This is a genomic window from Sorangium aterium (assembly GCF_028368935.1).
GTDB classification, from domain to species: Bacteria; Myxococcota_A; Polyangia; order Polyangiales; family Polyangiaceae; genus Sorangium; species Sorangium atrum.
Genome location: NZ_JAQNDK010000005.1, coordinates 1,094,925 through 1,152,595, shown reverse-complemented (window position 1 = coordinate 1,152,595; position 57,671 = coordinate 1,094,925). Strand labels below are relative to the sequence as shown.

The window sequence follows — 57,671 nt, the reverse complement described above, 5'->3', positions numbered from 1 at the left end:
TCAGCTCTGGCATCCTCGTGCTGACAGTCGGCAATCAGGTCTACAAGCAGTGGAAGAGCAAGACGAGCCAGGGCGTCTCCAGGTGGCTCTTCGTCGGCCAGCTGGCCGCGTCGATCGGGTTCGTCGTCTACAGCTGGATGCTCGAGAGCTGGGTCTTCGTGGCGACGAACTCGCTCATGGTCGCGAACGCGCTCGCCGGCGCGACGATCGTCTATCTCCAGCGGAGGCGCGGCGCGCCTCGATCGGCGGAAGACGAGGCCAGGGCCCGGCGGGCGTTCAAGCTTCCGCGCGCCGCCGGCCCGCGGGGGCGACATCTGAGAGGCGGTCGCCGCTCGCTGGCGTGCGGTGTCCTGTCTCGCACGAGTGGAATTCGAAGCAAACGAACACAACTCCATGCGACACGCGCGCTTCTCTCCGCACAGGCGCGCGGGAAGCCCGCCAATCGAGCCTGAACAGCTCAAGCATGCAAAAGTGAAGCAGGATCGGTCGATGTTGAGCATGCGTCGAATGCCCCATAGACTCGACGGATGCTTACCACTTGGACGCCTTCATGCGTCGTCGCGCTCGCCGCGGCGTTCATCGGTTCTGTGCTGTCGGGCTGCGTCGGTGAGGTGGGCGACGCGTCGATCGATGGCGAAGGCGGCGGGCCGTCGAGCGGCGCCGGCGTCGGGATCCACAACGGAGACTCCGGCAGCGGGCCGAGCACCAGCAGCGGCGGCTCGACCACGGCGGGCGCCGGTGGCTCGGCCACGGCAGGCGCCGGCGGCTCGGCCACGGCAGGCGCCGGCGGCGCCGGAAGTTCGTCTGCGCAAGGCACCGGGGGCTCGGCCACGGCAGGCGCCGGCGGCGCCGGAAGTTCGTCTGCGCAAGGCACCGGGGGCTCGGCCACGGCAGGCGCCGGAGGCTCGTCCGCCGAGGGTGCCGGCGGCTCCTCTGCGCAGGGCGCCGGGGGGTCGGCCACGGCCGGCACCGGAGGCTCGAGCGGCGAGGGCTCCGGGAGCGGCGCCGGCGGCTCGGGCGGCGCCACGGGCGCGGCGCAGCTGTGCGTCGATACGATCAACGAGCACCGCGCCACGCTCGGCTTGCCGCCCCTCGCGCGCTGGGTCGAGGCGGAGTCGTGCTCCGATGAAGAGGCCGAGTCCGATGGGAACACCGGCGAGTTTCACGGCGCGTTCGGCACGTGCGACGAGAACGCCCAGAACGAGTGCCCCGGATGGGGAGGCCCGCCGGACTCGATGATCGTCCCGTGTTTGCAGCTCATGTGGGACGAGGGGCCGGGCGAGGATTTCGAGAAGCACGGTCACTACATCAACATGAGCAGCACCCGCTACACGAAGGTGGCTTGCGGGTTCCACACCTTCCCTGACGGCAGCGTGTGGGCGGTGCAGAACTTCCGATGACGGGCCGGAAGCATCCCTCGAATTTTCCGGGGAATTGAACAGGGAGGCGAGTCCGTCGCGCTACTTCCGCGCGCTCGGGTCGATACCGTCCGCGCGCATCTTCTCTGCGGCGGCCGGTCCTGCGACCGTGCCGGCCGGGTGCGTGTACCAGCCGTTCGGGTCGGCCTTGCCCGGCTCCTCGCGGACCTTCAGGACCGTGAACATCCCGCCCATGTCGATGTACGAGAAGGGCCCGTCGCCGCCCTTCATCGGCAGGCTGTTCGGCGGTATCGGCATGGGCATCTCGCCCATGCCGCCCATGCCCGTCGTCCCCATGGTCATGTAGCCGGGCATCACGCGGCTCATACGTCGGTCGAGCGTGCGCGTATCGGCGCCGACCATGTTCGGCAGCCCGTGACCCATTTGCATCATCACATGGTGGGTCATGTGGCAATGCACAGCCCAGTCGCCCGGCTCCTCAGGGACGAACTCGATGACCCGCGTGCTGCCGACCGGCACCAGGACCGTGGTCTCCGGGTACTGCGCGGACGCGGGGACATACCCGCCGTCGGTCGCCGTGACCTGGAACGAGAGCCCGTGCAGGTGGATCGGGTGGTGGTCCATCGGCCCCAGGTTCCCGAGGCGGATGCGCGCGCGCTCGCCGCGGCCGACCACGAGCGGCGCCGTCGCCGGGAACGCCTTGCCGTTGAACGTGAGCACGTTGAAGTCGCTCATCGCGTTCGGATCCGGCCGGCGCGCCCCCGCGTTGATCTTCCACTCGTGCGTCATGAGCACGAAATCCCTGTCCACGCGCGGACCTCGAGGCTTCTTCGGATGCACGATGAACATCCCCACGCCGCCGAGCGCGATCTGGGTCATTTCGTCGAAATGGGAATGGTACATATACGTCCCCGGGTACCGGACCACGAACTCGTAGACGTACGTTTCCCCGGGCGGGATCGGACGCTGGTTGAGCCCCGACACTCCATCCATTCCGTTCGGGAGCACGAGCCCATGCCAGTGCACCGACGTCGGCTCCGGCAGTCGGTTCGTGACGTAGATCCGGAGCCGGTCCCCCTCGACGGCCTCGATCGTCGGCCCGGGCGTGCTCCCGTTGTAACCCCAGGCCTCGGTCTTCAGCCCGGGCGCGAACTCGTGCTGGATCGGCTCGGCGATGAGGTGCCCCACCTTCACCCCATCCACGACCCGCCACGGGAGCGTGCTGCCGTTGGGCGTCACGACCGCAGGCTGATTCCCCGCCCCCGCGATCCGGGCGCCGGCGGGCTGCCCCGCGGCGTGCTCGGGGCGCTCCTGCGCATGGGCCAGCCCTCGCGTGAGGAGGGCAGCGCCGGCGGCGAGGCCGCCCGCATGGATGAAAGAACGTCGGTCCATCTCAGTGTCCTCCTCCGCTCTCTGCGGCTCCGGACATCGGAGCAGGAGCGATCGTGCCCATCACCTCCACGCGACGCCCGGCCAGGATGGCGTCGAAGGCGGCGCGTGAGGTCCAGTAGTCGCGCAATGCGTCCACCTGCGCGAGCTCCGCGTCGAGCTGCTCCCGGCGGGCCTGGAGCAGCTCGAAGACGCCGACCTGCATCGCGTTGTACTGGAGCAGCGTCTGCTCCAGGACGCGCGTCCGGGCCGGGACGAGGACACGCTGGTGATGAAGAACGCGCGCATGCGCCGACGCCAGCCGGTTCTGCGCTGCACGGACGGCCGAACGCACGTCGATCGCGCGCCCATGGTACCGCTCGAGCAGGCTGTCGAACTCCGCCGCATGCGCCATCGTGGCGCCCTGCTTCCGATCGAAGAGCGGCAGCGTGAGCCGGAGCCCGGCGCCGACCTGCCATACCTCGTCCTCCCGCTCGCCGCGCACGCCGACGGACAGGTCCGGCAACCAGCCCGCCGTGCGCGCAAGGCCGGCGCGGCCGGCCGCGGCCTCGAGCCGGCTGCGCAGCTCAGCGAGCTCGAGGCTCGCGGAGAGAGCGCGCGCCTCAGGCCGCGGCGGCATGGCGAGCTTCTCGGGCGGCCGCGGGATCTCGTCCGCGATACGCCAGGAGGTCTCCGCCCCGGAGAGCCCGAGCAGCCGCTGGAGCTGCTCGCGCCGGTCGAGGAGCCCCAGCTCGATCCCGGCGACGGCGACGCGGGCAGCCTCATACCCCGCCTCCTGCGTCGCGACGTCGAGCTCGGGCACGTTGCCCGCCTCGAAGAGCGCCCGGGCGGCGTCGCGGGCAGCCGTGAACGCATCGAGGGCCCTGTTCGCGATGGCGAGGCGCTGCTGGGTCGCCTGCGCGGCATAGAACGCCGCCCGCACGGAGTAGCCGAGCTCGACCACCGCGCCCGCAGCGCGGTAGCGCGCGGCCTCGTGATCCGCCCGCGCCGCCCGCTCGCCGAGCGGTGCCAGGATGGCCGAGGTCAGATCGAACTCGACCCCGAGCTCGACGCGCGTGTGCTCGAGCGTCCCCTGCCGCGGCGTCACCTGGACCTCGAGCTCGGGGTTCGGCAAGACACCTGCTTGCACCAGGTGGCCCCGGGCCACACCGATCTCGCGAAGCGCGGCGCGGAGCTCTCGGTTGTTGAGCAGCGCGACGCGCACGGCGGCGTCCGCGGTGAGCGGCCGCGAGAGCAGCGGCCGCGCGTCGCTGGTGGCCGCCGGCTCGACCTCCTCCGCAGCGGTGCTCGACGGAAGGTCCAGATGAGACAGCTCGCGGATGCGGCCGAGATCGGAGGCCGCCGACGGGGCGGCGCAGCCGGCTGCTGCGGAGAGCGAGAGCCCCGCCGCGAGCAGGCGTGCGCGCCAGGGATCAATGCGCATGGCTCGGCTCCGAGGTGCTGGGCGGCGTATGGCCATGATGGTGGCTGTGATCGCCGCCGGTGGGCATCGCATCAGCGGCACCGGCGGGCTTGGAATCAGCGCCACCGCTCTCGATACTTGATGTGTTTGTCAGAGCGTTCCACCACGACATGGTCGTTCCTCCTGAAGAGCTCATCGCCGGGAGCTCGGTCACCCAGGTACACAGGTCGTCAGCGCGCGCCTGGTTCCAGGCGGACGGCCGTGAGCGCTCTGCTTCCGGGCTGCACCTCGCAGACGCGGGGAGCCCGGCGGCATTACACCGCCGGCTCGATCCGCCGGCCTGATATCAAGGCGCTCCGGCGCAGGCCCCATGCTCCCGGGCGACACTCCCGCATTCATCGGGCGCCGCACCGGCGAGGTCGGCCTGGGCGCCGCCCGCGCTGTCCCGGGCGCGCGCCAGACGCTCAGCGGAGCTGCGGCCGAACTTCAGGAACACCGCCGGCGTGACGACGATGTCGAGCAGCGTCGACGAGAGCAGGCCACCGAGGATCACCACCGCGACGGGCTGCAGGATCTCCTTGCCCGGCTGGCCCTTGGAGAGCGCGATGGGCACGAGCGCCAGGGCGGCGGTGAGCGCGGTCATCAGCACCGGAACGAGGCGTTCCAGGGAGCCGCGGACGATCATCGCCTCACCGAACGACTCGCCCTCTTCCTTCATGAGGTGGATGTAGTGCGAGATCATCATGATGCCGTTGCGCGAGGCGATGCCGCACAGCGTGATGAACCCGACGAGGGTCGCGACCGAAAGGACCCCGCCGGTGAGCACGACGGCGAGCACCGAGCCGACCAGAGCGAGCGGGATGTTCAGGAGGATCTGGAGGGCCACGGTCCACGAGCGGAACTGGGAGTAGAGGACCACGAGCATGCCGGCGAGGCTCGCGATCGAGAGCCATCCGATCAGTCGCGACGCCGAGCGCTGGCTCTCGAACTGCCCGCCGTACGTCGCGTAGTAGCCCGGCGGCTTCGGGATCGCGTCCACGGCGCGCTGGATATTGCTCACGACTTGCTCCAGATCGCGCCCCGCCACGTTGGCCGAGACCACGATGCGACGCTGCGTGTCGTCGCGGCTGATCTGGTTCGGCCCCATGCTCTCCGTCACGTCGGCGAGGTCGGCCAGCGGCACCTTCGCGCCGCTGGGCGTATCGACGAGCGTGCGCCGCAAGGCGTCGATGTCCTCGCGGAGCTCCGGCGGGTACCGGAGCACCACATCGATGGTCCGCTGCCCCTCCAGAAGCTGTGTGACGGTACCGCCCGCGAGGGCGAGCTCGAGCATCTCCGAGAGCTGACCCGCGTTGACCCCGAGCTGCGCCGCGCGCTCTCGGTTCACCTTGATGGCGATCTGCGGGATGAGCACCTGCTGCTCGATCTGCAGGTCCTTCACCCCGGCGACGCCCTGCATCGCGTCGCGCGCCGCCTTCCCGAGGCGCCGCAGCTCGCCGAGATCCTCGCCGAAGATCTTCACGGCCACCTGTGCACGGACGCCCGAGAGCAGGTGGTCGAGCCGGTGCGAGATCGGCTGGCCCACGTTGATCGCAACGCCGGGGATCTTGTCGAGCTGGTCGCGGATGTCGCCGAGGATCGCCTCCCGCTCACGCTCGGACGCCCTGAGGTCGACATCGATTTCGCTGTAGTGGACTCCCTCCGCGTGCTCGTCCAGCTCGGCTCGGCCGGTCCGCCGCCCGGTCGACATGACCTCGGGGACCTCGTGGATCAGCTGCTCGGCGAGCGAGCCGAGGCGACTCGACTCGGCGAGCGACGTGCCCGGCCTGGCGACGACGTTCACTGTGAGCGTCCCCTCGTTGAACGGCGGGAGGAACTCGCCGCCCAGGAACGGCACCGTCGCCGCGGCGGCGAGGACCAGCGCGCCTGCCGCCGCCGTCACGGCCCCGGGGTGCCGCAGCGACGCCGCGAGCACGCGCCGGTCCGCGGCCTTGAGCTTGCGCACCAGCCAGCCGTCCTCGTGGCTCATGCGCTTCATGGACGGCAAGAGATAGGAGCAGAGCGCGGGAGTGACCGTCAGGGATACAACCAGCGATGCAAGGATCGACACGATGTAGGCGATCCCGAGCGGAGCGAAGAGCCGCCCCTCGATGCCGCTCATGGCGAACAGGGGAACGAAGACCAGGACCACCAGGATCGTCGCGAAGACGATGGAGCTCCGGACCTCGCTCGACGCGTCGCGGATGACGTCCATCGCCGGCCGCGGCGAGGCGAGCGCCCTGTTCTCGCGCAGGCGCCGGAACACGTTCTCCACGTCCACGATGGCGTCGTCGACGAGCTCGCCGATCGCCACCGCGAGACCGCCCAGCGTCATCGTGTTGACCGACAGGCCGAAGGCCCGGAACACGAGCGCGCTCACGATGAACGAGAGCGGGATGGCGGTCAGCGTGATCGCGGTCGTCCGGAAGTTGAGCAGGAACAGGAAGAGGACGATCGTGACCAGGATCGCGCCGTCGCGCAGCGCCTCGACCACGTTGTGGACCGCGCCCTGGATGAAGGTTGCCTGCCGGAAGAGGTGCGGGTTGATGGTGACGCCCGCGGGCATCGACCTCTGCAGCTCGGCGACGGCCTTGTCGATGCTGCCGGTGAGCGCGACGGTGTCGGCTCCCGGCTGCTTCTGCACCGAGAGGATCACGGCGGGCTTGCCGTCGATCGACCCGTCGCCGCGCTTGATGCGCGCGGCCGCTTTCACCGTGGCGACCTGCGCCAGGGTCACCGGCGTCCCGTTCCGCAGGGCGATGACGGTCGCGGCGATGTCCGCTTCGGTCCGGGCGCGGCCCAGCGTCCGCACGAGGAACTCCAGCCCCCGCCGGTCGACGTAACCGCCGGTGGTGTTGGCGTTCGCGCCGGTCAGGGCGCGCGAGATCTCGTCGAGCGACACCGCCGCGGCCGCGAGCTTGGCCGGGTCGACGGTGACCTGGATCTGGCGGACCTCGCCGCCGATGGGGATCACCTGCGCGACCCCCGGGATCGTGAGCAGCCGCGGCCGGATCACCCAGTCGGCCTGGGTCCGGAGGGTCATGGGCGAGGCCCCATCGCCCTGCACCCCGATCAGCAGGATCTCCCCCATGATCGAGGCGACGGGCCCCATCTGCGGCGTGACGCCCTTCGGGAGCTGCTCCGTCACCGTGGCAAGGCGCTCGGCGACGAGCTGTCGGTCGCGGTAGATGTCCGTGGACCAGTCGAACTCGACGTACACGACGCTCAGGCCGACGCCCGAGGTAGAGCGCACGCGCTCGACCCCGGGCGCGCCGTTCATCACCCGCTCGAGGGGCACCGTGACCAGCGTCTCCACCTCCTCGGGCGCCAGCCCGGGAGCCTCGGTCATGAGGGTGACCGTCGGCCGATTCAGATCAGGAAAAACGTCGATCGGGAGCTTCAGGAGCGAGTACGTCCCGTAGACGAGCACCAGCGCCGCCGCGGCGATGACGAAGAGGCGGTTCCTGAGGGAGAAGCGGATGAGGTAGTCGAACATCGTTTCTGCTAGCCCCCGGCGGCGAGGAGGACGGCCATGGCGCCATCGACGACCACGCGCTCTCCCGCCGTCACGCCCGCGGTGATCCCGATCGCGCCGGCGGACTTCGGCCCGATGGCGACCGCGCGCAGCTCGAACGCCTCGGGGCCGGTCTTCACGACGACCGTGGGCGTTCCGCTGCGATCGAGCAGCGCCGATCCCGGGACCACGACGCTCTCGACGGGCGCGCTCCCCGCCATGCTGATGTTGACGAGCGCGCCGACGCGCGCGCGCCGGTCCTTGTTGTCGAACTCGAAGAGCGCCTGGACGGTGCGTGTCGCCGGGTCGACCAGCGACGCGACGGCGAGGCGTCTGGCCTCGAAGCGCGCTGCGGGATCCGTGACGAGCGTCACCTCCGCGCGATCGCCCGCGAGGCGCGCTGCGTCCGCCTCCGGGATGCGCACGTCGACCCAGAGCGTCGCGAGATCGACGACGCGCCAGAGCTCGGTGCCCTCCGCGATCTGCGCGCCCGGGCTCACGCGGCCGGAGACCACCGTGCCGTCGATGGTCGCGCTGAGCCTCTGCGCGCCCGCCCCGCCGGAGAGCACCCCGACGTCCGCCCGGGCGCGGGCGACCTCGGCCCTGGCGACTTCCACGTCAGCCTCGGCGGCCTGGATGTCCTTCTCGGCGACGATCCCCTTGAGCTCGCGGCGCCGCGCGAGCTCGCGTTCGGCCAGGCCGAGTCGCGCCTCGGCTGCGGCGACCCGGGACGCGGCGTCGCTGCGCGACAGCCCGAGCTGCGCGCTCTCCGCGCCGCCCAGGCTCGGCCGGAACGTCCCGAGCAGCTGGCCCTTCTTCACCTCGTCGCCGAGCCGCAGGAACCCGCCCTCGGGCGGGAAGAGCCGGCCGGAGGTCGGGGCCACGACGGCCAGCTCGCCCGCGGGGCGCGCGACCACCGTGCCGATCTGCCCGAGGCTCGTGGCCAGCGCGCCGCGCTTCGCGCGCTCGGTGCGCAGCCCGAGCAGGAACTGGGTCTCGATCGGCACCCGGGCCACGTTCGGGTCTGCCGCGGCGCTGGCTGACGGCTTTGCGGGCACGCCGTGGTCCTCGCCGCCGTGCGCGTCGGCGCGCTCCCCGAGGCCCGTGACCGCGAGGGCCGAGGCGACGGCGAGCGCGGCGGTGATGGTGCCGACGGTGAGCGGTCGGGCGCGGTTCACGAGGCCCCCTGCGGGAGCGCGGAGGGATCCTCGGGGCGACGGGTAGCGGCAGGCGGCTTCCGCCTCGAGCGGCGCCCGAGCGCATACCCGATCCCGCCGCTGAGCACGGCCAGCGCTCCCGCGGCCGCCGCCAGACCGCCGAGGGGCACCTCTCGTCCCGGCGTCATCCCGGTCGGCGCGGCGGCGGGCTCGATGGCGCCGAAGCGCAGATCCCCGACGAGCACGAGATCGAAAGCGTCCCCGGCCTCGACCGATACGACTCCGTTGGCCGTTGCTCCTTCCGGGGCCGCGGGGAGCACGACCTCATAAACGCCGACGGCTGCCGTCTTCCCCGCGTCCGCGGCGAACGCCAGCCCTCCCTTCAGCTCGAGGCGGACACGCGCGCCTTCGACCGGCGCGCTGGAGTCGGCCCGAGCGACGTAGAGGCGCGCGGGCGACGGTCCTTCTGCCTTCTTGGCCGGGTATTTGATGACGACCGAGAACACCGCCGTTTCCCCCGACACGACGTGCTCTGTCCCGGTGCTCGCGGCGGTAGGCGCGGCGGGCGCCGCATGATCCTCGCCGCCGTGCGCGGAGGCACGCGGGACCGACGCAACCATCGCGAGCGCCACGGCACAGGCGAGGTGCTTCTTGTACATCATGGTTCTTCTCCGAGCGCGCGGGACAGCTCCGCGCGGGCTTTCAGGTAGGCGGCGCGCGCCTCGAGGATCTGGACGCGCGCGCGGGCGACGCGCTCGGCGCGGGCGAGGGTGTCGAACAGATCGACCTGCCCTGCTGCGTAGCCCTTCTCGACCATCGCCTGCGCCTCGTCGAGCCGGCGAGCGATGGCCTGCCACCGCGCGAGGGCCGCCCAGCTCGCGTCGACCGCAGACTTCGCGCGTGTGACCGCTGCGCTGATCTGCCTGGCAGCGACCGCGCCCTGCTCGCTGGCGGAGCTCGCTTCGGCGAGCGCGCGGGCTCGCTCGGCCTGGTTCCGGTCGAAGAGCGGCAGCGGCACGGACAGCTTGATCTGAAGCTGCGTGCGCTCGTGCCGGACGCCGGTCGCCCCGTCCGGGCTGGCCGGGGCGGCATCGCGCCCTTCCCGACCCATCTCGACCCCGAGGCCCAGCGTGGGCTCCGGGAGCGCGGCACGTGCGGCGAACGCGCGCCGTGCCTCGGCCTCTCCCATCCGAGCCCGCCAGAGCCCAACCTCGGGCCGGCGGCGGAGCGCGGCGGCCACGAGCGCGTCGCGGCCACGGGCATCAGGCGGCCGGACCGGCGCCTCCGCGACGCGGAGGGACGAGGGCTCCGCAGCGGCGATGAGCACCCCGAGCCGCGCCTGCGCGCGCGCGAGCTCGGTCCGTGCGCCGGCGAGCTCGGTCGTCGCACCGGCGCTCTCGGCGCTGGCCAGGATCGCCTCGAGATCCGACCGCTCGCCGGCGCGGGACGCCGCCGCGGTGCCAGCGGCAATGCGCTCGAAAACCCGGTCGAGCTCGGTCCAGACGGCGAGCACGCGCTGCGCTCGCTCGAGCTCGATGAACGCCTCGGCTGCCTCGGCGAGCCCGTCGAGCTTCAGCGCCGCCCCTTCCAGCGCCGCGACGGCGATCTTCTGCTGGCCGGCGCGCGCTGCTGTAGCCGCGACCCCGAAGACGTCGAGCTCTTGCTCGATGCCGACCGAGAAGGTCCGCGCCTCCGGGTGTCCGAACGGTGCGCCGAGATCGACGCCCCCCGTGAGCACGGGGTTCGTGCGAGGCCAGCGCCCCGCGCCGGCGGCCTCCGCGCGTGCGGCGCGCGCGCCCTGCTTCGCCTCCACGGTCGCGGGGGACAGCGCGGCGGCGCGCGCCTTCACCTGGGCCCACGTCAGCGTCTCGCCGCGGGCGCCCGACGCGGGCACGAGCGTCAGCGTTGCAGCGAGGGCCGCGAACATCGCGCATCGGGTCCGGTGCGGCCGCCGGATCGTCATCTCAGTGCCCCTCGTGCCCGATATGGCCGTCGTGCCCCATATGGACGTCGTGCCCCGCCCCCGTGGGACCCTCTAGGTGGAACGCGAACCGGAGCGAGGTCGCGGTCCCTCCGGCCGGCGTGACGCTGAGCACCCCGTCCACGTGGTCCTGCTTGATCGGGTCGATCTTGCCCCGCAGCACATCGGCCTTCTCGTCGTAGGCGAGCTGGGTCTCCTTCGCTCCCGCGACAACGGGGCGGAGGCTCGCCGTGACGCCCTTCGCGGAGCGAGGCTTCTCGGCCGCGTCCAGCATCCAGACCGTGATGTCGCCGGTCTTCTCGAGCTTCACCTCGACATGACCCCCTGCCAGCGACTGGACGACGCCGCCATGCGGCGAGCCGTGGGCGTGGTCGCCGGCCGGATGGTCGGCGGGCGCGTCGGCGAAGGCCGCCGTCCCGCTGGCTGGCACCGTGAGCGTCATCTTCACCGGCGCGCCGCGGACCTTCAGGTCCCAGGTGTAATCCCCGTTGTCCGGCGCCGGGCCCTTGGCCGAGAGCGAGCCCTTCGTCTCGTCCGGCGCGAGCGTCAGGGTCTGCTTCTCGCCCTTGCCCTTGGGCTCGATCGTGATGGTGCCGGACACGTCCTGCGGCGGGATCGGCGTCCGGACGGCGTCGCTGACGTAGAGGTCAATGGCGCCGTCGGCCCCGACCACGACCTCGACGTGGTTGTCGCCCTCCATGGTGACCAGACCTCCGTGACGAGCGTTGTGATCCGCGTGGGGGCGCGTGCTCGCGGCGCGGTCCTCGGGCGCCTTCGTGGGGGGCGGCGCCGCGGCGGGAGCTTGTGTCGAGGCGGCCCTTTCGTGGTCGTGGCCAGGTGTCTCCTTCGTGGAGCAGGCCACAAGCGGGATCGAGACGAGCAGAGAGAGAAGGATTTGGCGCATCGTGCTTTCCTGGAGCCGAGGTTCTTTCCCTGGCGAGCAGGGGTGTGAGCAATGAGCGCGCCAGGCGGTCGCGCGCCGGGATCCCGGGCTTCTGCGCGGCGTCTGGTCCTCGCGGTGACCTCGACGGTCACGATCTTGTGACCGCATCGGTCACAAACCGTCCCCCGTCGGGGCGGGGACCGTGTTGGCCGGGCCTGATCGGCGGCTCAGCGCTCTGTCAGCGCTCTGTCAGCGCTCGATTGCGGCCCCGGTACGCAGCTTGCGAGGATGCGCCCGTCCATGGCTCCGCCTCCCACTCCACAGCGCCCTTACCGACTCCGCCGCCGGCTGCTCCTGGTCATCAGCCTCCTCGTCGCCTTGGTCGCCGTGAGCGGCGTCGCCACCGTGCTCACGGGCCTCGCGTCCCGTCGCGCGATCCTGGAGGCCCACGACCTCGAGGTGGCCTCCCGCCGGGCTGCGCTCCTCAGCGTCACCGCGCGCGAGCAGTACATCCACGAGGCCCACACGATCATCCTGCGCGACCGGTCCCACGTCGCGCACCACGACGCCTGGGTGAGCGAGCTCGGCGCGACGCTCGCCGAGCTACGCCCCGGCCTCGACGCCGAGACGGCCACGAAGCTCGACGATATCGGGAAGACGAGCCGCGAGCTCAGCCAGCTCTTCTCCACGGCCATCCTCCCCGCCATCGATCGGCAGGACTGGCACGAGGTTCACCACGCGCACGACCGCGCGAACGCGCTCGTCGATCGGATGACGGAGCATGCGGACAGCCTGGCGCTTCACTTCGACGAGCGCGCCATGGCCGCGGAGCGCCGGGCCGAGCAGTTCATCCGGTTCGCTTTGATCCTCGCGACGGCCGTCTGCGCGCTCGCCGCGGCGCTCGCCTTGATCGCCGGGCGCAAGCTCTGGCGCTCTTTCTCCACCCCGCTCTCCTCGCTCGAGCGCGTCGCCGTGCGCGTCACCGCTGGAGATCGCAGCGCCCGCGTCGCGCCTGTGGCGGCCGCGGAGCTCGCGGCGGTCGCCGACGCGTTCAACCGGATGCTGGACGCGCTGTCGCGCACCGAAGCCGAGCTGGTCGCCTCGGAGCGGCTCGCGGCGATCGGCCGCGTCGCCGCGGGCGTCGCGCACGAGATCAACAACCCCATCGCCGTGATCCGCGGTTACGTGAAGACGATGGCGAAGGAGGCGGAGAAGCCCGAGCTCCGCGAGGAGCTCTCGATCCTCGACGAGGAAGCGGCGGCCTGCCAGCGGATCGCGGAGGAGCTGCTCATGTACGCGCGCTCTCCGATCCTCTCGCCGCGCCCCGTGCAGGCCGAGGAGCTCCTCAGGGACGCGGCCTCGCACTGCGACGGCGGGCCGGGGCGGCGCGACCAGGTCCCGCTCGTGGACGCCGAGCCGTCCTTCATCAACGTGGATCCGCTCCGCATCCGGCAGGTGATCGTCAACCTCGTGACCAACGCGCGCGAGGCGACCTCCGGAACCTCGGAAGGTGACGAGATCGTCGTGCGCGGAAGGCAGCAGGACGATGGCTACCGGATCGAGGTCCTGGACCGGGGAGCCGGTATTCGCGAGGAGGCGCGCGAGCGGCTCTTCGAGCCGTTCTTCACGACCCGCCGCGACGGCACCGGCCTCGGCCTCGCGGTCTGCTATGGTCTGGTGACCGCACACGGTGGGAGCATCCGGGCGGAGCCCAGATCAGGCGGCGGATCCCGGTTCGTGATCGACTTGCCGGGCGTCCTCATTGAAGAAGCAAGGGAGAGCCAAGAGCGCGCATGAAGCCGACAGTGCTCGTCGTCGACGACAAGGCGAACATGCTGGCGCTCCTCTCGAAGGTGCTCGGCAAGAGCGCCAAGGTCCTGACGGCGCGGGGCGTGCGAACGGCGCTCCAGATCCTTGAAACCGAGCCGGTCACAACCGTCGTCTGCGATCTGCGCATGAACGACGGGGACGGCCTCGAGGTGCTCCGGGCGGTGCGCGCGCGCTGGCCCGGAGTGCCCTTCATCCTGATGACCGCGTATGCGTCGGTCCCGACCGCGGTTCAGGCCATGCGCGAGGGCGCCTACGACTACGTGACGAAGCCGTTCGACCCGGACGAGCTGCGCGCGTTGGTCGAGCGGGCCATGGCGCAAGCCGTGGTGCTGAAGGGCGCGCAGGACGCGCAGGACGCACAGGGCTTTGCGGGCATGACGGGGCGTTCACCCGCCATGCGGGCGCTCTACCAGCTCATCGAGCGCGTGGCGCCGACGGACGCGACCGTGCTCATCCTGGGCGAGACGGGCACCGGGAAGGAGCTCGTGGCGCGCGCCATCCATGAGCACTCGTCCCGCGCGTCGCACCGCCCCATTGCCGTCAACTGCGCGGCCATCCCCCGATCGCTCATCGAGAGCGAGCTGTTCGGCCACGCGCGCGGCTCGTTCACGGGCGCCGCCACGGATCGGGCGGGGCTCTTCGAGGAGGCGCACGGGAGCACGCTGTTTCTTGATGAGCTCGGTGAGCTCAGGCCGACCGTGCAAGCGAAATTGACGCGCGTGCTCGAGGAGCGCGCGGTCCGGCGCATCGGAGAGGCGCGCGAACGCAAGATCGACGTCCGGCTGATCGCCGCGACGCACCGGGACCTCCGGGCGATGGTGAAGACGGGCGCCTTCCGCGAGGATCTCTGGTTCCGCCTGAACGTCTGCGTCATCGAGCTGCCCCCGCTACGGGAGCGCGCGGACGACATCCCGCTCCTCGCACAGCGCTTCCTCGCGGAGCGCGCCCCGCAGTCGCGCTCCAATGCGACGCGCTTCTCCGCGGCGGCGATGAGCGCGCTCCAGACCTACCGCTGGCCGGGCAACGCGCGCGAGCTCAAGAGCGCGGTGGAGCGCGCGGTGGTGATCGAGACGTCGGGCGAGATCCGCCTGGAGTCGCTCCCGCCCGAGGTACAGGGGGCGAGCCCGCTCAAGCTGACGAGCGCGAGCGACGTCGATCTCGCGCAGCTCTCGTACCGTGAAGCGGTCGACGCCTCCCGCGAGGAGACCAACCGGCGCTACCTCGAGGCCGTCATGCGCCGGTTCCAGGGTGACGTCACACAGGCCGCCGCGCACGCGGGCGTGGAGCGGGAGAGCTTCTATCGGCTGCTGCGGCGCTGTGGGCTCTCCGCGGATGACTTCCGGGAGGAGCGCCGGGGCACGGCGGACGGTACGAAGAACTGAGCTCAGCAGCGTCCAGCAGCGCTGGCTCACCCCGCCAGGACGAGCGCCCGAAGCACTGACCACGGCACCACAGGGCATAGGCGGGTCACGCGGAGCGCTGCATGCCAGCACGCACAGGCCAGACGCCGCCTACGAGTTCAGCGGCTGGCGACATAAAGAAGCCTTGGGATCAAGCGACCGGACGTCGGCTGTATGGCGCTCCGGCAGTGGGACGAGGCATGGTCGTTCCGACGGTGTGACCAGGACGATTACTCTGGAGCTCTTGTACATGTGACCGGATCGGATACCTTCAGCGGTTCCGATCGAAATCACGGTCACAGCAAGGAGACTCAACCATGGCGCGCTCTACGTTCGCTTATCTCGCTGCGCTCGGTATTGCTGCTGCTCTCGCCGCCTGTGGTGACTCGAGCACGGAGGATGCTTCCAGTACCACGACCGCGGGGGCGGGTGGGATGGGTGGAATGGGCGGGATGGATGGTGCGGGCGGCAGCACGAGCGCCACCGGCGGCGGTGGGGGAGAGACCGCGGCCCCGGAGGCGCCGGTCCTCGAGATGGTGATGCCGATGGACGGCGTGCTCCACGTCGAGTGGTCGACGCCCGCTCCCTGCGACGAGATCGAGGGCGAGCGCAAGGACCCCATGCATGAGTACGAGGTTGCCTTCACGGTCGCCGGTACGAAGACGAGCCGCATGGACGCAGGTGCCTTCGAGGATCTCGAGTACACCTACCGGCTCCGCTGCAAGGTCGGCGAAGTCTACTCCGACTACTCGAACGAGATGTCCGGGAACCCCACCGAGGAGTAGCCACCCGATGAGGTTCCCCCTTCTTGTTTGGCTGAGCTCCGCGCTGCTGATCGTGGCGGCCAGCTGTGGTGGATCTGACGAAAAGGGCCCGGGCTCTCAGGGGGACATCCCTCCCGCTGATGCCTGGGTCGAACCTGCGCCCGTGACGGACACGAACCCCGATCCGACGATCGTGGAAGTCGATCTCGAGGCAGGAGAGGCAGAGAAGAGCTTCCTCGAGGGTAAGACGACCGCGGTCCTGGCCTACAACGGCACGGTCCCCGGACCGCTGATCGAGGCGAACGTGGGCGACACGCTGATCGTCCACTTCAAGAACAGCCTGTCGGAGGAGACGACGATCCACTGGCACGGCATCCGGCTGCCAAACGACATGGACGGCGCGCCGGCGGTGCAGCGACCGATCGCGGCCGGGGACGCCTTCACCTATCAATTCAAGCTGAAGGACGCGGGTTTCTTCTGGTTCCACCCACACGTGATGGAGGAGGAGCAGATCCGGAAGGGCCTGTTCGGCGTGATCCGGGTGCGCGGCCAGGACGAGCCGCAGGCCGACGACGAGAAGATCGTCGTGCTGGGCGACGCGCTCCTCAAGGAGGACGGGAGCTTCGACGACGAAGTCGACGACGACATGATCATGCTCGGCCGCGAGGGCAACGTGCTGCTCGTCAACGGCAGGACGATGCCCACGCTCGAGCTCGAGCCGGGCGCGCTGACGCGGCTCCGGATCGTCAACGTCGCGAACGGCCGCTTCTTCAACCTCGCGCTTCCCGGTCACGCGTTCCGCGTGATCGGCACCGACGGCGGGCTGATCCCGAAGCCCTACGACGCCGAGCGGCTGCTGGTCGCGCCGGGCGAGCGCTACGACGTGCTCCTGATCGGTCAGGGGGAGCCGGGGGCGGAGATCGTCCTGACCAACGAGGCCTATGCGCGCGGGCACGACACCGGGGAGGCGGCGCCGATGCCGCTCGCCACGGTGCGCATCGGCGAGGGACCTGCGCTCTCCGGTCGCACGCTGCCGGACTCGGGCCCCGCCATCGAGCGGCTGCCCGGGGGGGCGGCGGACACGACGATCACGTTCGACGAGAGGTATATCCAGGGAGTGCTCAAGTTCCTCGTCGATGGCAACACCTACCCTGATGTGCCGCCGATCGAGGTGGAGCGCGGCTCGACGCACGTCTTCGATCTGAAGAACGACGCAGAGATGGACCACCCGTTCCATCTGCACGGCTTCTTCTTCCAGGTCCTGGCCAGGGACGGCGTCCCCGTGGCCGACGACGCGCTCGCCAACAAGGACACGCTGATCCTGCCTCAGCTGTCGACGACCACGGTCGTGGCCCGCTTCGACGAGCCCGGTGACTGGATGTACCACTGCCACATCCTCGAGCACGCCGAGCGCGGGATGATGGGCGAGCTCGTCGTCAGCCCCTGAGGCCGACGAGGGTACCCGGGAGCGTCCGGTGTAAGCCGGGATGTAAGAAGTCCGAGCCTCGAGCGTCGGCGGGCAGGGAGTCCAAACCATGAACCACGATCATCACCACGAGCATGGTCACCCTCGTGCCGCCGGCCTTGAGCGGACGAAGACCGGACCGGGAACGTGTCCCTCGTGCAGGATGGCTCTCGAGCCGATCGAGCCGGTCCAGGCGGCGACGCGCGTCGAGTACGTCTGCCCGATGCACCCCGAGGTCGTCCGCACGGAGCCGGGCTCCTGCCCGATCTGCGGGATGGCCCTTGAGCCGCGCACGGTGACGCTCGAGGACGCGCCGAACCCCGAGCTCGTGGACATGTCCAAGCGCTTCTGGGCGAGCGTCCCGCTGAGCCTCGTCGTCCTCGTGCTGGGGATGTCCGAGATGATCCCGGGCCAGCCGGTGCAATACCTCCTCGGCCACTGGCTCGTCTGGATCGAGTTTGCCCTTGCCACGCCGGTGGTGCTCTGGTGCGGCGCCCCGTTCTTCGAGCGCGGCTGGGCCTCGTTCAAGAGCTGGCACCTCAACATGTTCACCCTGATCGCCATCGGCACGGGGGCCGCCTATGTGTACAGCGCCGTGGCCACGCTGGCGCCCGGCGTCTTCCCCCACGCGCTGCGCCACGGCGGAGCGGTCCCGGTCTACTTCGAGGCAGCCAGCGTCATCGTCTCGCTCGTGCTGCTCGGGCAGGTCCTCGAGCTGCGCGCCCGCAGCCAGACGAGCAGCGCGCTCAAGGCGCTCCTCGGCCTCGCCCCGAAGACCGCCAGGCGTGTCGGCGCGGACGGTCGGGAAGAGGACGTCTCTCTCGAGCTCGTGCAGCCCGGCGACCGGCTGCGCGTGCGGCCGGGGGAGAAGGTGCCTGTCGACGGCGAGGTCCTCGAGGGGACCAGCGCGGTCGACGAGTCGATGGTCACGGGCGAGCCCATCCCGGTCGAGAAGACGCCCGGCGCCGGCGTGGTCGGCGGCACCGTCAACGGCACAGGCGGCTTCGTGATGCGGGCCGATCGCGTCGGGCGCGACACCCTGCTCGCCCGGATCGTCCAGATGGTGGGCGAGGCCCAGCGCAGCCGCGCCCCCATCCAGCGCCTCGCGGACGCCGTCGCCGCGTGCTTCGTGCCCGCCGTGATCGCGATTGCGGCGCTGACCTTCGTGGTCTGGCTGCTCGTCGGGCCGGAGCCCAGGCTCTCCCACGCGCTCGTCAACGCGGTGGCTGTGCTCATCATCGCCTGCCCGTGCGCGCTCGGCCTCGCCACACCGATATCGATCATGGTCGGGACGGGGCGCGGCGCGACGGCCGGTATCCTGATCAAGAACGCAGAGGCGCTCGAGACCTTCGAGAAGGTCGACACCCTCGTCGTCGACAAGACCGGCACGCTCACCGAGGGCAAGCCGAAGCTCGCCTCCATGGCGACGCTGGGCGACCTCCCGCCGAACGAGATCCTCAGGCTCGCGGCGAGCCTGGAGCGCGGCAGCGAGCACCCGCTCGCGACCGCGATCGTGGCGGGGGCCCTCGAGCAGGAGCTCGAGCTCGTGCCGGCAGAAGGGTTCCGGTCGATCACGGGCAAGGGCGTGGTGGGCACGGTGGCCGGGCGCTCGGTCGCGCTCGGCAACCTCAAGCTCTTCGAGGAGCTCGGTATCCCGCCGGACGATCTCCCGCGCCGCGCCGAGGAGCGCCGGCAAGAGGGCCAGACGGCGATGCTCGTGGCGGTGGACGGCAAGGCGGCGGGCATCGTCGGCGTGGCCGACCCGGTGCGTGCGTCGACCAGCGAGGCCGTCCGTCTCCTCCGCGAGGAGGGCATTCGCCTCATCATGCTCACCGGCGACAGCCGCACGACGGCGGAGGCGGTCGCCAGGAAGCTCGGCATCGAGCACGTCGAGGCCGAGGTGCTGCCCGACCAGAAGGCGGCGGTCGTGAAGCGCCTGCAGGCCGAAGGCCACGTCGTGGCGATGACCGGCGACGGCATCAACGACGCGCCCGCGCTCGCGCAGGCGCACGTCGGCGTCGCCATGGGCACCGGGACCGACGTCGCCATCGAGAGCGCCGGGATCACGCTCGTGCGCGGCGACCTCCGCGGCCTCCTGCGCGCGCGGAAGCTCAGCCGGGCGACGATGCGCAACATCCGACAGAACCTGTTCTTTGCGTTCGTCTACAACGCGCTCGGCGTGCCGGTCGCGGCGGGCGTGCTCTATCCCGTCCTCGGGCTGCTCCTTAGCCCCATGATCGCCAGCGCCGCGATGAGCCTGAGCTCGGTGTCGGTCATCGGCAATGCCCTCCGGCTGCGCCGGGTCGAGCTCTGACCGAACCGCCGGCGTCAGCGCTCCGACACCTCACAGAACCCGGCGCCGGCCGAGCCCTCTCGACCTGTCATCTGGCGCCGGGCCCCTCGATCCACCCGCCCGTCCGGATCGCTGCGTTCATCAAGCGCGCCCAGGAACTCGGCTTCACCCCCGGGAAGCCAGAGAGCTGCTGAATCTGCGCGGCGCCGGGCCTCTCGGCGCCCTGTAATGCCGCTGACCGGCAACGTCTCCATCTACGAAATGCCCGCCGCGATTCGCCCCCCCGAGAGAGGCGGCGACTGCACGGTGGGAGGGTACGCCTGCAATAAAGAGCCACGAACTTGGTTGCCCCAGGGGATGCTCGCCGTGAGCTCGCAACCTCCATGGGTACACCTACACAACCGAATCGACGAAGGAGTGATGACCATGTGCAGCGGTGCATGCAATTGCAATCATGGAACGGAGATGAACGCGCAGAGCGCCGGCGGACGAGCTCAGGCGCTCATCGCCGCGGTCGAGGGGCAAGCCGGGGCGCAACCCGACGCCTCGCCGGTCAAGGCGGAGTCGCCTGCGGACTGGCACCTCAGAGGCGAGTGGTTTGACATCTGCAGCTGCTCGTTGCCCTGCCCATGCACGTTCGCGCAGACCCCCACGCACGGGGATTGCCTCTTCACGCTCGTCTGGCAGATCCACGAGGGCCACTACGCAGGCGTCGACCTCTCGGGGCTCGGGGTCGTCAGCATCGGCGAGTTCGCGGGGAACATGTGGGTCGGCGACCCGAACGCCATGATGAAGCTGATGTTCTACATCGACGCCAAGGCCGACTCCGACCAGCGGCGTGCGTTGGAACGCATCTTCATTGGCAAGGAAGGGGGCTGGCCCGGGAAGTTCGGCTCCCTGATCAGCGAGGTGCGCAGCATCGAGTACGCACCCATCAGGTTCGAAGCCCCCGCCGACCTGGCGCACTGGAGGGCCGAGATCCCGGGGCGGGTCAAGGTGGGGGCGCGAGCGCTCACCGGACCGACCGCGGACCCGAACCGCCGGGTGCAGCTGATCAACGCCCCCGGCGCCGAAGTCGGCCCCGGCCAGGTGGCCACCTGGGGCGTGGTCGAGGACGATCTCGCCACCGGCTTCGACTTCTCCCACGCCTACAAGGGCGGTTCCAGCAAGCACTTCCCGTTCGACTGGCGTCCGTAGTGACGCCTGTGAGCGTCGCGTGAAGCGGCGCTCCACTGGATGCGGCGCCGTCGTCGTGGGTGGCCTGCCACGCGGGGAGGCGGCTGCCGCATGACGCCGAGGGACCAGGGCGCGCCACCCTGGCTCGCTCGGGGGGGCTCGCTGGCGCGAAGAGGTCAGCGTCGGAACGGCAGGGCCAGCACCTGCCAGAACTGCTGCGACGGTGGATAGCCCGCAGAGCGGTCGACGCCCAGGCGGCGCGGGGCCGCGTCCGGCCGGTACACGAACGTCCCGAAGACCAGATCCCACAGCGGAAGTACGGTCCCGAAGTTCCGGGCCTCGTCGATGTCGGCGCTGTGATGATAGCGGTGCAGCTCGGTGCCGATGAACACGTAATTCAGGAATCCGGCGCGGATGTCGACGTTGAAGTGCGAACCCATCGTCTGGAGATCGATGAGCAACACCGCCGCGAAGACGGCCTGCGGAGACAGCCCCAAGATCAGCAGGGTCGACTGGATCAGCACCGCCGAGATGAGCGCGTTGAGGGGGTGAAACACGCCGTGCATCACCACGTAGACGCGATCCGGAAGGTGATGCGCCAGGTGGACCTTCCACAAGAAGCGCCCCAGGGCTCCGGTGCCTTCGTGGCTGAGGCGATGGAACCAGTACTGCAGCAGCTCGAAGACCACAAGGAAGACCCCCACGCTGAGGAGCACGGAGGCGCTGGCGAGCGGGCCCTGATGCCGCTCGCTGAGCCACAGGGCCAGGGTACCGAAGCCGGTCCGCACCATCGCGATGGTGACGCCCGACGCCAGCAGGTACTTGAGGTCGCGCCAGAAGCTCTGGCGGGTCATGCCCCAGTCCGGCGACAGCGGCAGCAGGCGCTCGACGGTGATGAGCAAGACGATCAGGCCGAAGAGGTAACCCCACAGGGCGCGCCTCAGGTCCCAGCCCTGCGTCACGGCGGCGTAGATGATGTACAAGGTCACCGCCAGCAGCAGCGGGTACAGCAGGCGGCTCGTCATCCAGATCAGCGTTCCTCGCATGCGATGGATGCTGAGGTCGGGCGCCTCTTCCACCTAGCGACACGGACTGCGGATTGAACGTTAATGAACAAGAACGCGAAAAAGTCCGGAAACGAGGACAGGGACGGGGGCGACGACAGGGGGCGGGCCGCCGGCAAGATCGCGGATCGGCGCGTGCAGAAGACCCGGAAGCTGCTCTCGGACGCCCTGGTCTCGCTGATCCTGGAGAAGGGCTATGACGAGGTGTCCATCCAGGACATCATCGATCGAGCCAACGTCGGGCGGTCCACGTTCTACTCGCACTACGAGAACAAGGAGCAGCTGCTGCTGTTCGGACACGAGCACCTGCGGGCGCTGTTCCCGCGGGACGCGGGACGTCCGCTCGACTTCCTGCCGTTTTACCGCCACCTCGCCGAGATGCACGAGCTGGTGCGCAAGCTCCTGTCCGCGGAGAAGAGCGAGCGGGTGCTGACGCGCTCCCTGGAGGACATCCTTCAGGGCAGCATCTGCCGCCTGTACGCTCCGCGGCTGGCGCCGGAGGAGGGGGCCCTGTTCATGCTCCGCTCCGAGGCGGCGGCGGCGGCGCTGGTGCGGTTGATGACGAGCTGGATCCACAAGGGAATGCCGTGCTCACCGGAGCGGATGGCGGAGGAGAGCACGGCGCTGCTGCAGCGGGTCCTCGCGGACGAGCGGGCCGCGGCGAGCGGACGGACGCGGAAGGAGTGAGGCGCAACCGCGCCAGCACCGTCCAGGCATCGCGGGAGGGGGGTGGGTCGCGTAGGCTGTTCTATGTCAACTCGTGGGTTGGCACCATCACGTTTCGGTTGTCCTCTGCCGCTACGCGCTCGGCGTCGCCGAACGTGTGCAGCATTTTCCCCCTCGCAAGGACGGCGGACTGCAGGCCACGCGGTCGACGTCGCGGCCTGAGCGCCACTTCGCCGACTCATTCGTGGAGACCGGCCGCCGGCGGTCGCCCGTCGCGGAGGAGCGCATCAAGGCTCGCCATACAGCTCCGCCGCTCCTGCCTCGTCGAGCGAGGTCAGCACGTAGTCGCCCCCGTTGGTGCCCTCGCAGCGGCTCTCCGCGTTGTAGTGCATCACCGACCCCGGATCATAAGGCGTGAGCGCCCGCCAACCGGGACGCTCTGTGCAGGCGCCGTTGCCCTCCGGCCGTGCGTGCTCGTGCCGGAAGCCGAGGACGTGCCCGAGCTCGTGCCGGAGGACCCCGGTCAGGGTCTTCGAGGCGGAGCGAGCGATGTTCTCCAGATCGATGAAGACCTGGCGATACCCCCGCGCGACCATGCTCGGAAGGAAAGCTCGCCCGTTGTACGTGGTGCCGCTGGCAGGGACGACCTCGAACAGCGCGGAATGCTCGTCGTACCCGCAGGCCTCGTCCAGGTCGGGCTCGTAGACGAAGCGCACGGCGGCGGCGCTCGCCCAGGCGGACCCGGCCGACTGCGTCGCGGCGACCACCGCGTCGTAATCGTCGCCGAAGCGCGGAGAGACGCAATACGTCAGGTTCATCTTCTGCTCGTCGCTCCAGCGGTCATCGCTCCCGTCGTCGCGCGTGTTGACGATGAGCGCCCCCGCCTGCTGGTGCTCGGCGGCGAGCTCCTTCAGGGTCACGTCGTCGTGAACGCCGATGTCGCCGTCGACGAGATAAGCGCCGTCGTTCGGATCGCGCGGGAGGCTGGCCTTCCATTCATCGAAGCTCTGGTAAGTGTCACCGACGGGCTCGCCCGCATCGGACGGCGGGTCGGCGACGCAGCCCGCCGCGAGGACGGAGGAGGTTGACAAAAGGAGGAGAGAACCGTGAATAGATGGAGGGATGAACATGTGAGCTCCTTGCTCGGGCCGATCCGGGCCAATACCCCATGACTGCGCAAACTCCATGCCAGGGCTTCAAGGCCGCCGGGAGGACGAAAGTCCCCGTGCCAGGTTCGATCGCCCCGGTCGAGGAGCGAAGCGGCCGCCTCGTTGTGCCTCCCACGGTCACAGACGATCGTCATGCGGCATCAGTTTTCGTCGTTCGAAGCGCCGATCGGTGCTCCTGAGCTGTGACCTTTGGGGCCACAGTGCGGTGACCGTGGGGGGGTCACCGGGACGGCCGCAGCGCGCACCCCGGCGAATGCCGAGGCTGGCCGAGGTCCTCGCGCGCCCCCTCGGGTGCCGGCTGAACACGAGCGCTGCGGATCAGCAGGACGAGCCCTGCCGTGAACAGCGCGATCGCACCGTACTGGCCGGGCGTCAGGCCGGCGTAGCGCACATCGACGATACGGAGGAAATCGAGCAGAGTCCGCACGGGCGCGTACAGCACGGCCAGGAGCCCCGCAAAGAGGCCCGGCGGCCGCGATCTCCGCCCCAGCGCGGCGATCACCACCGTGACGGGGATCATGTGTAGCGCCTCCTCGAGGTCGAGGTTTGCCCGTGGCGCCGCCTGCTGCGGCTCCAGCGCTGGCCGCGGCGGAGGAAGCCGCGCAGGGCTGACGTTCCGTTCAGCGCCGCCCCGCGCGGCGCCCTGGCCGGTCTCAGGGCACGCTCTGGTGTCCCGCGCCGGCTGCCCCGCCCGGCCGCATCTGCGCGACCTGCCTGCACGCGGCGGCGCAGCGGCGGCACTCGTCGGCGCAGGCCTTCATCTGCGCGTCACCCGTGAACTGGTCACAGCTCTGAGCGCAGAGCTCGCAGATGCTCGCGCACGCGGCCGTGACCTGGTTGTGTTGCGGCGAGCCGCGCATCAGGAACGTCGCCGTCGTCTCGCAGATCTTGGCGCAATCCTGCATGAGCTGCATGTGGGATGGCTCCGCGTGCGAGCCTCCCATATGGAGGCAGTACTGGATCGTCTGGACGCAGATCGACTCGCAGCTCTGGGCGTGGCTGGCCGTGTTCACGAAAGCCGTGCTCAGAGTGAATGCCTTGTGAGCCATGTGTCCCCCCTAATTTCAATGATGCTTCTCGATGCCTCGCGAGCTCATCTCGCGCGCGCACAGGATGAGCCCGACTGGCAGGCGAGAGATTTGTCGAATTCACCAGGTTCGTCATGTCAGAGCGCTCCGCATTCGCGGCTCGGATGGAGGCTGAACCAGCGCCGACGCCGCGCATGCGTCGTGCCATTCTGCTGGCCCATGCGTCTGGGCTGCTCACAGGGCGATGCTTGGAACAGATTTGGGTGGATGGGATTCGAGCGGGGCGATGGGATTGATGTGACCTGTGCGGTCACTTTCATCTATCCGACCGACCAGGCTGTCGCTCTCCGCAGCCGATGCGCTGGCGCGAGCACGCGCTTGCGCCAGCTGGAGGGCTCGCTCACCGTCAGCCAGGGACCGCTTCCGTCCGCTGCTCACTTCCTCGGGGCGACAGCGATGGTGCCCTTGATCATCCCCATGCCGCACTCGAATTTCAGCTCACCTGCCTTCAGCTCCGGGAGGTCGATGGTCACTGGCTGTCCGGTCGGCAGCTCCTTGCGGATGCCGAGGCTCGGGAAGATGACCTCCTTGGTGCAGCCGCCGCTGTCGTGACGACGAGCCTGAGCTCCAGCCGCTCTCCCTCGACAGCGGCGATCTTGTCGGGCACGAAGGCGCCGTGGACCATGATCTCGACCACCCGCGGGGCCTTCTGTGGCTCGGCGCTCGCGGGCTGCGAGCCGCCGAGCACGGAGGCGACCGAGGTGATGCCGAGCGCTATCGAGAAGATTGCGTGCGTGATCTTCATGAGAGAATCTCCTTTGAGGTTCTGGGTGGAAGACGCGCAGGCCTCCGCCGCATTACGATCGGGCGCGGATTTCAGCTCGCGTGCCGGAACCGGCGCAGCCGGAGGGAGCTGAGGAGCACCGAGACGCTCGACAGGCTCATGGCCGCGCTCGCCAGGACCGGCGACAGGAGCGAGCCGGTCAGCGGGTAGAGCGCGCCGGCGGCGATCGGGATGCCGACCACGTTGTAGATGAACGCCCAGAAGAGGTTCTGGCGGATGGTCCGCAGCGTCGCGCGCGAGAGCCCGAGCGCCGTGGGCAGGGCGGCGATGCCGCCACGGAGCAGCGCCACGTCGGCCGCAGCGACCGCGATGTCAGTGCCGCTCGCGACCGCGATCCCCACGTGGGCGCCGGCGAGGGCTGGCGCGTCGTTGATGCCGTCGCCGACCATGGCGACGATGCGCCCGCGCTCCCGCTCCTCGCGCACGATGCGCGCCTTGTCCTCGGGGCGGACCTCGGCGAAGACCTCGTGAATCCCCAGCTGTTGCGCCACCGCGCGCGCTGTCGCCTCGCGGTCCCCTGTCACCATGGCGACGCGCACGCCGAGCTCGTGCAGCGCGGCGACGGCCTGCTTGGCTTCTGGGGTCGGCAGGTCGGCGACCGCGACCAGACCGGCGAGGCGGCCCTCGACGGCGACGAACGACGGGGTGTTTCCGTGCCGGGCGAGGCCCTGGGCGAGCTCCTCGAGCGGCGTGGCGTCGATCCCGAGCTCGGCGAGGTACCGGGCCGTGCCGATGCGCACTTCCCGCCCGTCGAGGCGGGCGACCACGCCGCGCCCGGCATCGGCGCGGAAGTCCTCGGGCGCCGAGAGCGCGAGGTTGCGTGCGCGCGCACCCTCGACCAGCGCCTTCGCGACGGGATGCTCGCTGCCGAGCTCTGCTGACCCGACGAGGCGCAGGAGCTCGTCCTCCGAGACCTCGGCCAGCGCCTTCACGGCCGCGAGCTGCGGCCGCCCCGCCGTGAGCGTGCCCGTCTTGTCGACGAGGACGGTGTCGACGCGGCTCGCGGCCTCGAGCGCCGTGCCGCCCTTCACGAGCACGCCGAGCTCGGCGCCGCGGCCGGTGCCCACAGCCACGGCGGCGGGCGTTGCAAGGCCCAGGGCGCAGGGGCAGGCGATCACGAGGACGGCGACGAACCGCTCTACCGCGGCAGCGAACCCCGCCGCGCTCGGATCCATCGCGACCCAGACGACGAACGCGAGCGTGGCGATACCGAGGACCACTGGGACGAAGATGGCGCTTACGGTATCGGCGAGGCGCGCGATCGGCGCCTTCGAGCCCTGCGCCTGCTCGACCGCCTCGACGATGTGGGCGAGCGCGGTGTCGGCACCGGTCTTCGTGATCCGCACCGTGAGCTGCCCGCTCTGGTTCAGCGTGCCGCCGAACACAGGCGCTCCGGTGCTCTTGTCGATGGGGAGGCTCTCGCCCGTGAGCATCGACTCATCGATGGCTGAGGTGCCGGACACGACCTCGCCGTCGCTCGGCATCCGCTGTCCCGGCCGAACGCGGACGATGTCGCCGGGCCAGAGATCCGCGGCCGGGATCTCCTCCTCCACATCGCCGCGGAGGCGCCGCGCCGTCCTGGGCTGGAGCGCGACGAGCCCACGCACCGCGTCGGTGAGGCGCTTGCAGGCGCGTGTTTCGAGGAGCTTACCGAGCAGGACAAAGCTGATGATGGCCCCGACGGCCTCGAAGTAGACATGCGGCCGCATCCCGTGCTCGGCGTGGGGGAAGAGCTGCGGGGCGACGACGGCGATCGCGGAGTAGACCCACGCGGCGCCGGTCCCGAGGGCAACGAGTGTGTTCATGTCGGCCGCCCGGTGCCGGAGCGCGACCCAGGCGAGCCGGAAGAACCTGCGGCCGGGACCTACGACCACGGCGGTCGCGAGGGCGAGCTGGACGAACCGACCGATCGTGCCGTCCGCTCCCGGGATGCGGCCGTGCGACATCCCGAGGACGAGCAGCGGGACGGACAGGACAAGCGAGATCACGAAGTCCCGCGAGAGGACGCGCCGCTCGCCGTCGAGGCTCTCCTCGGCGGCGGCTGCTCGATCGGCAGGAGCAACGGTGGGGCGGCCCGGCGCGGCGCTGCTCTCCGGGAGGCTGTAGCCCGCGCTCTCGATGGCGGCGACGAGGGTCTTGGTGGACGCGGCGGACGGGTCGAACGTGACCGTGGCCGTGCGGGTCACAAGGTTGACCTTCGCATCGCTGACGCCGGGGACCGCGAGCAAGGCCCGCTCGATGCGCCGGACGCAGGCGGCGCACGTCATGCCCTCGACAGGCAGATCGATGCGGCAGATGGCGCCCTCGCCGGTGTCCTGGGGGGCGGGAATGGAGACGGATGCGGTCGACATGATCACCTCTTTGTCGACCAGCGCAGACGCAGGGTCACTCCGCGGATTACGGCAAGAGCGCTGGAGCTCACCGCGCAAGTGGCTGCACGGCCGGCATGTCCGGGGCACTGGGGGGGCTTCGCCCAGCTCCCCCGACGAACGCGACGGCTCCTGCGCCGTGTAATGAATCCCGATGGCTGCGTCTTCGGGGGTGAGCGGCCCGTGGGGCGCCGAAAGGAAGACGTCATGAAAGAGACCATGCTTCAGGTGGACGGGATGAGCTGCCCGTCCTGTGTCCGCCACATCGACAGCGCGCTTCGCGAGCTCGGCGGCGGCGTGGCCAAGGTCGACGTGCGCCTGCGCGAGGGCACCGTCGTGGTGCAGCACGATCCGACGAGCGCGCCCGTGGACGCCCTTGTCGAGGCCGTGCGCGGGGCCGGTTACGACGTGCGCCCCCGCGCTGCCTGAACGCCCGCAGCGCCCGGGGCTCGTGGCCTGATGAAGGTCAGGTCACGAGCTCCGGCGCGCCCACCCTCCGAGGAAGTCACCATGATCGTTCTCATTGGAGGCGGACTCGCTTCCGCGCGTGCCGCCGAGACGCTACGGGCCGAGGGCTATCGCGGATCGCCGTCAGCCTCGGGACGACTCAGCGCGTGGGGCGCAACCCCGCCAGCGTGACCGCGACAAGCCGGCGGACGGCAGCCTTGGACGGCAGACTGCCGGCTGCGGTCAGGGCGTGGAGGCAGTACTGCGCGAGCTCGTCCGGCGCGACATCATCCCGGAAGGCACCGGCCTTCGCGCCCTCCGCGACCAGGTCGCGGATGAAGTCGCGGAGGTGCTGCTGCGCGCGCGCGACGTGTTCACCGCGATGCAAGAGCGCCGAGAGCTCGGTGGTGGGGTGCTCGTGGGCGATGAGCGCGAAGGCCTCGAGCACGGCCTCGAGCCGCGCGCCCGCGTCACCCGCCTGGTCCCGGACGGCGGCGAGGTGCTTGAGGTGGCCGGCGATGTGCCGTTCGTGCCAGGCGACCAGGATCGCCTCGACGTCGGCGAAGTACTTGTACAGCGTCGCGCGCCCGATGCCGGTCGCCTCGGCGATCTGCGACATCGTCACCGACGCCAGTCCGTGCTCGGCGACCAGCGCCGCGGTGGTGTCCAGGATCGCATCGTGCACCGCGCGGCGGTGCGCCCCGATCGTCTCGTTCCACAGCTTTGGCACCCTCGGAGTATACACGACGGCATGGTCGCATACACAGTGATTTGACATATACAAAGTGTATTGATAAAGTTGAGGTCGACCCTGACATCCACGCTCAACCGAGGAGATGCACATGGCTGACCCGTCCCGTTATCCCGACGCCGGCCTGAGGCTGGACGGCGGGTCTACCCCTCCCACGCCGCGCTGGGTGAAGGCGTTCGGGGCCATCGTTGTCGTCGTAGTCGTGCTGTTTATCGTCCTGCACCTCACCGGCATGAGCCTTGGTGGTCCAGGTAGCCACACGCCGGCCGGTCACCGCGGCCCCGCGCCTCTGGAAGGCGGCCACGGATGATGACGATGACACCCCCGCTCCGGAAGCTCGCGCTCACCGCGCATGTCACGTCCTCGGTCGGCTGGCTCGGCTCCGTCGCGGCCTTCCTCGCGCTCGCGATTGCCGGTTTGACCTGCCAGGAGGCGCCGACGGTGCGCGCCGCCTACCTCGCGATGGATCTGATCACGTGGCTCGTCATCGTCCCGTTGAGCCTCGCCTCGCTGCTCACCGGGGTCGTCCAGTCGCTGGGCACGCCGTGGGGCTTGCTCCGGCACTACTGGGTCGTGTTCAAGCTCCTGCTGACCGTCGTCGCCACGGGCGTCTTGCTGCTGCACACGAGGCCGATCCACTACGTGGCGAGCGTCGCGGCCGAGACGGCGCTGTCCGGTGGAGATCTTCGCCAGGTGCGCATCCAGCTCGTGGCCGATGCTGCTGCCGCCCTGGTGACGTTGCTCGTGGCCACGGCGCTCTCGGTGTACAAGCCGCGGGGCGTGACGCGCTACGGGCGGCGTGAGCAGCGCGCGGCGCTCGTGCTGTAGCTGCCAGGACTGCTGCTCGGCCCCCGCAACGGGCCGAGCCCAACGCGTCGCTCTCCTTCCATCGACCATCGACGCGTCGAAGCGCTGGAAACGCGGCTCAATCAGGATGGTCTCAAGGACGACGAAGATGGGGAATATATCTTCGGTGAACGGCTTGCAGAGCGAGCGGCGACGGCTATTGCTCAGCTCAAGCCGAACGGCGGTGTTCTGGTGAACCGCTACCAGCCGAGTGAAAGGCACCCCTGATGTCGCTGCAATTGGCTCAATCGAAGCTGATCGTCGCCCTCTCGGCCCTCGCCGCCGGTGCCCTCTTCGCCCCTCTCGTGGGGCGCGCTGTGCGCCCCCTGGCGCTCCTCGCCGTCAAGGGCGGCATTGTCGCGCAACGGGAGCTCGTGGGCATCGTGGAAGGGCTCCGCGAGGAGCTGCAGGACATCGTCGCCGAGGCAAAGGCTCAGCTTGGCGATCTGTCCGAGCCGGCCTCGGGCGACGACGGGCATGCTCATGACCATGCCCACGCACACCCGCGGGCCGGCGCGTGAGCCTTGCGGGAGCGAGATCAGACGCTCCCAACACGAAGCGGGACGCTCGCTTGCGTCTGCGCTCCGTGGTCGGGGGGCGGATGCGGTGGGAGGCGCGGGGCCTGAAGAACAATCCCCGCTACGCCGCCGCCGTCGAGTCCGCGCTTCAGAACGAGGCGGGCATCGAGGAGGTCCAGGCCAATCCCGTGACGGGGCGCCTGCTTCTGCGCTGCGATCCCGGGCTCACCCCGACTGCTATCCAGGCGAAGCTCCGCGCCGCCCTCTCGTCTCCCCCGCTGGAGGACGACGCCTACCGGCAGTGGCGGGAGCAGCGGGCGGCCACACGCGAGGCGCGCCAGGGAGGCGGACATCACCAGCACGAGGACCACGAGCACGGGGATCTCGACGCGCAGGTGCGTAACCTCGTCCTCGGCGGCTCGGTCCTCCTCGGCCTCGGCATCAAGAGGCTCGCGTTCGGCGCCGGCGCGCTGGCGTCGAGCCCGATCGTCGGCGGCATCAACATCGCCGCCACGCTGATCTCGGGGTATCCCTTCCTGAAGGGGTGGTGGCGCTCGATCTCCGGCCAGACCGGGATGAACACGGATACGCTCGTCGGGTCGGCGACGATCGCCAGCCTCCTGTTGCGCGAGAACGTCACCGCGCTGACCGTGCTGTGGCTCCTCAACCTGGGCGAGTACTTGCAGGCGCTGACGTTGAGGCGCACGGAGCGAGCGATCCGCGATCTTCTCGAGATGCCGGACGAGGAGATCTGGCAAGTCCTCGGCGAGCAGGAGGTGCGCCGCCCCGTAGCAGAGCTCCAGCCAGGAGACCTGATCGCGGTCTACGCGGGCAAGCGCATCCCCGTCGACGGCGTCATCGTGGAGGGCCAGGGCACGATCAACGAGGCTCCCATCACCGGCGAGAGCGTGCCCGTGATGAAGGTGCGCGGAGATACCGTCTACGCTGGCACCGTGCTCCTCTCCGGCGGCCTGCGCGCGCGTGTGGAGCGGGTCGGCAGCGATACGGCCGTCGGGCGCCTCATCCAGCGCGTGGAGCAGGCGCGCGAGCTGCAAGCCCCTATCCACACCGTGGGGGAGCGGTTCTCCAGGCGGTTCGTTCCTGCCTCGTTCGCCTTGTCGATCGCGGTCCTCGCCTTGACGGGCGACGCGACCAGGGCGCTGACCATGCTGCTGATCGCATGCCCGTGCGCGGCGGGCCTCGCGACGCCCACCGCGGTGAGCGCGGCCATCGGGAACGGCGCGCGTCGCGGTGTGCTCATCAAGGGCGGCACCCACCTCGAGGCCGCGGCGAAGCTGGATGTGATCGTCTTCGATAAAACGGGGACCCTGACGCAGGGAGTTCCCTCCGTGCAGCGGGTGATCTCGCTCGTGGACGACTACGCCGCCGAGCAGGTCCTCTCGCTCGCGGCGACCGGCGAGCTGCACTCCCAGCACCCGCTGGCGCTGGCGGTGGTGGGCCACGCGGCGGAGCGTGAGATCACGGTCCAGCCCCACGACGCATGCGAGATCCTCGTCGGGCGGGGGATGCGCGCGGACTGGCAGAACAACATCGTGCTGGTGGGCAACCGCCGGCTCATGCAGCAGTTCGACATCGCGGTGTCTGCCGAGGCCGAGGCCCTTTACGCGGAGCACGCGGCCGAGGGCGAGACCGAGATGTACGTGGCCCACCAGGGTCGCCTCGTCGGGCTGATCGGCGTGCGCGACAAGCTCCGTCCGGACGTGGCGTCGTCGCTGGCGCAGCTCCGCCGGGAGGGCGTGCAGCGGATCGCCATGTTGACTGGTGATATCGAGGAGTCAGCCCGCGCGGTCGCCGGCGCGGTGGGGCTCACGGAGTGGCGTGCCCAGCTGCTGCCCGAGCAGAAGTACGAGTGGATCCGCGACCTGAAGGCGGCGGGGTTCCACGTCGCGATGGTGGGCGATGGCATCAATGACGCGCCGGCGCTCGCGCTGGCCGACGTCGGGATCGCCATGGGCACGGCCGGCTCCGATGTCGCGATCGAAGCGGCGGACATCGCGCTGGCGGCCGACAACATCGCCGGCGTCGTCACGACGCTGCGGCTCAGCCGCCAGGCGCTCAACGTCATCCGCCAGAACTACGGCATCGCGCTGGGCGTCAACGCAGGGGGCCTGGTGGTCGGGGCGATGGGAGCGCTCAACCCGTTCATCGCGGCGGTGCTCCACAACCTGAGCACGCTCCTCGTCGTCTTCAACTCGGCGCGCCTCGTCGGCTACGAGCCGACGCTCCCCGCCGGCGCGAGCGCGGCCACCGCGCGACCGAGGCGCGCGTCGCGGAGGAGCGCGAGGCCCGCGCCTGGTCGGCAGGACACCGAGCGCGGCGTCCCGTGCGGGCCTCGCGGCGCGCCGGCCACCACGGGGTCCTGAGCGCCGGTCGCGTGGCTGCAGCTCGCGTCCTGGGGGCGTGCTGCTCAGGCCCGCACCGCGGCGACTGGCACCGGGGCGGATCGGCCACTGCCCGGTGGTCCTGCCGGCTCGATGTCCTCTGTCTCGCCGCGCATCTCCCGATCCGCACGGTTTTGGTCTTCCTGTGTGGGCCTTTTGCGGCAACACATGCACACAGGCCTACGGCACACGCTTCGCTCTCGATGCAGGGCTGGATCGCGCTGGGGACCAAGACCACTCCAGGGCGACAGAGGAGAAGTCGATGAGCAAGTGGATCATGGGAGCTGCAACGATGATGGCCGCCCTGGCGACGGGGTGCGCCGTCGAAGCCGGGGATGCGGACGATGGTGACGCCGACCAGGCCGGTCTCGAAGCGTCGGGACCGACGTCGGAGCAGCATGGTGGAGAGAGCGACGGAAGCGGGTTGACCGCGACGAGCGGGGCGCGCAGCTGGGGGCGTCCAGGCGGAGGCTGTAGGCCTGGCTACCCCGGTCGCCGGCCCTGGGGAAGCGGCTACAACGACCCTTGGGGCTGGGGCGGCGGTTACTACGGTGGCGGTGGCCGTCCGCCCTTCGGTGGTTACTATGGCAGCCGCCCGCCGTACGGGTGTCAAGGCGGGAATCCGTGGCGATGGTGACAGCGTGATTTCCACGCGGGCATCGCCGGCTCAACGCTCCTGAGACATGGCCGTTTCTGGCCCCAATCCCTCCAGCGCCGCGGTCATGTCGTGAATGGTCCACCCGGCCGCAAGGGTCGAGGTCAGAGGCGAGGCTGCACGGCGCGCCGGGGGCCGTAGCTGCGCAGCAGCACGAGCGCCGCCACGAGGACCAGCCCAGCGCCACTGAAGCCGGACGGCAAACTTCGCACCCACGCCTCGTCGTCGATGCCTAGCACCCCGAGCGCCAGGCCGAGCAGCCCTCCTGCGGCCTCGCCGGCGCGGCTCGCGGGCGTCACCGCGCGGCTCGCGAGCGCCTCATGCGACACCGCGTGGACGAGGAGCCCTGCGATCGTGGCGAGCACCCAGGGTTCGGCGCTCTCGAAGCGATCCTGACCGATGAGCCGCGGCGTCAGGGAACCCAGGATGGTGGCGAGCGCTACGCCTGTGAGCGCAGCGCACGTGACGTGGAAGCCATCGGCCCCCGCTCTGGCCTCGCGCGTCAGCAGGGAGACCACCATGGCGAGCGGCACCGTGTGCGCTGCGAGAGCCAGCACGACCGGCGTGGACAGCAGCCCGGCCCGAGCGAGCGACGCGACGGCCGCGCCGTCGCCAAACTGGTGCACGAGCACCGCCGCGTATCCCAGCGCGAGCGCCATCCTCGGTGCATGATGGACAGAGTCCTCCCCGGCCACGAGGCGCTCCATCACCGTCGGCGCCAGCAATCCGGCCGCAGCCGGCAGCAGCGCACGCCAGCCCAGCTCGCCGAGCGCCTCGGGCAGAAGGTGGAGAAACGCGATCGACGCCGCGGCGACGACCGCGAATGTGCGTATCGCTGGCATGAGGCCGCTGTCCCAGCCGCGAAGCACCGCCAGGAACCCGCCCAGCGCGATCGCGAGCACGAGGAGAAAAATGCCGAGTGTGAGCGACATGGATGCCCCCCAGCGCCGATCCATTGTGCATCGCAGCTGGGATGGGAAGCGCGGGACGAGCGCTGAGGGTGCGGCGTCAGGAGAGCGCCGTTCCAGGCGTAGGCGAGTCGCCCTCGATCGCGGTTGAGCCGGCCTGGTGCCGGTCGGGGCGGATGAGTATCGGCGCTTGTTCTGGACGGGCCATGAGCAACGAGTCAGTGGTCGTGGCCGTCGCCCTCCTTGTGGTCGTGGCCGTCGCCTTCCTTGTGATCGTGCCCTTTGGCATCCTTCGACTCACCACCGGCCCCCCCGGTGCCCTCCTGCCGGCCTCCCTCGCCCTCCTCGCATTCATGGCCCTCATGGCAGTTGTCGCCGCCGCAGCCGACGGCGCTCGCGGCGGATGCCATGGCGACGATGACCGCCAGCACGAGGGGATACCGATGTTGCTCAAGCAGGAGGATCTCCTCTCTCGATGATGCGTTCGGCCAGGGGAGGCGCCGGAGCGGCAGTCGCCTCCCTCGCATGAAACAAGCGGTAGAGGGTCGGCAGGATCAGAAGCGTGAGGGCCGTCGACGAGAGGATGCCCCCGATCACGACCGTCGCGAGCGGCCGCTGCACCTCGGAGCCGGTGCCGGTCGCGAGCGCCATCGGGACGAAGCCGAGGGCCGCGACGAGCGCCGTCATGAGCACGGGGCGGAGCCGCGCGATCGAGCCATGGAAGACAGCATCGTCGAGCGACTCGCCCTGCTGGCGCATATTCTCGATGAAGGTCACCATCACCAGCCCGTTGAGCACGGCGACGCCCGAGAGGGCGATGAACCCGATCGCCGCGGAGATCGAGACGGGCAGCCCGCGGATCCAGAGCGCGAAGATGCCTCCGGTCAGCGCGAGCGGGACACCGGTGAAGATCAACAAGGCGTTCTTCAGCGTCCCGAAGGACAGGAAGAGCAACCCGAAGATGAGCCCGAGCGCGACCGGCACGACCAGGGCGAGCCGCTGGCGTGCAGCGATGAGGTTCTCGAACTGCCCGCCCCACGCGGTCCAGTAGCCGGCCGGGAGCTTCACCTCCGCGTCGATCCGCTGCTGCGCGTCGGCCACGAAGCTCCCGAGATCCCGCCCGCGCACGTTCGCCTGCACCACGACCCGGCGTTTGCCGTTCTCCCGGCTCACCTGGTTGGGCCCCTCCTCGACGGCGATCTTCGCCACCGAGCCGAGCGGAACGAACGCCGCGTGCTGCTCCGGCCGGTCCGTCGCCGAGACGGTCCGCGTGGCGGCTTCCGGGCGGTCCGCCTCCGGGAGCGGAACGGGCAGGTTCTGGAGCGCGCGGATGTCACCGCGGATCGCGTCGGGGAGGCGGATGACGAGGTCGAAGCGCTTGTCTCCCTCGAACACCTCGCCTGCGCTGATGCCCCCGACCGCTGCCTCGATCACCGCGTGCACGTCGGCGATGTTGAGCCCGTAGCGGGCGGCGGCGTCCCGGTCGACGTCGATCGTGAGCACCGGCAGGCCGGTGACCTGCTCGACCTTGACGTCGGCGGCGCCCGGCGTCTTTCCGAGGATGCCGCCGATCTTCTGCGCCTGCTTGAGCATGACGTCGAGATCATCGCCGAAGACCTTGACGGCGACGTCGCTCCGCACGCCCGAGATGAGCTCGTTGAACCGGAGCTCGATGGGCTGACTGAACTCGTAGTTCTGCCCGGGCAGGTCCTTGATCACCTCCTCGATCGCCTCCGCGAGCTCCTCCTGCGTCTTCGCTTTCTTCCACCCGCTCCGCGGCTTCAGCATCAGGTAGGTGTCGGAGACGTTCGGGCCCATCGGATCGGTCGCGACCTCGGCCGTCCCGGTCCGGGCGAAGATGTGCTCAATCTCGTCGGGGAACCGCTCCTTGAGCACGCGCTCGAGCTGCATCTGCATCTCGACGCTCGTGGTGATCCCGATGGACGGGATCCTCGCCGGCTGGAGCGCGAGGGCGCCCTCGCTCAGCTTGGGCGCGAACTCGCTGCCGAGCCGCGTCGCGACGAGCCCCGAGACCGCGAGCAGGGCGGTCGCGCCAATCACCACCGCGCTGCGGTGGGCGAGGGCCCAGCCGATGATCTGCTCGTAGCCGCGCTTCGCGTGCCGGAAGAGGAAGTTCTCCTTCTCGGACACTTTGCCGGTCAGGAGGAGCGCCACGAGCGCGGGGATGAACGTCATCGACAGGATCGTCGCGCCGGCGAGCGCGAGGACCACCGTCTCCGCCATCGGCCGGAACATCTTCCCCTCGATGCCCGTGAGCGTCAGGATCGGCAGATAGACGATGGCGATGATGATCTCGCCGAAGATCGTCGCCTTCCGGACCTCCTGCGACGCCTCGTACGCCAGCTCGATGCGCTCATCCCTGGTAAGCACCCGCCCGAGCCGGTGCTGCTCCTCGGCGAAGCGCCGGACGCAGTTCTCGACGATGATCACCGAGCCATCGACGATGAGGCCGAAGTCGATCGCCCCGAGGCTCATCAGGTTGCCGCTGATCTTGGCCTCGACCATGCCGGTGATGGCGATGAGCATCGAGAAGGGAATGGCGAGCGCGGCGATCAGCGCGGCGCGGACGTTGCCGAGCAAGAGGAACAGGACGACGACGACCAGCGCCGCGCCCTCGAGCAGGCTCCGCTGCACGGTGCTCAAGGTCGCCTCGACCAGGTAGGTGCGGTCATAGACGGTCTTGGCCGTGACCCCTTCAGGGAGCGACTTGTTGACCGACTGCATCCGCTCGCTCACGCGCTGCGAGACGGACCGGCTGTTCTCGCCGACGAGCATGATGGCCGTGCCGATGACGACCTCGCGCCCGTCCTCGGTCGCCGCGCCGGTCCGGAGCTCACGGCCCACGCCCACCTCGGCGACGTCCCCGACGCGGATCGGGACCCCGTCGTGATGGCCGACGAGGATGCGACGGATGTCGTCCTCGCCTTGAACGAGCCCTGTCGCGCGGATCAGGTACTGCTCGCCCTTGTGCTCGATGTAGCCGCCGCCTGCGTTGGCGTTGTTGCGCGCGACGGCCTCCAGCACGTCGCGGAACGACAGGCCGTAGCCGACGAGCTTCGCCGGATCGGGGGAGACCTGATAGAGCTGTTCATACCCACCGATCGAGTTGATCTCCGTGACGCCCGGCACCGTGCGGAGCTGCGGGCGCACGATCCAGTCCTGGATGGTGCGCAGATCGGTGAGCTCGTAAGGTTTGCCGTCGGGCCGCCGGGCCTCGGGCGAGGCCTCGAGCGTCCACATGTAGATCTCGCCGAGCCCGGTCGCGATCGGGCCCATCTGCGGCTCGCCGAGGCCCGGTGGCAGGCTCTCCTTGGCCGCCGCGAGGCGCTCGCCCACGAGCTGGCGCGCCCAGAAGATGTCGGTGCCGTCCTTGAAGATGACGGTCACCTGCGACAGGCCGTAACGCGAGAGCGACCGGACCTGTTCGACGCTGGGGATGCCGCCCATCGCCCACTCGATGGGGAAGGTGACGCGCCGCTCGACCTCGACGGGCGACAGCGCCTTGACCGAGGTGTTGATCTGCACCTGGACGTTGGTGATGTCGGGCACCGCGTCGATCGGCAGACGGTTGAAGTTGTAGACGCCGAGCGCCCCGACCGCGAGCGTGAGGACCACCACGAGCCAGCGATGGCGGACGGAGAACGCGAGGATCTTCGCGAGGAGGGTGAGCATCGTTTCCTCCTCAGTGCGCGTGGTCGTGGCCTGCCTCGGATTTCCCGAGCTCGGCCTTGAGGATGAAGCTGTTCTTGCCGACGTAGCGCTCCCCCGCGGCGATGCCGTCCAGCACCTCCACGAGCTCGGCGCCCGGAGCGCCTGGAGCCTTCCCCTGGCGACCAGGCTTGATGGCGCGGGCCTCGAACGCGTCGCCCTCCTGGACGAACACGACGTCTTTCCCCTCGACCCTTTGCACCCCCTCGTACGAGACGGCGACCGGCGCGTCGACCTGATCGACGGCCACGTCGGCGGTCACGAACAAGCCGGGCCGCCATGCGGCGCCAGGGTTCTTCAGCACGACGCGCGCCGTCGCCGAGCGCGTCTTCTCGCCCACGACCGGGCCGACATACGTGATCTCGCCGTCCGCGGGCTCCTCGATGCCCTCCGCCCGCACGCGGGCGGTCTGGCCGGCGCGGACGCGGGCGAGATCCTTCGCGTACACAGTGACGTTGACCCAGATCGTCGAGAGATCGGCGACGACGAACGTCTGCGTGTCGTCCTTGAGCACCTCGCCGACGTTGATGTGCTTCTCGATGATCGTGCCGTCCATCGGCGCGATGAGCGCGTACGCGCCCCCCTTCGCCCCGGAGCCCGCGCCGGACGACGCCTGGAGCTTCTGGGCGGCGCTGCGATGCTCGATCTTCGCCTCGGCGAGCGCCTGCTTCGCGGCGAGGAACTCCTTCTCGGCGGCGATCTTCTCCTTCCAGAGCGCCTCTTCGCGGTTGAAGTTGGCTTCCGCGAGCTCGAGCCGCTCCTTCGCGGTCAGGAGCTCCCGCTGGAGCTCCGCGAACTCACGGCTATCGAGGATCGCGAGCACGTCGCCCTTCTTCACGGTGTCGCCGAGCTGCTTCCTCACCTCGCGCGCCGTGCCGGAGACGCGAGGCGTGACGTGGGCGAGGGCTTCGGCGTTGAGCGCCACTTCTCCCGGTAGCGACACGGTCTCCGCGACCTGGCCCGGGCCGGCCGCCAGGATCTCGAGCCGCGCGTTGTCGAGCGCCTCGGACGACAGCTTGATCTTGCCCTCCTCGTGCTCGCCCTCTTCGTGCTCTCCGTGGCCGTGCTCGCCGTGGTCGTGTTCGCCGTGGCCATGGGCCGCCTCTGCCGGCTCGCCGTGGTCGTGTCCCTCGTGCTCGTCGGCGCCGTGGTCGTGAACCGCGTGGTCGATGAGCAGCGCCCCCTTCACCGCTGCGGCGAGGAGCAGCAGAAATCCCCCGGCCAGCCCCGCGATCTTCGCGCGCGTGAGCTCGATCTTCACCTTCGCGGCGCTCATTGCGGGGACCTCCCCGCCGCGACCAGGAGCTCGATCTTGGCGTTCGCGTGGGCGTGTTCTGCGTCGAGGAGCGCCGCCTGGGCATCGAGCGCCTCGCGGCGAACGAGCAGGGCGCTGGCGAGGTCGTTCTCCCCGAGCTCGTACCCCCTCGTCGACAGCGCCACGGCCTGCGTCGAGAGACCCGCAGCGGGCGCGAGGTGGGCGAGCGCGCTCCTCGTCGCCTCGTAGCGCGCGTAGAGCCCCTGGATCTCCCCCGCCGCGCTGGCCCGGCTCGCTGCGAGGCGGGCGGTCGCGGCGTCGACCTCGGCCGCGGCCGTCGCTACCCCTGCCCGGTTCGCGTTCAGGATCGGCACCGGCAAGGCGAGGCCGATCATCCCGATGTTCGCCTGGTCGTCCCGCTCGTACTGGGCGAGCACGTTGACGGTCGGCCATCGTCCGGCCAGCTCTCGACCCGATTTGGCCCTGGCCGCCTCCACCGTCGCCAGGGCGGCGCGCACGTCGGCCCGCTGATCGGCCTCGCGAAGCAGCGTCGCGAGCGGCGGCGGGGCCTCCTCGGGCACCAGCGCGCCCGTGACCGCGCCGTCCTTCGACGCCTGACCCAGCATCGACCGGAGCCCCAGCAGGTCGGCCTCGCGCGTTCCCCGGGCGGTCGCCTCGGCGGCGGCGTCGCGCCCCTCCTGGAGGCGCGCGAGCGCCACGTCGATCTCCGGCACCTCCCCCGCCCTCTTGCGCTTCTCCGACGCGGCGACGAGCCGCTGGGCGAGCGCGCGGCGCTCGGCCGCGAGGGCGACCTGCGCCTCGTCGCGCAGCACGAGCGCGTGCTGGAGGAGCGCGGCCAGCAGGAGGCGCCGCTGCGCCTCGCCGGCAGTGGCCAGCGCGGCGCGCTGCTCCGCCTTCGCGGCCTCGACGCGCGTGCCGCGCCGGCCGCCCAGCTCCAGCGGCCACGACAGCGAGGCCACGGCGGCGGCCGGCCTGCCCCCATCGGGGTTGAATCGGATCCCTCCCATCCCGGACAGGACCGGATTTTCGAGCGAGATGACCCCGGCGGCGGTGACGGCGGCGCCGGCGACCGCAGCCTCGGAAGAGGCGGCGCGCGCGGCCGGCGCAGCGCGCACGAGCTCGGCGATCCGAGCGCGCGTGAGCGGGGCCTCGGCGGCGGCGGCCGCCTTCGGCATCAAGAGGTGGAGAGCAGTCGAGGAAATGACCAGCAGACGACGTAAATGCGTACGGAACATGGACGGCAGCCCTCGAGCGCATCGAGCGCTCGCGCGAAGAACCGGGGTTCTGCCCGGTCAGGATCGCGTGAGGGGGCCGAGCCACGCCCGCGCGGCGCAGAGGCGCTCACGCGCTCCTGTGCTGCGGCCGTGCTCGTAAATGCGAACCTGACGCGGGCGCCTCAAGCGCGCGGGCGTCGGGGTGGCCGTTCGAGGCGGTGGGTGAGCGATCGCCCTGGCATCTCCGGCGGCGTCGATGCGACGATCTCGAAGGCTTCGAGGAGGACGTAGGGCAGCACCTCGGCCAGGGGCAGGGTCATCGGGATGCGGCCGCAAGCGCAGTCGTGGCAGCTCGGCGGACACTCGCGGTGCGGGCGGTCCGGCGCCTCGTCGTGACTCTCTTCCGCGGAGGACGACGCGAGCATCGGGTGCTCGCAGGCGATCGCAATGCCGAGCGCCTGGAGGGTGTGGCCCTGAGCGATGAGGCCGACGACGAGGAACACCGGAAGCACGGCGCAGATCCAGCGAAGGATCGCGCTGCGTGGACGGTGGGGTCGCCGGGCGCGGGACATCTGCTGCGAGATTGGAGGAAAGCGGGGCAACCGTCAAGGAAGCCCTTGCTTCGCCAGGGAGATGCGAGGCGGCGCGGTTCAACGGTTTACCCACGTTGCCACCGGCCTGGAGAGATCTCAGGGGAAATAGCTCCAGGGCATCTGCGCCTGTCCGAGGGGCGCGGTCGACCTGGAAGGGAGCCGGAACATGCGCAGCACCTCCGAGACGAACGCCCGTGGATCCTGCGTGATGTAGAAGTGATCGCCAGCCAGCGCGCGCAGCTCGACCCGACCTTCCAGCCAGTGCTTCCACGCGTCCACCTCGTCCTCACGAGCTTCGTCATCGGCGGATCCGTGGAGCAAGAGAGTCGGCGTCCGGAGACGCTTGGTACAGCGATCCAGCGCGAGGCGGTAGCTCTCCGAGGCAAGGAAGTCGCCGCGCAGCATCGGCATGAACACCTCTCGGAGCTGCGGGTCGGTGCGGAACTCCGCGGGACATCCTCCCAGGCGGATCAGCTCCTCGACGAACCCTTCGTCATCGAGCGGGCTGAGCATGCGGCGTGGGATCAGATGGGGAGCGTGGCAAGCGGACAGCACGAGCCCGGCGGGCGCCCGACCCCACTGCTCGAGCAAGCGGCATGCTTCGAACGCGATCTGCGCCCCCACGCTGTGGCCTATCAGAAGCCACTGGCCGCTCGGAGGCTCAGCGCACAGCTCGTGCGCCAGCTCGGACGCGCTGTGCTGAACGCTCTTCATGCCGGGCTCGTGCAGACGATGGTCGCGCCCCGGGTAGGTCACGAGGGACGCCGAGACGTCCACATGCGACAGCGCCTTCCAGCTGCGGAAGGCCGTTTGGCTCGCACCACCAAAGGGACACAGGATCAGGTGCGGGCTGGACTGCGCAGACGCGCTCAAGATGCGGCGCAAACTTCGGGTAGATCTGTTCATGGTCACTCGGGTCGGTGTTGATGTCTCGAGGAACGATCGGCATCTGAACCGAGGCAACGCCGTTCACTAGGTGGACATGGCGGGCGAGGCGCCACAGACCTGACTCGCCAGGGCCCGCTTGTTGACCTTGCCCACGCTCGTCTGCGGAAAGCTCTCCAGGACCTTCAAACGATCGGGCAGCTTGAACGCGGCCACCCCCAGACGGCTGAGATAGGCGTTCACCTCGGCGAGCGTGGGCGCCTCGCCGCGCGCGATGATGCAGGCGCAGGTGCGCTCCCCCATGGTGGCGTCCGGGACGCCGACGATGGCGACGTCACGGATCGCCGGGTGAGCCATGAGATAGTTCTCGAGCTCCTCGACCGGGACCTTCTCCCCTCCCCGGTTGATCACGTCCTTGCTCCGGCCTTCCACCACCAGATGTCCGCTGGCGAGCCGCCGCACCAGATCCCCGCTCCGATAGAAGCCGTCGGCGGTGAACGCCCGACGATTGTACTCCTCCGCGCGATAATATCCTCGGATTGTATAGGGCCCTCGGACCTGCAGCTCACCGACCTCGCCGTCCGCCACCTCGACATCCGAGGCGTCGACGATCCTCACCTCGTCGTCCTCGGCGACCGGCCGGCCTTGCGTGTTGATCACGGCGGACTCGCCGTCGTCGAGCCGCGTGAAGTTGAGCAGCCCTTCGGCCATGCCGTAGACCTGCTGCAGCCCGCAGCCGAGGACGGGTCGTACGCGCGCCGCCGTCTCGGCCTTGAGGCGAGCGCCCCCCGCCTGGATCCACCTCAAGCTGCTCAGATCGGCCTGCACCCACTCCGCCGCCTCGAGCCACAGCAGGACGAGCGGCGGGATGAGGGCGGTCACCGTGATCTTCTCCTGCTCGATCAGTCGAAACGCCGCCTCGGGGCTCGGGTCCTTGCAGAACACCACCGTACCGCCGGCGTACAGGGTGCCGAGGGCGCCTGGACACCCCAGGGCGAAGTTGTGCGCGATGGGGAGGCTCACCAGGTACCGGGTCCTCGCGTCGAGGGCTGTCACATCGGCGCTGAGACGGACATTGCAGACATAGTCGTCGTGGGTGCGCGGGATCAGCTTGGGAGCGCCGGTCGTGCCTCCCGACAGCAAGAGCAGGGCCACGTCGCGCGCGTCCGGCCCGGCCATGATCTCCGCCGGCGCATCCACCTCGGAGAGCGGCACGAACTCCTCTGCATCGCCCACCACGAGGACATGCCGGAGGCTCGCCACCCGCTTGCATACCGAACGGGCGAGCGCCCGGTAATCGAAGCCGACATGCACGTCGGCGATCACGTACGCGACCGCCTGGGAGAGCTCTGCCAGATGCACGATCTCCGTCTCTCGATGCGCCGGCAGCGCCAGCACCGGGATGGCCCCGATCCGGAACAGCGCAAAGCACAGAGGCAGAAACTCGGCGATGTTGGGCAGCTGAACCAGGACGCGCTGCTCCGCCGCGATGCCGAGCCGGCGCAGCCCCGCGGCCATGCGATCCGCGCGCTCGTCGAGCTCGTGGTACGTCCAGCGACGCGCTCCGTCGACGACGGCCACGCGCGCCGGCGTCGCTCGGGCCCGCGTGCGCAGCATCTCTCCGAGGCGCTCGCCTCGCCAGTACCCCGCTGCCCGATAACGATCCACGAATTCAGCGGGCCAATCGACACATCCACTCAACATAGGAGCTCCCTCGCTTCCACCGACGTTCGTCGGCGCTCACTGTCCTGCGCTTCGGTGCGCGCGGCTCGGGTCGGCGTTCGGGCGGGCGGGCAGCACGGCCGCGCCGTGCAGGAGGGTCGGGTCGAGCTCGGCGGTCAAGCCGGCGATCTCGATGGCGCGGACCCCCGTCACCTCGGCGGGCTCGAGCGCGAACGTCGGGTCGTCACCGACGATCCGGCGCACGGCCTCTCGATGCTCGGCGCGGACACCCATGCGCACCCGGCTGAGCCTTCTGGCCCCGTTCGGATGGCGGTTCTCCCTTGGATGTTGAGGCGGGTCGTACGGGGTCACGATGAACGGGAGACGATCGTTCGCCGGATAGGCAAACTTGAAGCGGATCTCCTGGCCATCGGGCTTCGTCCGTCGCCACCCGATGGCTCTGCCGACGGGGACCCCTGCCTCCCGCAGCGCGGCGAGCTCACGGTCGAGAGCGTGTGTGTCCGTCACGACCGCCACGTCGCAGAAGCCCTCACCGCCCTCGGACCAGCGGATCATCCGCCGGCCCGAGCCGCGCCCCGCCATCAGCTCGATCGGCCATTTGAACCACCTCGCGCTGCGCGGCGTCGTGAGCAGCTCGACGATGGGGCCTTCCGTGAACCAGATGTGCGCGTGCTGGGCCTTCCTCTCGGGCGTCGCGTAATCGACCTTGAACCCGAGCTCTCTGTAGTCGCGCACGGCTTGATGAATGTCGCGCACCCATACCAATACGTGGCTGCAAGAAGTCGCCATGTTCAGTTCTCCCGAGCGCCAGGCGCTCGTTCAATGCGCGCCGCTCCCGCCCGCATCGAATGCGGCAGCGCGCGCCGCCGCGCGCAGCTCGTCGACAGGGAGCGGCTCCGGGGTCTCTGGACGGATGAGCTCGGGCATCCCGATCCGCTCCGTCAGATCACGCCACGCGAGCGTCACGCCCAGGGCCCACTGGCCGCTGCGGACACGGCGGGCCGGATCGGCGATGTCGCCGCACAGGTCGCGCAAGGCGACGACGACCGCGTCGGGCCACGTCCGCGCGAACACGTCGTGATAGCTGCGCGTGCGCTGGTCGCCCAGGATCAACGTGCTCTCCACGGCGAGGCGGTCGGTGCCGGGGCCGCTCATGATCAGGCGCCCGGTCGGGTCGCGCGGCGAGTGCATGCGCGGATTCCAGAGGACGGGGCCGTGGGTGTCGGCCAGGGTCAGCACGCCGGCGTCGCATCCGAGCGAGATCCGGTGCATGAGCAGGGAGTGATTGTCTGGATCCTCGGGGTGGACCTGGTTCTGCACGCGGAGCGTCACGGGCACGCCGCCGATGGTCGCGCTCAGGCTCTGGAACGGTTGACCCGCGGCCGGCGAGGGCCGGTCGCCTCGCGGCCCGCATTCCGAGAACGACCATGGGCGCAAATCGCCTGCAGCGCGGCCGATCACGTCGAGCAACGGATAGGCGACCTGGCTGTTGCAAGCGGCGTCGATGAACTGGATGCGCTGGCGCTTCCTGATGTACTCGGCCGCCGCAAGGAACTGCCGGATCGGACGCACGTTCGGGTACAGCGTGTTGACCGCGTACGCCGCGCCTCCCCGCTTCGCGGCCTTCAGGCACGCGGTGATCTCCGCGGCGTGCACGGGGTGCTCCTGCAGCACGTGGATCCCGCGCTCGAGCAGCGCCTTGGCCAGATCGGAGCCTGGGCCGCCGGTCGCCCCCGAGCGCACCACGACGCAGACGATGTCGACGTCGCCGGGGATGTCCTCCACCCTGGTGTAGAGCGGCGCGCCGTAGCGCTCGGCGCACTTCCTGGAGAACTCGCTGCCGCGCCCGAGCACGCCGGCGAGCGTGAACGAGTCCTGCGCCGACGCGACAGCATCGAGGTAGATGCGCCCGAAGGCGGTGCCGGCGACGACGACGCGCTTCTTCTTGCCGCCGCCGGCGCTCACCAGATCACCTGCATCGTGAGCGGCCCGCGGAAGAACGTCGCGGTCTTCCACTGGACGTCGGCGTGGAGGCGCAGATCCGGCAAGCGGGTCACGAGCGCTCTCAGCGCTTCCTGGAGCTCGACCCGGGCCAGCGACGCGCCGATGCAATAATGCATTCCACAGCCAAACGCGAAGTGCGCCCGCGCGTCTCGATCGAAGTCGAGCCGGTGTGGATCGGAGAACTTGCGAGGGTCGTGGTTGGCCGCGCCGACCGACGCAAACACGGGCTCCCCCGCGCGCACCAGCGTATCGCCCACCTGGACGTCCTCGGTGGCGTAGTGCGGAAACATCGCGGCGGACGCGACCGGCACGAAGCGGAGCAGCTCCTCGACCGCCGGCGCCACGAGGCCAGGATCCGACTTGAGGCGCGCGAACTGCTCCTGATGGGTCAGGAGCGTGTAGATGAAGTTCGGGATCTGCGAGGAGGTGGCCTCGTACCCCGCGATCAGGATGGCGATGCAGAGCTGGACCAGCTCGCGCTCGTTCAGACGGTCGTCCACATCGTGGGCCTCGATGAGCGCGCTCATCAGGTCGTCGCCCGGCTCGGCCCGGCGCAGGCGGACCAGCCCCATGATGTACTGGGACAGCTCGCCGAGGTTCCGCTGCGTCTGCTCGGCGGTCTGCGTGTTGGTCGAGAGCAGGGAGTCGTTCCACTCCTTGAACTTGGACTGATCCGCCACCGGAACGCCCAGGAGCTCGCAGATCACGGACATCGGGATCGGCAGCGCGTAGTCCCGCACGAGATCGGCAGGGGGACCTTTGGCGACCATCCTGTCGATCAGCTCGTTGGCGAGATCGCGGACATGCGGGCGCAGCTGCTCCACGCGCCGGTTGGTGAACGCCTGGGTGACCAGGTTGCGGATGCGGGTCAGCTCGGGCGGGTCCATCATGACGATCCCGCCGGCGATGCGCGGGAGCGCCCTCGGGGCGTCCGCGCGCTTCGTGGCCTCCTCGCGGCTGAACCTCCGGTCGGACAGCACGAAGCGGACGTCCTCGTAGCGGGTCGCGAGCCACGCCGGCTCGCCATAAGGCAGCTTGACCTTGAGCAGCCCCGGCGTTTGCTGAGCGCGGGAGTACGCGGAGGCGAGCGCGATGCCGTCGAAGAGGTTGAACGGATACTGGATGGGGGGATTCGTCGCGGTAGTCATTGCGTTCGTCCTTGTGATGCCGCCGCGGGAAGCGGGCGGGAATCGAAGCGCCGGCGGCGCGCGGCCCAGTCCCGCAGCCGCTCGCGGTCGAGGGCGCCGCCTGCGGCGAGCGGCAGTTCATCCACGATCTCGATCCTGGCGGCGGCTCCCAGGCTCTCGCCGAGATGCTCGGAGAGGCGCTCCGAGGTCAGCAGCGTCCGATCCATCTTGGTCCGGGCTGCGAACACCCGATGGCCGAGCCGCTCCAGCGGGTGGCCGTCCCGGGGCAGCCCGAGGACGCGCCGCAGGCCCGCGCCGTCCAGCGCTGCGTTCCACTGAGGCAGCGAGAGGAAGGTCGACTCCGTCTCGGCCCTGCCGTCGCTGGCGTCGTCCAGCATGAAGGCCTGGGACGCCATCACCCAGAACTCTTCGACCGTGGGCTCGGTCAGGACGAGCCAGCCGCCGGGGCCGAGCAGCTCGTTGAGCCAGCGGAGGGAGGCGTCCGTGTTCCGCGCGGCGTTGAGCACGCCCCCGCCGATGATCACATCGAACGAGTTCGGGACGAAGCCCTGGTCTCTCGGCGCGACGTTGATGTCGTAGAGGCCGAAGCGCACGCACCGGTGTCCGGCGAGCCGCGGGGCAGCCTGATCAAGGAAGTACCTGGAGACGTCGGTGTAGAGGTAGTCGACCTCGGCGCCCGAGAGCTCCGGCAAGAGCGACTCGGAGGTCGCCCCCGTGCCGGCGCCGACCTCGAGCAGCCGGACCGGCCGCTGCCCGGGCCATTCCTTGGCAATCCTGCTCACCAGGAGGCTGACGGCGCGGTGTTGGTACCGGGCCGCAACGCTCTCGCGATACAAGGCCCTGGCGAGGTCGGTGCGCCCTTCCGGGAACAAGAGGTGGACGGCCCGCACCGCGCCGGAGATCAGGTCAGGCAAACGGTCCGAATTGCGGACCGCGTAGTCGATCGTGCCGGTCGCGCCGACCGTGGCCAGCCACTCGCCCTTCAGCTCGTCCCATGCGCGCGCCAGCGCGGCGTCCGAGTGGTCGCCGATCGGGCCCACGGCGCTCAGCAGGTCTCCGTCCCGGCGCAGCAGCTTCTGCTCCGTGAGCACCCTGAGCCAGCGGCGGAGGAGCGGCCGATGCGCGGCGGCGACCCGCGCCCGCGCGAGCACCTCGTCCACGGTGTGCGCGGCGGCCGTGTCGGTGAAAAGGCCGCTGCGGCCCAGCGCGTTGAGCATCGACAGCAGCGCTGTTCGTCCCAGCCGCTCGACGGCCGCGATCGCCCGGTTCACGTCGGTCCCGGCGAGCTCGGCGTCGAGCGCGGCGGTTACGCTGGCGATCAGGCGCTGTCCGCTCGCGTCGCCGTCGGCGTCGTCGCCGGCACGCTTCGCGGGGACGGCGAAGATCGCCCAGCCGTCGCCGTCGGAGGGGATCGCCGCCGCCGCCGCCACGCTCGGCTGGCTCATCACGAGCTCCGCGATGCGCGCCGCTTCTTGCTCGGCTCTGCGCAGCTCGCGCTCCACCGGTACGAGCCCGGCTTCACCGGCGATCCTGTCCACGAGCTCTGCGCCGAAGACGCGCCGCACGGCCGCAGACGACTCGGCGGACAGCGCTCCACCGGCGCCTGCGCCGGCGTCGTACACGATGCGCCGCAGCGCCCCGAGATCGGCGAGCGCGGCCGCCGGATGAGCCAGGAGGCTGCGCAGCAGCGCCGCTGACACGATCGCGCAGTCCGGGGCCGCTCGCTCGAGGAACGAAAGGGCCCTGGCCGGGCTCGCGGCGCTCGCGTCCACCACGTGAGGGTGGACGGCGGCGCCGGCGCTCCAGCTCGCGAACACCGCATCCCCGCCGAACCCGGCCAGCGGCGAGAGCACCGCCGTGCGCGCAGGCGAAGGGCCGAGCGCGTCGCGCAGGGCAGCCACCGACTCGCAGAACACGGCCCTCGACCACACGAACGATCCGCGAACCACGGAGAACGGCGCGTCGTCCGCCAGGCGGGGCTCGCAGGCGCTCGCCCCGTCGAGCGCGGGCAGGTCGGCGTCGGTGATCCTCAGGACATCGCCGCCGTCGCTCGCTGGCTGCTCGGCGGAGAACCGCGCGCCGAGCAGCATCGCGGCCAGCCGGACGGGCAGGGCCTGCGGTGCGTCTCCGGCGCTCCAGCTCAGCGAGCGGCCCGCGACGGCTCCGCGCTGGCGCAGCGCCGTGACGGCGCGGTACGTGCGGTCGAGGACCTCTGCTCCGGTCCACGCTCGCCCGCTCGACACCAGCGCCGCTCGGCTCCCGAGGCGCTCCAGCCCATCGATGATCTGTCTCACTGTCATGGCACCTCGTCCGGTGGTCGTCAGCCGGCGGTAGCGAAGAACAGGTGCTGGCCTGCCACGGCCAGCGGTGATTCGAGCGAAGGAAGGACGAACCGCGGCACGAAGGCTGCGGCCAGGAGCTCCTCATTCCAGCCAGGCGCGTCGACGAACACCTGATCGGTCCCGGCGCGCCGGTCCTCGCTGCCCAGCAGCGGCGAGCCGGCCGGGGGAGACAGCAGGAATTGCATCGCCGTGAGGATCGCGCAGTTCTCTCGTGTGGAGTCCGTGAAGATGAGCCATCCGCCGGGGGCGAGCGCGCGCCGGATGCGGCGCAGCGTCCGGCCCGTATGCGCGGCGTTGTGGAGGACATTGCCCGCGAGCACGACGTCCGCTGCGTGCGGCTCCACCCCTTGCGCGGTGAAATCGACGTTGATGTCGAGCACGGCAGTGCGCACACCGCGATGACGGCCGAACCGCTCCTGCGCCGCGGCCGTGAACGCGCGCGCGATGTCCGTGAACAGATAGTCGACCGGCGCGCCGTCGAGGGCCCGCAGCGCGGCTGTCGTAGTGAGGCCGGCGCCTCCGCCGAGCTCGAGCACGCGCAGCGGCCGGTGCCGCAGCTCCGCGCAGCGGCGCACGAGGTGAGCGCCGGCGGCGCTGAGGTAAGCGGTGAAGACGTTGTCCTGGTAGGCGGCGATGGCGGAGAGGTCCTGCCGCTCGCGAAACAGGAGCTGCTGAATCGAGAGCTCGTCGCGCACGAGCGCGTGCAGGCGGAGCAGAGCAGCCTGGTGGACTTCCGCCATCGCCGGCGGGAAGCCGAGCGAGGCATACGCGTCGGGCAGGTCGGCGGCCGCGCCGGCGTCCCGCAGGGCCCGTCGCCACACGTACTTATCCCCCACGTTGCTGAGCACACCGTGGTCGCACAGCGCGGCGAGCCACCGCCGGACGAGCCATGCGTGTCGCGGCGCCGCGCCCAGCGCGCAGACGATCTCCTCCGCGGTGCGCGCTTCACCTCCGGGATGCACAGCGCCGCTCGCCACGAGCAGCTCCCCCAGGGCCCGCAGGCTGATCGCCTCGAGTCGCTGCATCGCCCCCGGGAGGTGCGCCAGGGGATCTCTCCCCGGCGCTGGTTCCAGCAGCCGAGTGAGCCTCAGGCCAGCCTCGTGTGTCTCATCGCCCGTCGGCACGCGGTGAGCCTCACCCTCGGCGTCATCGGCGGCGGCCTCCACCGCGGCCGCGGCCAGATCCGCGGCAGGGACGGCCTCCGCGTCAGGGCGCGCCGTGGCCGAGCCGAGCGCGGCGAGGATGTCGTGCCGGAGGCGGCACAACGTGAGCTGAACCTGAGCCTCGCTGACGGCTGCGCCTGGGCTCTCCACCGCGTTGGCGAACGCCGCCAGCTCACCGCGGGTCGCGCGCAGCCAGCTCATCGTCTCGCGCTCGGCCGGCGCGTCCGTTCCGCCGAGCAGCACGCCAGACCCCGCGGAGCGTGCGGTCCAGAGGACGTCCCCGTGAACCCCGGTCAACCTCAGCTCGCCGGCGTCGCTGCCCATGGCGATCTCGATGACCATCTGCGCCTCTGACGACACCTCGTTGCGCACGCGCAGGACGATGGGAACACCCGCGAGGCTGCCTCCGAGCACGACGAGCCCGCTCCCGAGAGGCGTCGGCTCACGGACCTGCCAGGGGCGCAGGGCGCCGAGCGCGTCTCCCAGGAGGCGGAGCAGCGCCTGGACCGACGCTCTCGTGCAGGTCGCAGCGACGTACCCGATCGGCGTGCGCGCGCGCAACGCCTGCGCTGCGCCGAGGAACCGCCGGGATGCCGGCGTGGCGGAGGCGACCGCTGCCACCCGGAAGGCGGCTCGGCCAAGGCGCGCTTGCCGCAGGCAGGCGGCGAGCTCATCGTGCTCGAGCGGCGCCTCCGCCAGCACGGCGCTGCCGCGCCCCAGGAGCTCGACAGCGCGCTCGGTCACCGGCACGCCGTGCCCGGTCGCCGATACCCAGCAGCTCACGCCGGCGCCGAGGGGTGCCTGATCCGGCCGGGTCCAGAGCGCCATCCTGGCCTGATCGGCGAACCTCCGGGCGCCGTCGCTGTCGTCGGCGAGCTGGCCAATGAGACGAAAGCGCCCGTTCAAACGCTGGAGCGCGGCCAGGTGCAGAGGACCGAACCCGGCGCCGCACAGCACAAGAGGGATGCCGGCGGTCACAGGGAGCCCTCCTCGGTAGCGCCGAGCGCTTCGATCGACGTATCCAGCAGATCGAGCGCGATCACCGCGCCGCTCTCGCGAAGGCGACCGACCGTCGACAGGGGTTCGAGCGCAGCCGCGGCGAAGTGGCGCCCTGCGGGCACCTGGCCCTGGTCCACCGCCAGCGTGGCGAGCGCGGCCATCATCCCTGTGAGCTCGGCGTTGCGCCGTCCGCGCACGACCAGCGTGCGCGTGACCGGGGCGCCGTCTCGCAGTCCGTCGAGCTGCGCGACCAGAAGGACGTGAGGCTCCCGTCCAGCGAGGTCGAGCAAGCTGGCCCGGCATAACGCCGCGACCGCCTCGCGGCGTTCGAGGCTGCGCACGCGATCGAAGGCCGTGAGGATGTGCTGGCCCGTGAGGACCGTGTACCAGTCTCCTCGAACGAGCCGGAGCGACGCCGCGAGCCGCTCCCCCTCGGTGTTGAGGTAAGGCAGCAAGGTCGCCGGGCCGGGGAAGAACGGGACTTCCACGTTGCGCGTCCGGGTCAGCACCCCGGAGCGACGTCCCTCTCGCCATGCCGCGAGCGGCTCGCTCACCCCGTCCGTGGCCGCCTGGAGGTAGTCGTCCGCTGCGACCTCGGTGAAGCGGTCCAGCACGCCGAAATGGCTGCGCAGGCCATGAACCTGGCTGAAAGCCCGCTGCGCCGCCCATCGCAGCAAGAGCGCGGTAAGGCCAGGCTGCAGCCCCGCCGAGAGCACGGCCACGCGCCGGCGGGTGCGGTACTCCTCGTCGTCCAGGAGCGCGTACAGCGCATCGTCGCCGGCGGCGTCCACGTAGTCGGCGCCTGCGTCCACGGCTGCCCTCGCCGCGCGGTCCGCGATGGCGTGGGATGGACCGGCGCAGTTGAGCACGATCCGACAACCACCCACGAAGCGACGCAACGATGCGTCGTCCCGAAAATCGACCGCCTGGTGCTCGACCGCTCCCGCGGACAGCTCACTCGCGAAGCGGCGGGCCGCTTCGAGGTTGCGCCCGCCGATCCGCAGCGGCCTGAGGCCGAGCGACAGGAGCCGCCGGGCCGCTTGCGCGCCGACGTCGCCATAACCTCCCAAGATGCCGATCGTCATCCTGCAGCCTCCACCAGCCGCCATCCGTGGGCGCGGCGGCGCTCGTTCCAGAACGCCGTGTAGCGCCCGTTGCGCGCCATGAGCTCCTGATGCGTCCCCACTTCGACGATGCGGCCGCCGTCGAGCACGAGGATCTGATCCGCGGACACGATGGTCGGCAGCCGGTGCGCGATGACCAGCAGGGTCGACCGGCTCATCAGTGTCCGCATCGCGCCCTGGATGTAGCGCTCGTTCTCCGGGTCGAGCGCCGCCGTCGCCTCGTCCAGCAGCACGATCGGAGCGTTCTTGAGCACGGCTCGGGCGACCGACACCCGCTGTCGCTCTCCGCCGGACAGCGACGCTCCGCCCTCGCCGACGCGGGTGTTCAGGCCCTGCGGGAGGCGCTCGATGATCTCGTCCACGCCAGCCAGGCGGGCGGCCTCGCGCACCTCCGCGTCCGAGGCGTCCAGCCGGCCCACCCGGATGTTCGCCTCCAGCGTGTCATCGAACAGATAGACGTCCTGCATGACCAGCGACAGCTGCGCCATCAGGTCTTCCGTGGAGAGCTCGCGGACATCCACGCCGCCCACCCGCACCGAGCCCGCGTCGACATCGAAGAACCGCGCGATCAGCCGTGTTATCGTGGTCTTCCCGGAGCCGGATGCGCCGATGATCGCCGTCATCGTCTTCGGCGCTATCCGGAAAGACACGTCACGGAGCACCGGAGCGCCCGGCTGATAGCCGAACAGGGCATCGGAGAACTCGATCTCCCCCGGCGCCGCGACGGGCCTGGACCGCTCCGGCTCGGGGAGCGGCGCCTCATCGAAGATGGCGGACAGCCGCTCCAGATCGTTGCCTGCCATCCGCAAGAGCCCGCTCCGCCCCGCGGCCTCGGCCAGCGGCCCCACGAACCTGGCGGCCAGCGCCAGCAGCGCGATGAGCTCGATGGGATCGATCGACCGATCGAGCGCGCGCACCACGCCGACGGCGATCAGCGCGGCGAACGCGAGCTGCACGGACAGCCCGCCCGCGAGCAACCTGGGGAAGGTCTGACGCAGCATCGACCCGCCCGCGGCGCGCTGCGCATCGATCGCCTCCTCCAGCGGCGCATACCCCCCCGTGGCCCGACCGAAGGCGCGCAGCACCTGCTGGTTGCGCGCGAACTCGACGACCCGGTTGCTGGCGAGCGCCCCCGCGGCGTCGACCTGCTCCTCGGTGCGGCCGATCCACGCCGACGACCAGCGGTGCGTCAGGTAGATCAGCGGCGTGCAGGCGATGGCCGTCAGGCCGAGCTGCCAGTCGAAGAACAGCATGGCGACGGCGATCGTCGCGGGCGTCAGGATGCCGCTCACCACCGGGGTCAGGAGGTGGGCAAACACGTTGGTGACCATCATGGTGCCGCCCGTCGCGCTCCGTGAGAGACGGCCGACCTTCTCCGAGGAGAACCAGCCGATAGGCAGGCGGGCGACGTGGCTGCCGAGCCGGTCGTGCAGCGTGGTCAGGACGACCAGCGCGAGCGCAAAGCCCTTCATCGTCTGCTGGTAACGGGCAACGCACGTCACCGCGACGATCGCGGCCAAGAGGAGCAGCCAGCGCAGCGCCTCGCCCAGGTCCCCGCTGAGCAGCGCCTTGAGGACCGGGACGAGGAACGCCATCGCCACCCCCTGAACGACGGAGTAGACGACCAGCCAGCCGAAATAGACGTGCAGCGCCCTTGCGTGCTGCGGTCCCAAGATCTTGGTCAGTTGCCGGATCATGAGGCTTCACCCACCGCTGCGCCGGCAGCCGCCATGTCGCTCTCGGCGTAAGCACGCCACATCCTGGCGTAGAGCCCGTCCGCTGCGAGCAGCGCGGAATGCGTGCCGCGCTCGCGCACGCGGCCCTCGTCGAGCACGACGATCTGGTCAACGCCGGTGATCGTCGCCAGCCGGTGCGCGATGACGATCACGGTGCGCCCGCGCGCGACCGCGGACAGCGCGTCCTGGATCTGCGCTTCCGACTCCGGATCCGCGTGCGCCGTCGCCTCGTCCAGGATCAGCACCGCGGTGTCCGCGAGCAGCGTGCGCGCGATGGACAGCCGCTGCGCCTCGCCGCCGGACAGGATGGCGTCCTCGCCGATCACGGACCGATATCCCCTGGGAAGCGCGACGAGCCGGTCGTGGATCTGCGCGGCGCGCGCGGCCGCGACGACCTCTGCGTCGCTGGCCTCGGGCCGGCCGAGGCGCAGGTTGTCGGCGACCGTTCCATGCACCAGCTGGACGTCCTGCAGAACGAAGCCGACGTTCCGGTACAGCACGTCCGGCGCGATGTTCCGGATATCCACGCCGCCGAGCAGGACAGCGCCGCCGGTCACGTCATAAAACCGGGGCACCAGCTTTGCCAGCGTGGACTTCCCCGCGCCCGAGGTCCCGACAAGCGCGGTCACCGTGCCAGGCCTGCAAGCGAAGCTCACGTCGGAGAGCACGCTCCTCGAGCCGTCGTAGCTGAACGAGACGTGATCGAACTGCACCCCTGCCCCGCGCGGCGCCTGCGGCGTCGTCGTGATGGGCAATGACGGCTCATCGAGCAGCGAGGCGACGCGGTCCGCCGCCGCCACGGCCTTGCGCTGGGCCGTGAGCCCCTGGTTCAGCGTGAGCACCGTCTGCGGGATGACCACGGCGACCAGGGTCTCGGCGAGCAGATCGATGGGGCTCACCCAGCCCTCTCGGATGAACCAGGCGCCCACCGTCAGGCTCACCAGCATGATCACAGGCACCGAGAGGGCCATCGAGGTCAGCGCCTCGAGCCGGAGCAGCGGTCGCACCCAGCCGGCGTATCGGTCGCTGAACTCGCTGACGGCGCGCTGATAGCTCTGGTGAGCGCGGCCCGTCTGGCCGAACGCCTTCACGACCGCGATGCCGTGTACGAACTCGACGATCGCGCCGCTCACCCTGCCGAAGCTCGCGTCGAGCTGCATCATCTTCTCGGCGAAGCCTCGCATCATCCATGCGTAAGCGGCCATGTAGATCGGCAGGGTGGCGATCGCGAGCAACGCCAGCCGAAAGTCCAGCCAGAGCAGGTACAGGAGGCCGCCGAGCGGAAGGACGATCGCCGAGACGAGCTCGACATCGTGGTGCGCGACGAGGTGGTGCAAGTCGTCGAGATCGTCCTGGACCGCTTTGCGGACCACCCCTGACGTCTTGTCGGAGTACCACCCCAGCGGCACCTCGCCCAGCTTGCGCACCAGCGCGCGCCGCAGGATGGCCTGAAGCCGATGGTCGGCCAGGTGAGTCACCCACAGCGCCGTTCCGGTGCAGGTCCATCCGACGCCGAGCCCGACCACGATGATCAGCGCGACCCCGGCCACCTTCGCGCTGTCGATCGGGCCTGACGCGACGAGGATCCGCGCGAGCTCGGCGATCCCGATGAACGGGACGAGCGTCGTCAGCGCCCCGACGCCGCCCAGCAAGATCCCGAGCCGCGTGAGCCCTGCTATCGGGCGGCGCAGCTCGCGGAGCGCCGCGTCCTTCTGCTGATTCTCTCGATTCTCTCTCATGTGTTGCGCAACGATGCCGCGAGGTGCTCGGCCACGACATTCACATGCGGCGGCTCGATGACGCTGAAATGGTTGCCGGGAACGTCGATCAGCTTGAACTCGCCGAGGCAGACGCCTTCCCAGAACGGCGCCGTCAAATGCCCGACGCCTGCGGTGATGCCGAAGGATTGCTCCTCGTCGCACCGCAGGAACGTCATATCGCCGACGTAAGGCTCGGGATCGAAGCGCGCGGCGCGCATGCTGTGCCTGCAGGTCCGGAACAGCGCCGGGATGAGCTCGGGTCCGACGGGCACCCCGGCCTGAGCGGCCGCCGCCTTCGCATAGCTGGCCAGACGCTCGTCCTGACTGCGCGCGGACTGCCTGCGCACCGCGGCGGCGACCGATTCCAGCCCGGGGTCCCCGCCGAGCCTGGCCATTGCGCCGGCCGGTATCTTGCGATCGTACTCGACCATCAGCTTCTCGATGGCCCGGTACACGTCGGCGCTGTCGACGTCGTCGCCGAAGACGGCCTTCACCGGATCCAGGTTCAAATTCGGGGCGAAGATCGCCTCGAACGCGAGCTCCTCGTCGGTCTCGATAAACATCGGAATGCTGTCGACAAGCGCCAGGTCGACCGACATGCCGCGCTCGAGCAGCCGCCTGGCCACCTCGGTCGCGAGCAGCCCGCCAAGGCAGTAGCCGATGAGCTGAAACCGCGTGAAGCCTTCATCGATGAGCCGCTGCGCGTAATCGTCGGACACGCGCGCGACGAGCTCCTTCGGGGGGATCGCGAGGTACCGCTCGGGGTCGGCGACAGCGAAGCCCAGGACAGGCCCCAGATTCTGAGCGGCGAGCGCCCGCCCCAGGTGCTGGAAGTAATCCATGGTGCCCAGCGCCGCGTGGAACATCACACGCGCCGGCCCGTCCCCGCCGCCGAACGAGAGGATCAACGAGTTGCTGCCCTCCCGGCGCTGCGCGATCTGCGCGGTCTTACCTCCGCTGGCGGACGCCTCCGCGCTCGGCGCGTGCGCTGCGCCTTCTTGCCTGCGCAACGCGCGCGCGAGCGCGTCGACCGTTGGCTCGTTGAGCATCTGCCGCAGGAGCGTGTCGTAGGCGAACGGCGCAGCCTCCGGCACCTCCTCGCGCAGTCGACCTGCCACCCTGGCGAGGATCAGCGAATCGGCGCCGCGATCGTAGAAGTTCTCATCCTTGCCAATCCGCGCGATGCCGAGCGCGCTCGCCCAGAGCGCACACAGCCGACCCTCCAGCTCGTCCAGCGTCGCGTCGGCCTCCTTCCCGGCGCTGTCGATGAACGCCGCGGGCCGAAGAGCAGCGAGCGCCTTGCGGTTGACCTTGCCGTTCGCCGTGAGCGGCAGCCGGTCGACGACCTGCAGATGAGCAGGCACCATGTGCGCTGGCAGCCGCTGCCCGAGGAAGCTCGTGAGCTCGTCGGTCCTGACCCGGGCCCGGTCGGTCTTGAAGCGCGCAGCGAACATGTGCATGCCATACGCCGCCATCGGATGGTCATCGTCCGGCAGGCAGAGCACCAGCTCACCGCCGCTCTTCGCTATCAGGCCTTGCCATTGCTGGGTGGACAGGAACTTGGTGGCGCCGCGTTCCCGGTCTGCGCCCGCGGGGTCCATCATGAAACCCTGGGTGAGCAGGACGTGCGGGTGATCGGCGGTAGGCTCGGTGAACACGAGCCATCCCGATGGCCC

The 57,671-nt window shown here is 70.3% G+C and carries 46 protein-coding genes (2 of these 46 cut by a window edge); 14 read left to right on the top strand and 32 right to left on the bottom strand.

The annotated features are described in order from the left end of the window. A protein-coding gene (locus POL72_RS42635; protein ID WP_272102621.1) for a hypothetical protein crosses the window boundary here: on the top strand, positions 1–452 show its 3' portion. Its footprint begins 22 nt before the window's first position; the window shows 452 of its 474 coding nt (coding positions 23–474); its start codon lies beyond the left edge, outside the window; it ends in the stop codon at positions 450–452. Between the two features lie 75 nt (positions 453–527). Then, positions 528–1,400: a CAP domain-containing protein gene (locus tag POL72_RS42630; protein ID WP_272102620.1), complete on the top strand. Its 873-nt coding sequence runs from the start codon at positions 528–530 to the stop codon at positions 1,398–1,400. A gap of 60 nt (positions 1,401–1,460) precedes the next feature. Here the strand turns inward: POL72_RS42630 and POL72_RS42625 are convergent, their stop codons facing one another. The 7 genes from POL72_RS42625 to POL72_RS42595 form a co-directional block, all read right to left on the bottom strand. Next, complete coding sequence (locus POL72_RS42625) at positions 1,461–2,771, bottom strand: multicopper oxidase family protein (protein ID WP_272102619.1); 1,311 nt, start codon at positions 2,769–2,771, stop codon at positions 1,461–1,463. Between the two features lies 1 nt (position 2,772). Beyond that, positions 2,773–4,191: a TolC family protein gene (locus POL72_RS42620; protein WP_272102618.1), complete on the bottom strand. Its 1,419-nt coding sequence runs from the start codon at positions 4,189–4,191 to the stop codon at positions 2,773–2,775. 325 nt (positions 4,192–4,516) lie between these two features. Beyond that, a complete protein-coding gene (locus POL72_RS42615) occupies positions 4,517–7,705 on the bottom strand; it encodes an efflux RND transporter permease subunit (RefSeq protein ID WP_272102617.1) in 3,189 nt (1,062 codons plus the stop codon). 8 nt (positions 7,706–7,713) lie between these two features. Continuing rightward, a complete protein-coding gene (locus POL72_RS42610; RefSeq protein WP_272102616.1) occupies positions 7,714–8,901 on the bottom strand; it encodes an efflux RND transporter periplasmic adaptor subunit in 1,188 nt (395 codons plus the stop codon). Beyond that, entirely contained in the window at positions 8,898–9,542 is a 645-nt protein-coding gene (locus tag POL72_RS42605; RefSeq protein WP_272102615.1) for a hypothetical protein, read from the bottom strand. The genes POL72_RS42610 and POL72_RS42605 overlap by 4 nt, the downstream gene beginning before the upstream one ends. Continuing rightward, the gene (locus POL72_RS42600) at positions 9,539–10,807 is read right to left on the bottom strand and encodes a TolC family protein (protein ID WP_272102614.1); all 1,269 of its coding nucleotides are present in this window, start codon (positions 10,805–10,807) and stop codon (positions 9,539–9,541) included. Before POL72_RS42600 ends, POL72_RS42605 begins: the two co-directional genes overlap by 4 nt. 37 nt (positions 10,808–10,844) lie before the next feature. Next, complete coding sequence (locus POL72_RS42595; protein ID WP_272102613.1) at positions 10,845–11,765, bottom strand: hypothetical protein; 921 nt, start codon at positions 11,763–11,765, stop codon at positions 10,845–10,847. 279 nt (positions 11,766–12,044) lie between these two features. Between POL72_RS42595 and POL72_RS42590 the strand changes: the two genes are divergently transcribed. From POL72_RS42590 to POL72_RS42565, 6 genes are all read left to right on the top strand, one after another. After that, positions 12,045–13,541 (top strand): sensor histidine kinase, encoded by a 1,497-nt coding sequence (locus tag POL72_RS42590; protein WP_272102612.1) that lies wholly within the window; start codon positions 12,045–12,047, stop codon positions 13,539–13,541. Continuing rightward, positions 13,538–14,956: a sigma-54-dependent transcriptional regulator gene (locus tag POL72_RS42585; protein WP_272102611.1), complete on the top strand. Its 1,419-nt coding sequence runs from the start codon at positions 13,538–13,540 to the stop codon at positions 14,954–14,956. The genes POL72_RS42590 and POL72_RS42585 overlap by 4 nt, the downstream gene beginning before the upstream one ends. 335 nt (positions 14,957–15,291) lie before the next feature. After that, positions 15,292–15,759 (top strand): hypothetical protein, encoded by a 468-nt coding sequence (locus tag POL72_RS42580; protein ID WP_272102610.1) that lies wholly within the window; start codon positions 15,292–15,294, stop codon positions 15,757–15,759. A 142-nt stretch (positions 15,760–15,901) separates the two neighbouring features. After that, the gene (locus tag POL72_RS42575) at positions 15,902–17,185 is read left to right on the top strand and encodes a multicopper oxidase family protein (protein ID WP_272102609.1); all 1,284 of its coding nucleotides are present in this window, start codon (positions 15,902–15,904) and stop codon (positions 17,183–17,185) included. A 181-nt stretch (positions 17,186–17,366) separates the two neighbouring features. Next, positions 17,367–19,517: a copper-transporting P-type ATPase gene (locus tag POL72_RS42570; protein ID WP_272102608.1), complete on the top strand. Its 2,151-nt coding sequence runs from the start codon at positions 17,367–17,369 to the stop codon at positions 19,515–19,517. Between the two features lie 444 nt (positions 19,518–19,961). Next, positions 19,962–20,693, top strand: a complete 732-nt coding sequence (locus tag POL72_RS42565) for a DUF1326 domain-containing protein (RefSeq protein ID WP_272102607.1) — start codon at positions 19,962–19,964, stop codon at positions 20,691–20,693. A 155-nt stretch (positions 20,694–20,848) separates the two neighbouring features. On the opposite strand, the gene POL72_RS42560 is transcribed toward POL72_RS42565, so the two are convergent. Next, positions 20,849–21,751: a sterol desaturase family protein gene (locus tag POL72_RS42560; protein ID WP_272102606.1), complete on the bottom strand. Its 903-nt coding sequence runs from the start codon at positions 21,749–21,751 to the stop codon at positions 20,849–20,851. Positions 21,752–21,781: 30 nt separating this feature from the next. Between POL72_RS42560 and POL72_RS42555 the strand changes: the two genes are divergently transcribed. Further along, positions 21,782–22,423, top strand: a complete 642-nt coding sequence (locus tag POL72_RS42555) for a TetR/AcrR family transcriptional regulator (RefSeq protein ID WP_272102605.1) — start codon at positions 21,782–21,784, stop codon at positions 22,421–22,423. A gap of 266 nt (positions 22,424–22,689) precedes the next feature. Here the strand turns inward: POL72_RS42555 and POL72_RS42550 are convergent, their stop codons facing one another. The 6 genes from POL72_RS42550 to POL72_RS42525 all read right to left on the bottom strand — a co-directional run bounded on the left by POL72_RS42550 (position 22,690) and on the right by POL72_RS42525 (position 27,794). Continuing rightward, the gene (locus POL72_RS42550; protein WP_272102604.1) at positions 22,690–23,532 is read right to left on the bottom strand and encodes a zinc metalloprotease; all 843 of its coding nucleotides are present in this window, start codon (positions 23,530–23,532) and stop codon (positions 22,690–22,692) included. Between the two features lie 259 nt (positions 23,533–23,791). Continuing rightward, on the bottom strand, positions 23,792–24,091 hold the full coding sequence (locus tag POL72_RS42545) for a prolipoprotein diacylglyceryl transferase (RefSeq protein WP_272102603.1): 300 nt from the start codon (positions 24,089–24,091) through the stop codon (positions 23,792–23,794). 133 nt (positions 24,092–24,224) lie between these two features. Continuing rightward, a complete protein-coding gene (locus POL72_RS42540; RefSeq protein WP_272102602.1) occupies positions 24,225–24,584 on the bottom strand; it encodes a four-helix bundle copper-binding protein in 360 nt (119 codons plus the stop codon). A 449-nt stretch (positions 24,585–25,033) separates the two neighbouring features. Then, positions 25,034–25,162 carry a cupredoxin domain-containing protein gene (locus tag POL72_RS51460; RefSeq protein WP_272102918.1) on the bottom strand — a complete coding sequence of 43 codons (129 nt, stop codon included), beginning with the start codon at positions 25,160–25,162 and terminating at the stop codon, positions 25,034–25,036. Continuing rightward, positions 25,129–25,404 carry a cupredoxin domain-containing protein gene (locus POL72_RS42530; RefSeq protein WP_272102601.1) on the bottom strand — a complete coding sequence of 92 codons (276 nt, stop codon included), beginning with the start codon at positions 25,402–25,404 and terminating at the stop codon, positions 25,129–25,131. Before POL72_RS42530 ends, POL72_RS51460 begins: the two co-directional genes overlap by 34 nt. Positions 25,405–25,475: 71 nt before the next feature. Then, a complete protein-coding gene (locus tag POL72_RS42525; RefSeq protein WP_272102600.1) occupies positions 25,476–27,794 on the bottom strand; it encodes a heavy metal translocating P-type ATPase in 2,319 nt (772 codons plus the stop codon). Between the two features lie 225 nt (positions 27,795–28,019). On the opposite strand from POL72_RS42525, the gene POL72_RS42520 reads away from it, so the two are divergent. Continuing rightward, a complete protein-coding gene (locus POL72_RS42520; protein ID WP_272102599.1) occupies positions 28,020–28,241 on the top strand; it encodes a heavy-metal-associated domain-containing protein in 222 nt (73 codons plus the stop codon). Between the two features lie 178 nt (positions 28,242–28,419). On the opposite strand, the gene POL72_RS42515 is transcribed toward POL72_RS42520, so the two are convergent. Beyond that, complete coding sequence (locus tag POL72_RS42515) at positions 28,420–29,004, bottom strand: TetR/AcrR family transcriptional regulator (protein WP_272102598.1); 585 nt, start codon at positions 29,002–29,004, stop codon at positions 28,420–28,422. Between the two features lie 97 nt (positions 29,005–29,101). On the opposite strand from POL72_RS42515, the gene POL72_RS42510 reads away from it, so the two are divergent. The 4 genes from POL72_RS42510 (at position 29,102) to POL72_RS42495 (ending at position 32,758) form a co-directional block, all read left to right on the top strand. Beyond that, positions 29,102–29,320, top strand: a complete 219-nt coding sequence (locus tag POL72_RS42510) for a hypothetical protein (RefSeq protein WP_272102597.1) — start codon at positions 29,102–29,104, stop codon at positions 29,318–29,320. Further along, on the top strand, positions 29,317–29,838 hold the full coding sequence (locus POL72_RS42505) for a hypothetical protein (RefSeq protein WP_272102596.1): 522 nt from the start codon (positions 29,317–29,319) through the stop codon (positions 29,836–29,838). The genes POL72_RS42510 and POL72_RS42505 overlap by 4 nt, the downstream gene beginning before the upstream one ends. 245 nt (positions 29,839–30,083) lie before the next feature. Then, a complete protein-coding gene (locus POL72_RS42500; protein WP_272102595.1) occupies positions 30,084–30,377 on the top strand; it encodes a DUF5132 domain-containing protein in 294 nt (97 codons plus the stop codon). A gap of 50 nt (positions 30,378–30,427) precedes the next feature. Beyond that, positions 30,428–32,758: a heavy metal translocating P-type ATPase gene (locus tag POL72_RS42495; protein ID WP_272102594.1), complete on the top strand. Its 2,331-nt coding sequence runs from the start codon at positions 30,428–30,430 to the stop codon at positions 32,756–32,758. A 777-nt stretch (positions 32,759–33,535) separates the two neighbouring features. Here the strand turns inward: POL72_RS42495 and POL72_RS42490 are convergent. The 17 genes from POL72_RS42490 to POL72_RS42410 all read right to left on the bottom strand — a co-directional run. After that, positions 33,536–34,363, bottom strand: coding sequence for a ZIP family metal transporter (locus tag POL72_RS42490; protein ID WP_272102593.1), 828 nt, complete (start codon positions 34,361–34,363; stop codon positions 33,536–33,538). Between the two features lie 194 nt (positions 34,364–34,557). Beyond that, positions 34,558–34,749: a hypothetical protein gene (locus tag POL72_RS42485; protein WP_272102592.1), complete on the bottom strand. Its 192-nt coding sequence runs from the start codon at positions 34,747–34,749 to the stop codon at positions 34,558–34,560. Between the two features lie 40 nt (positions 34,750–34,789). Next, positions 34,790–38,032, bottom strand: coding sequence for an efflux RND transporter permease subunit (locus POL72_RS42480; RefSeq protein ID WP_272102591.1), 3,243 nt, complete (start codon positions 38,030–38,032; stop codon positions 34,790–34,792). A 10-nt stretch (positions 38,033–38,042) separates the two neighbouring features. Beyond that, positions 38,043–39,344: an efflux RND transporter periplasmic adaptor subunit gene (locus tag POL72_RS42475; protein ID WP_272102590.1), complete on the bottom strand. Its 1,302-nt coding sequence runs from the start codon at positions 39,342–39,344 to the stop codon at positions 38,043–38,045. Continuing rightward, positions 39,341–40,579 carry a TolC family protein gene (locus POL72_RS42470; protein ID WP_272102589.1) on the bottom strand — a complete coding sequence of 413 codons (1,239 nt, stop codon included), beginning with the start codon at positions 40,577–40,579 and terminating at the stop codon, positions 39,341–39,343. Before POL72_RS42470 ends, POL72_RS42475 begins: the two co-directional genes overlap by 4 nt. Before the next feature lie 161 nt (positions 40,580–40,740). Further along, positions 40,741–41,070 carry a hypothetical protein gene (locus POL72_RS42465; RefSeq protein WP_272102588.1) on the bottom strand — a complete coding sequence of 110 codons (330 nt, stop codon included), beginning with the start codon at positions 41,068–41,070 and terminating at the stop codon, positions 40,741–40,743. Positions 41,071–41,247: 177 nt separating this feature from the next. Then, positions 41,248–42,057 (bottom strand): thioesterase II family protein, encoded by an 810-nt coding sequence (locus POL72_RS42460; RefSeq protein ID WP_272102587.1) that lies wholly within the window; start codon positions 42,055–42,057, stop codon positions 41,248–41,250. Positions 42,058–42,123: 66 nt separating this feature from the next. Next, complete coding sequence (locus POL72_RS42455) at positions 42,124–43,704, bottom strand: AMP-binding protein (protein ID WP_308738141.1); 1,581 nt, start codon at positions 43,702–43,704, stop codon at positions 42,124–42,126. A 72-nt stretch (positions 43,705–43,776) separates the two neighbouring features. Beyond that, entirely contained in the window at positions 43,777–44,508 is a 732-nt protein-coding gene (locus tag POL72_RS42450) for a VOC family protein (RefSeq protein WP_272102585.1), read from the bottom strand. Positions 44,509–44,538: 30 nt separating this feature from the next. Further along, a complete protein-coding gene (locus POL72_RS42445) occupies positions 44,539–45,684 on the bottom strand; it encodes a Gfo/Idh/MocA family oxidoreductase (RefSeq protein WP_272102584.1) in 1,146 nt (381 codons plus the stop codon). After that, on the bottom strand, positions 45,681–46,871 hold the full coding sequence (locus POL72_RS42440) for a cytochrome P450 (RefSeq protein ID WP_272102583.1): 1,191 nt from the start codon (positions 46,869–46,871) through the stop codon (positions 45,681–45,683). The genes POL72_RS42445 and POL72_RS42440 overlap by 4 nt, the downstream gene beginning before the upstream one ends. Beyond that, the gene (locus tag POL72_RS42435) at positions 46,868–49,171 is read right to left on the bottom strand and encodes a class I SAM-dependent methyltransferase (RefSeq protein WP_272102582.1); all 2,304 of its coding nucleotides are present in this window, start codon (positions 49,169–49,171) and stop codon (positions 46,868–46,870) included. The genes POL72_RS42440 and POL72_RS42435 overlap by 4 nt, the downstream gene beginning before the upstream one ends. Positions 49,172–49,191: 20 nt before the next feature. Beyond that, the gene (locus POL72_RS51455; protein WP_272102581.1) at positions 49,192–51,354 is read right to left on the bottom strand and encodes a bifunctional Gfo/Idh/MocA family oxidoreductase/class I SAM-dependent methyltransferase; all 2,163 of its coding nucleotides are present in this window, start codon (positions 51,352–51,354) and stop codon (positions 49,192–49,194) included. Next, positions 51,351–52,460, bottom strand: a complete 1,110-nt coding sequence (locus POL72_RS42425) for a saccharopine dehydrogenase NADP-binding domain-containing protein (RefSeq protein ID WP_272102580.1) — start codon at positions 52,458–52,460, stop codon at positions 51,351–51,353. Before POL72_RS42425 ends, POL72_RS51455 begins: the two co-directional genes overlap by 4 nt. Further along, positions 52,457–54,196 (bottom strand): ABC transporter ATP-binding protein, encoded by a 1,740-nt coding sequence (locus tag POL72_RS42420; protein ID WP_272102579.1) that lies wholly within the window; start codon positions 54,194–54,196, stop codon positions 52,457–52,459. Before POL72_RS42420 ends, POL72_RS42425 begins: the two co-directional genes overlap by 4 nt. After that, a complete protein-coding gene (locus POL72_RS42415) occupies positions 54,193–55,974 on the bottom strand; it encodes an ABC transporter ATP-binding protein (RefSeq protein WP_272102578.1) in 1,782 nt (593 codons plus the stop codon). The genes POL72_RS42420 and POL72_RS42415 overlap by 4 nt, the downstream gene beginning before the upstream one ends. Continuing rightward, positions 55,971–57,671 carry the final stretch of a non-ribosomal peptide synthetase gene (locus POL72_RS42410; RefSeq protein ID WP_272102577.1) on the bottom strand. The gene runs 3,825 nt beyond the window's last position, so only the last 1,701 of its 5,526 coding nucleotides appear in the window; the start codon falls outside the window, past its right edge; its stop codon occupies positions 55,971–55,973. The genes POL72_RS42415 and POL72_RS42410 overlap by 4 nt, the downstream gene beginning before the upstream one ends.

Excerpts from the sequence above, each read along its gene's own strand:
- POL72_RS42630 (WP_272102620.1), top strand. The coding sequence starts at position 528 with ATGCTTACCACTTGGACGCCTTCATGCGTCGTCGCGCTCGCCGCGGCG.
- POL72_RS42625 (WP_272102619.1), bottom strand. The coding sequence starts at position 2,771 with ATGGACCGACGTTCTTTCATCCATGCGGGCGGCCTCGCCGCCGGCGCT.
- POL72_RS42620 (WP_272102618.1), bottom strand. The coding sequence starts at position 4,191 with ATGCGCATTGATCCCTGGCGCGCACGCCTGCTCGCGGCGGGGCTCTCG.
- POL72_RS42615 (WP_272102617.1), bottom strand. The coding sequence starts at position 7,705 with ATGTTCGACTACCTCATCCGCTTCTCCCTCAGGAACCGCCTCTTCGTC.
- POL72_RS42605 (WP_272102615.1), bottom strand. The coding sequence starts at position 9,542 with ATGATGTACAAGAAGCACCTCGCCTGTGCCGTGGCGCTCGCGATGGTT.
- POL72_RS42600 (WP_272102614.1), bottom strand. The coding sequence starts at position 10,807 with ATGTTCGCGGCCCTCGCTGCAACGCTGACGCTCGTGCCCGCGTCGGGC.
- POL72_RS42595 (WP_272102613.1), bottom strand. The coding sequence starts at position 11,765 with ATGCGCCAAATCCTTCTCTCTCTGCTCGTCTCGATCCCGCTTGTGGCC.
- POL72_RS42590 (WP_272102612.1), top strand. The coding sequence starts at position 12,045 with ATGGCTCCGCCTCCCACTCCACAGCGCCCTTACCGACTCCGCCGCCGG.
- POL72_RS42585 (WP_272102611.1), top strand. The coding sequence starts at position 13,538 with ATGAAGCCGACAGTGCTCGTCGTCGACGACAAGGCGAACATGCTGGCG.
- POL72_RS42580 (WP_272102610.1), top strand. The coding sequence starts at position 15,292 with ATGGCGCGCTCTACGTTCGCTTATCTCGCTGCGCTCGGTATTGCTGCT.
- POL72_RS42570 (WP_272102608.1), top strand. The coding sequence starts at position 17,367 with ATGGCTCTCGAGCCGATCGAGCCGGTCCAGGCGGCGACGCGCGTCGAG.
- POL72_RS42565 (WP_272102607.1), top strand. The coding sequence starts at position 19,962 with ATGAACGCGCAGAGCGCCGGCGGACGAGCTCAGGCGCTCATCGCCGCG.
- POL72_RS42555 (WP_272102605.1), top strand. The coding sequence starts at position 21,782 with ATGAACAAGAACGCGAAAAAGTCCGGAAACGAGGACAGGGACGGGGGC.
- POL72_RS42550 (WP_272102604.1), bottom strand. The coding sequence starts at position 23,532 with ATGTTCATCCCTCCATCTATTCACGGTTCTCTCCTCCTTTTGTCAACC.
- POL72_RS42545 (WP_272102603.1), bottom strand. The coding sequence starts at position 24,091 with ATGATCCCCGTCACGGTGGTGATCGCCGCGCTGGGGCGGAGATCGCGG.
- POL72_RS42530 (WP_272102601.1), bottom strand. The coding sequence starts at position 25,404 with ATGAAGATCACGCACGCAATCTTCTCGATAGCGCTCGGCATCACCTCG.
- POL72_RS42525 (WP_272102600.1), bottom strand. The coding sequence starts at position 27,794 with ATGTCGACCGCATCCGTCTCCATTCCCGCCCCCCAGGACACCGGCGAG.
- POL72_RS42520 (WP_272102599.1), top strand. The coding sequence starts at position 28,020 with ATGAAAGAGACCATGCTTCAGGTGGACGGGATGAGCTGCCCGTCCTGT.
- POL72_RS42510 (WP_272102597.1), top strand. The coding sequence starts at position 29,102 with ATGGCTGACCCGTCCCGTTATCCCGACGCCGGCCTGAGGCTGGACGGC.
- POL72_RS42505 (WP_272102596.1), top strand. The coding sequence starts at position 29,317 with ATGATGACGATGACACCCCCGCTCCGGAAGCTCGCGCTCACCGCGCAT.
- POL72_RS42500 (WP_272102595.1), top strand. The coding sequence starts at position 30,084 with ATGTCGCTGCAATTGGCTCAATCGAAGCTGATCGTCGCCCTCTCGGCC.
- POL72_RS42490 (WP_272102593.1), bottom strand. The coding sequence starts at position 34,363 with ATGTCGCTCACACTCGGCATTTTTCTCCTCGTGCTCGCGATCGCGCTG.
- POL72_RS42485 (WP_272102592.1), bottom strand. The coding sequence starts at position 34,749 with ATGGCATCCGCCGCGAGCGCCGTCGGCTGCGGCGGCGACAACTGCCAT.
- POL72_RS42480 (WP_272102591.1), bottom strand. The coding sequence starts at position 38,032 with ATGCTCACCCTCCTCGCGAAGATCCTCGCGTTCTCCGTCCGCCATCGC.
- POL72_RS42475 (WP_272102590.1), bottom strand. The coding sequence starts at position 39,344 with ATGAGCGCCGCGAAGGTGAAGATCGAGCTCACGCGCGCGAAGATCGCG.
- POL72_RS42470 (WP_272102589.1), bottom strand. The coding sequence starts at position 40,579 with ATGTTCCGTACGCATTTACGTCGTCTGCTGGTCATTTCCTCGACTGCT.
- POL72_RS42460 (WP_272102587.1), bottom strand. The coding sequence starts at position 42,057 with ATGAACAGATCTACCCGAAGTTTGCGCCGCATCTTGAGCGCGTCTGCG.
- POL72_RS42450 (WP_272102585.1), bottom strand. The coding sequence starts at position 44,508 with ATGGCGACTTCTTGCAGCCACGTATTGGTATGGGTGCGCGACATTCAT.
- POL72_RS42440 (WP_272102583.1), bottom strand. The coding sequence starts at position 46,871 with ATGACTACCGCGACGAATCCCCCCATCCAGTATCCGTTCAACCTCTTC.
- POL72_RS42435 (WP_272102582.1), bottom strand. The coding sequence starts at position 49,171 with ATGACAGTGAGACAGATCATCGATGGGCTGGAGCGCCTCGGGAGCCGA.
- POL72_RS42425 (WP_272102580.1), bottom strand. The coding sequence starts at position 52,460 with ATGACGATCGGCATCTTGGGAGGTTATGGCGACGTCGGCGCGCAAGCG.
- POL72_RS42420 (WP_272102579.1), bottom strand. The coding sequence starts at position 54,196 with ATGATCCGGCAACTGACCAAGATCTTGGGACCGCAGCACGCAAGGGCG.
- POL72_RS42415 (WP_272102578.1), bottom strand. The coding sequence starts at position 55,974 with ATGAGAGAGAATCGAGAGAATCAGCAGAAGGACGCGGCGCTCCGCGAG.